Below are 55,352 nucleotides of genomic sequence, written 5' to 3'. Positions count from 1 at the left end.
ATCAACGCCTGCAACTGATGGGTATCGAGCCAGTGTCGTTGCCGGCCGGCTCTGCGGTAGCCGGGCAAACCCTGGCGATCGAGCGGATTGTCGAATTTTTCAGTGCACCGGGCACCACCTGGATTTCGCCGCAGACCTTGCAGGCATTGGGTTTGCGCGAAGGTGAGCAACCCGCCAGCGTCAGTGGTGCGCCTCTGCCGCCGCTGCAAGTACAGAGCGACATGGCACCTGGGATGTTGCTGGTGGACATCGGCTATGCCCAACAGATTCTCGGACTGCCGGATCAACTGTCACGATTGTTGTTGCCCAAGGATTTCACCGCCACCTTGCCGGATCAGTTCAAGGGGCAGTTACAGTTCAAGCGCAGCGGCGAGGAGAACAACCTCGCACGCCTGACCGAAAGCTTCCACCTGAACCTCGATGCCTTGGGCTTTCTCTCCTTTGTCGTCGGACTGTTCATTGTTCATGCCGCCATCGGACTGGCACTGGAGCAGCGCCGAGGACTGCTCAGGACCTTGCGCGCCTGCGGTGTCAGCGCACGTCGGCTGATCATTTGCCTGGCGTTCGAACTGGGCATTCTGGCGCTGATCGGCGGGATCGCCGGTGTGGTGACCGGCTACCTGCTGGCCAGTATCCTGTTACCCGACGTCGCAGCCAGCCTGCGCGGTCTGTATGGCGCCGAGGTGCCCGGTCAGTTGAGTCTTAGCCCGTGGTGGTGGCTCAGCGGAGTTGGCCTGAGCCTTTTCGGCGCTTTGCTGGCCGGCGCCAACAGTCTGTTGCGTGCGGCGCGCCTGCCCTTGCTGGCATTGGCTGATCCCCAGGCCTGGCATCAGGCCCATGCCCGGTGGTTGCGCCGCCAGGGTGTGGTAGCGGCACTTGCCGGGGTGATTGCAGTGCTCGCATGGGGTTTTGGCGACAGCCTTGCCAGTGGTTTCGTGCTGTTGGCGGCCTTGCTGATCGGCGCCGCGCTGGCGCTGCCGGTCGTGCTCAATACGCTGCTGAACCTATTGTTGCAGCGCCGCCGTTCCGTGCTCGGTCAGTGGTTTCTCGCCGATTGTCGCCAGCAATTGCCGGCCCTCAGCCTGGCGTTGATGGCGCTGCTGTTGGCACTGGCGGCGAACATCGGCGCAGGCAGCATGACTGCCGGTTTCCGTCAGACCTTTGGCGACTGGCTGGAACAACGATTGACCGCTGAGTTGTACGTGAACCCGCAAAACCCGGCACAGGCCACGGACATGTATGCCTGGCTCAAGCAGCAGCCAACGCTCACGGCGGTATTGCCCAACTGGCAGGTGTCGATCCAGTTGCAAGGCTGGCCGGCGGATGTGTTCGGCGTGATCGACCACCCCACCTATCGCCAGCACTGGCCGTTGCTCGAAGCGACGGGCGATGACGCCTGGGAACAACTGGCCAGGAGCGACGCGCTGATGCTCAGCGAACAACTGGCCCGACGGTTGAACGTACGGCTGGGCGATCACCTCACGCTGCCCACGCCGACGGGCTCGTGGTCGCCGCGTGTTGTCGGGATCTATGCGGACTACGGCAACCCGAAGGGGCATGTTCTGGTCAACGCCGACCACTTGCTGCGCGGCTGGCCGCAACTGACGCCGAGTCGCTTCAACCTGCGCATCGAGCCCGTACGGATCCCGGGGTTTCTGAACAGCCTGCAGACCCGTTTCGCCCTGGATGACAGCCGCATCGTCGAACAGGCGCGGCTCAAGGACTGGTCCACCCAGGTGTTCGAACGCACCTTCGCCGCCACCGCAGCCCTGAACAGCCTGACCCTCGGCGTCGCCGGCGTGGCGCTGTTCATCAGCCTGCTGACCCAGAGTCAGAGCCGTCTTGGACAACTCGCGCCATTGTGGGCGCTGGGGGTAACACGTCGACAGTTGATGTTGCTCAATCTCGGGCAGACCTGGCTCCTGGCCGTACTGACGCTGGTGCTGGCGCTGCCGCTGGGTATCGCGCTGGCGTGGTGCCTGGACACGGTCATCAACGTGCAGGCCTTCGGCTGGCGACTGCCATTGCGCGTTTTCCCGCTGCAACTGGCGCAGTTGATGGGGTTGGCGCTGCTCGCCACCTTGCTGGCGTCGGCTTGGCCGCTTTACTCGCTTTACCGCACACAACCGGCGGACCTGCTGAGGACGTTTGCCCATGAGGATTAAACGCGCGGCCTTGTGGTTGCTGATGCTGGTGCTGCTGGTCAGCGGTTGCGACAACCCGTCGCCGGATGAAAAAGGTTTCGCCGGTCTCGGCGGCGAGGCGGCTGCCTTCACAGCAGTAGTGCCCGGTCGGGCGTTCAGCTTTCCAGCGGATCACGGTCCCCATGATGGTTTTCGCATCGAGTGGTGGTACGTCACTGCGAACCTCAAGGACGATCAAGGTCAGGAATTCGGCGTGCAATGGACACTGTTTCGCAGCGCGCTGAAGGCCGCGCCCAAAGTGCCGGGTTGGGGTAACCAGACGATCTGGCTGGGGCACGCAGCGGTGACTTCGGCAACGGTGCACCACGCCGCCGAACGTTATGCCCGCGGCGGCGTGGGCCAGGCCGGGGTGAGCATCCAACCATTCAATGCCTGGATAGATGATTGGCGTTTCAGCAGCCAGGATCCCGTTGCGCTGGATGATCTGCAACTCAGTGCCCGGGACAAGGGATTCGACTACACCCTGCAACTCACGGCTACTCACACGCCAGTCTTGCAGGGCGACAAGGGTTTCAGTCAGAAGTCCGAACAGGGCCAGGCGTCGTACTACTACAGTCAGCCTTTTTTTCAGGCCCGAGGCACCCTGCAAATCGACGGCAAGACTTATCAGGTCAGCGGTCCTGCGTGGTTGGATCGCGAGTGGAGCAGCCAACCACTGACGGCCAACCAGAGCGGTTGGGATTGGTTTTCCCTGCACCTGGAGAGCGGCGAGCAGGTGATGCTCTACCGGATGCGCCAGCACAATGGCGAGCCATACCTCACCGGTACCTGGATCGACGCACAGGGGCACACGCAGTCGTTGCACGCCGCTGACATCAGCCTCGCACCGCTGGAAGTCAAAAAGGTCGCCGGGCGCTCAATGCCTGTGCGTTGGTCAATCCGGATTCCCGGCAAGCAACTCGACATCACCACGACGGCGCTCAACCCCGACGCGTGGATGGATCTTCGAATTCCCTACTGGGAAGGTCCCGTACGCCTGGGCGGTAGCCATGCAGGGCAGGGTTACCTGGAGATGACCGGTTATTGAGGTGGAACTCTCGGTGGCGTTACACCCTCCTAATTGAACCCGCCACTTCATCGGAGCCGTCATGAGCGACGACCTCAAGTTGCCCGATCTGGATGCATGGCAGCGCCTGTTCGATGACCAGGCCTACTGGCAACAATCCCCGGATGCCCATTACACCGAGCTGCTGCGCTTGGCGGATGATCTGTTGGGTCAAGGCGCCATTGACCTCGAACAGTGGCAGACCCTGAGGAGCAGGGCCGAGGACTCCCACAAGGACTCACCTGGCGTGAACGTCAGTCAGGAAGTCGATGACCCCGAAGCCTGAGGAGAATATCCATGAACGATCGATCTGACACCTTCAAGCACCCCGACGAACCGCGTCCGCCCGGTGAGGTCGAGCGCGACAATGATGCCCTGCGCCCTACCGATCCGACCCGACGCAAGGAAAGCGGCAAGGGGACCGCCAGTGGTGAATCCACTGCGCAGGAAACCGCCAATAATCGTTGACCGCGGAATTCAAAAGTCGAGTGTTGGCTCTATAATTCTTATTTATTTTTGTACATCTTTCGTACAAGGCTAAGTCGGATTATGGTCGCACTGGTGAGTTTAAGAAGTGTATGTAAATCAATTTTTTGATGACATTTAATTAATGCTCGATAAATTTGATGTTATTGGCGCGCACATCGCTATCAAGTTCCATTAGACTACACGCCGTTCGCCCAGTGGCGGGGCTCTTTACCGGTGCATGGATTGCCAAGGCCATTACACTGGGCGAACACCTTCAATGACTGTCTCTGACGAGAGTACGTCTCGCTGATGGCGCATGTCCGCAATTGACAACCATATTGCGCAATATGTTGCGCAATATGTTGCGCAATATGTATTGAACACCTCCTTCGTAAATTCGATCATTTGCTCTATTTTTGCGAAGTTACATTCTGTTTCTTATTACTGTTTCAGTGCCAATAATTGAGTGCTGTGGACTATTTATGCGGCTCCCGCCAGTCATGAGAACCTGAAGTGTTGCCAATCAAAAGTTCCCCAAAGATCTTGCGATAATTGAATTGCAGTGCTTCCAAGTGCGAGCCACTGCAACGAACTGCGCTGCCTGGTGGTCGAATCCAGCGGCAAACACATTCCCGAATTCAAGGAGCGCGACATGAAAATCCTGATGGTTTTGACGTCTCACGATCAATTGGGTGACACGGGTAAGAAAACCGGTTTCTGGCTGGAGGAGTTCGCCGCACCGTATTTTGCCTTCAAGGATGCCGGTGCACAGTTGACGCTGGTATCGCCCAAGGGGGGGCAACCGCCGCTGGACCCCAAAAGCGACGAGCCCGACGCACAGACCGCTGCCACAGACCGTTTCCGCAAGGACTCCGCCGCCCAGGCCGCGTTGGCCTCCACCGCGCTGCTGAGCAGCGTGCGGGCGGAGGATTATGATGCGGTGTTCTATCCAGGTGGCCATGGCCCGCTGTGGGATCTGGCCGAAGACAAGAATTCGATCGCGCTGATCGAAACCTTGTACAAGGCCGGTAAACCGGTGGCGATGGTCTGCCACGCGCCGGGCGTATTACGTCATGTGAAGGGCGCAGACGGCCAGCCGTTGGTCAAGGGCAAGCGGGTGACGGGGTTCACCAACTCCGAAGAAGAAGCGGTGCAACTGACCCATGTGGTGCCGTTCCTGGTGGAAGACATGCTCAAGGAGAAAGGTGGGAATTACTCCAAGGCTGAGGACTGGGCGAGTTATGTGGTCGAAGATGGGTGGTTGCTCACCGGGCAGAATCCGGCGTCATCCGAGGCCACGGCGCAGGCGTTGCTGGCAAAACTGAAATAAACCCGAACCTGAAGGGGCGAGCACGCTCGCTCCTCCAGGGGGGACGCGTCAGGGTTTCATGTTCAGGGTGGCAAAACACTCTTCGATCGATCGTCGCTGCGTCTCGGCATACAGCTGCAGCTCATCGAGGGTTGCCCGACCCAGCGCCCGTTCGAAGGCTTGCTGGTTGGAGTGTTGGTCATAGTGGACTTGCGCCGCATCCCCCAGGTTCGACTGGAAGATACCTGCCGCACTCACAGGCAGGAAGTCTTCGTATACCAGCGGTTCCGCCCTGACGTAATCATTGCTCAGCAACGCTTGCAACGACAGCGGTTGGCGCTCCCCTGATGCCAGGCCTTTGTCCGTGACCACATAACGGAAGTACGCCAGTTCCTGCTGGCGCATGTCATCCAGGGTGTCAGGGAATTCGCCAAAGTGTTGCGTCATCAGCGCGTTGTAGCGTGCTGCATTGCCTTCGTTGGGGAAGTCATTGAGTTCATCGCGGGCAGCGTTGAGCAAGCGGTCGTAAAGCGCCCGACCTTTCGGGGTGAGAGCGGCGCCACGCTGTTCGATTTCGCCGAAACGGGCACTGTGGCTGCCGTGTCTGTCGGGTTGGTCAGTGAATGACACGGGTTCATCCAGCGCCTTGAAGCTGGTCTGGCGCAGCAGGATAGGGCATTGGCGGCGGGGTGGGCCTTCGATCACCGCCTTGGGCGTGATGCCATGCGCCGGCATCTGTGCCTGAACGATGTCGATGTCCAGCGTGCGGGGCGTCAGGTGGTTGATGTGCGGGCCCTTGAACGCCACCACGTCGGCAATCAGGCGATGCTGGGCGCTGAGTTGGCGATACTGTTCGGCGGTCACGGTGGCGCTGTGGTGCCAACGGAAGGTTTCCAGTGCCTGTTGGACAAACGCCTCGGCCTCCGGCTCGGTCAGGCCGCCCTGGGACTGTGCGCGGTCGATCAGGGTGAGCGCCATCGGTGTGAAAATCGAGCGTTTATCCAGCACCGACTGGGCAAAGCTGCGCAGGTCCGGATTCTCGATCAACTCCAGGCGCAGGAGCGAGGTAAACACCCGGAACGGGCTGACCTGCAACGCGTCTTCGTGCACGGCGCGAAATGCTGTGGAATGCACCGGCACGCCGGCCGGGGTGAGGTCGTAATAACCAACGGGTTGCATACCCATGACCGCGAACAAACGGGCGAGGGTGGCCAGCTCCGCCGCTGTGCCGACGCGGATGGCGCCATGGCGCTCCATGTCCAGGCGCTGGATTTCGCCGGTGCTGTCCAATTGCCGGGCAATCTGCGGATCGCTGTCCAGCACATGACGGTTGGTCTTTTCCACCAGCTCCATGAGCGCACCGTAAAGCGGGACTTCTTTGCGGTACATGTCGGACATCGCTTTGGAGAAGCGTTGGCGGATCAGGTCAGGGCTGACAAAGTTTGGGTGGCTCATGCACAAATTCCAGGCGCGGTGACGGGAAGGTTGTGAGCAAAGATCGCAGCCTTGCACGACACCGGCAAACGAAGAATCTTATGGACTTCATTCTGCAAAGGACTGATTAGCTAGTGCATGCGCTGATCCTGCGGGCTCTCCTGGCGCTGGGATGCCAAAAACTCCCGATACAACCGGGCTGAACCTGCCGGTGCCTCAACCATCGGCATATGCCCGATGCCTTCCCAGATTTCCACCCGCAGGTCCTCGATGCCTTTGCTCCAGATGGCGACGCTGCTGACGTCGATCAGACGATCCTTGCGGCCCCACAGCAACAGCGCCGGGCACTTGATCTGGGCCAGCTTCGGCTCCATGGGGGGGCTGGCGCGGAAATCCCGGAAGATTTCTTCCAGTTCATCCCGAGACTGTTCGTATCTTTGTGCAATGGCGTCCAGCACCACGCCGGGCACCCACGGCGGTTCTGCCATGGTCATGGCGTAAAAGTACCGAAATTCTTCCCGGGAGTTGATCAGGAACGGATTGTGGCCCTTGGCCAAATGGCGCTCCAGATCGCTGGCTTCAGGTGCCGTCACGCCCGCCGGGTCGATCAGGGCGACCGAGGCTATTCGCTCCGGATAGGTCGCCGCGAGCCAGGCCGCCATGTAGCCACCCATCGAGTTACCGATGACGTGCACCTTTTCGACGCCGCAGACGTCGAGCAGCTGGATCATCCGTTTCGCCTGCAATGGAATGTCATAACCGCCGCCTTCCTTGAATCCGGTTTCCCCGTGCCCGGCGATATCCGGAATGATCACGCGGTAACTGCCGACGAAATGCCGAGCGAAGCGCAACCAGATGTTCTTGTCGGCGCTGTAGCCATGCAACATCAGCACACTGCTCGAGGCTTCATAGGGGCCACCCTGCCACGTCGAAACAGTCATTTCTGCGATCGGCACGACAATCTTGTGCAGCCGATACAATTTCGCTTCGGCCGCCATGTTCAGGTCATAGAGCCAGTAACCGATGGCTGGGTAGCTCAACCAGCTCCAGGCGATGAAAACCGCAATGACGACAACCAACAAAAGCATCAGGCGTCTCCCTTCTCTCTGATCAAGACAGAATGTGATCGGCGGGTTTCAGCGCCCGGGTCAATTGGTGGTAGCTGAAACTGAACCCGGGGAACATGGCGATCACATGCCCACTCTTGCTTTGATACCAACTGTGGCAGCCTCCGGACTTCCACACCGTGCGTTCCATTTCCCTGTGGATCATTTCAGTGTAGGTACGTTCTGCCTCAGGGCGAACTTCAATGCTGCGCAAACCCTGTTTTTTCAGGGTGCGAATGCAATCGAGGATGTAGTTCATCTGCGATTCGATGATGAACAGCGCTGACGTATGGCCGATGCCGGTGTTGGGGCCGGTGACGATGAACAGGTTGGGGAAGTCTGGCAGGCTGGTGCCGAGATAGGCGCGGGGGTAGGTCGCCCAGAAATCTCGCAATTGCTTGCCGTTTTTTCCGCTGACCGGGTAGGAAATCACTCCGTCGGTAGCGTCGTAACCGGTGGACCAGACAATCAGGTCCACGTCGATGTGCTGCCCGTCCAGGGTGTTGATGCCGGTTTCGTCAATGGAAGAGATGCCTTGTTCGCGGCAGTGCAGTGTGACATTGGGGCGAGCGAGGGCCGGGTAGAGCGTGCTGGAGACGATGACTCGCTTGCAGCCAATCGCGTAGTCCGGTGTCAATTTGCGACGCAATTGCGGGTCAGGCACTTGCCGCTTGAGGAAGCGCAGCGCGTGGAGCTGGACCAGACGGATAGCCGGCTTTGAATACTTGAAGGCAATCACGCGGGTTTCGAACTGCCAGTAGATCATCCAGCGCAGCAATTTGTACGCCGGTTTCAGACCCAGCAGCCAACGTTGTACAGGCCCGAAGGCGCGGTCGGCCCGTGGCAGCACCCAATGGGGCGAGCGTTGGAACACATGTAAATGCGCGACATCCGGGGCAATCGCGGGAATCACTTGGGCGGCGCTGGCACCGCTGCCGACGATGGCAACGCGTTTTTGCCGATAGTCGTAGGTGTGATCCCAGTTATTGGTATGAAACGTCTTACCCTGGAAGCGCTCCATGCCCTCGAAGTGCGGGATCACGGGCTGGCTCAACGGCCCCGTGGCGTTGATCAGGAACTGTGCATGAAAGGTGCCCTTGCCCGCTGTGTGCACCGTCCAGCGTCGGGCTACATCGTCCCATTCGACGTGAAGGACGTTGGCATTCAGTTCGACCTTGTCCCGCAGGCCAAAGTGCTCCACCACATGCTGGGTGTAGCGATGCAGCTCTGCCTGCCCGGCGAACATCTGCGTCCAGCGATAGGGCGCAAAGGACAGTGAATAGAGTGGCGAAGGCACGTCCACGGCGGCGCCGGGGTACGTGTTCTGGCACCAGGTGCCGCCGAAGAAGTCACGTCGCTCAAGCAGGCGGAAATCATCGATACCGGCCTTGAGCAAATTGATCGCCGCGCACTGCCCACCAAAACCGCTGCCGATGATCAACACCTGGAAAGTCTGCATGGGCGTCCTTGTTAGGGTTACTTTTGTTTATCCCCCTTCATGTATAGCCAAACATTTCACAGGTGTGTCACGGTGATTCATCCCCAGGCGCTTAAATCCCCCTGTACCTGTAGGAGCGAGCATGTCGAGGCGTCGAACCGTCGCGATGGTCGTCAACGATGACGCGGGTATCTGACACCCAACGGCGTTCTGGAGACCATCGCGAGCAAGCTCGCTCCTACAGGATAGGGGGCGTGCAGGGTTATTCCTTCACGCTCATGAATTCTTCCGCGTAACGGATGTATTCCTCGGGCTGCGTGTAAGTGTGGGTCAGTTCCGTCGCGCTCAGGTCCGAGGCCTGGGTGAAGATTTGGCGTTGTTCGCGCAAGCTGTCATAGGTCGCCTTGATGGCCGCGAAGTAAGCACCGTGCCCGTCGATCACGACACGTACGCCCAGTTCCGCGAGGCGATCATCGTCGCGCAGCAGCGGATTGCCGTACGTCACCAGCATCAGCGGCACGCTCAGGTGCTCGGCGATCTGCTCCAGGTGATCGAAATCACGGACGCCGACCATGCAGATGCCGTCTGCACCGGCTTTTTGATACTGCCGGGTACGGCTGATGACTTCCTGCACCGGCAGGATACCGGCGTTGGTGCGAGCAACGATGGCCATTTCGGTGTCGACCCGTGCTTCCAGGGCAGCGCGGATCTTGCCGACGCCTTCGGCGACGCCGATCAAGTCCGTGGATTTTCGGCCAAATTGCGCTGGTAGCAGCGTGTCCTCGATGGTCAGGGCGGCGACGCCGGCGCGTTCCAGTTCGACGATGGTGCGCATGACGTTAAGCGCGTTGCCGTAGCCGTGGTCGGCGTCGGCGATGAATGGCAATTGAGCGACGCGACCGATGCGGGTGGCCTGCTCGGCGAATTCGCTGAGGGTGATCAGGGCGAAGTCGGGGGCGCCCAGCACCTGCAAAGAGGCGACCGAACCACCGAGGATCCCGACCTCAAAGCCCAGGTCTGCGGCGATGCGTGCCGACATCGGATCGAAGACCGACGCTGTGTGATAGCACTTGTTGGAAGCGAACAGTTCACGGAAGTTGCGGCGCAAATCTTGATGGGAAAGCCTGGACATATAAGTTCCACCAATACAAAGGAATGGAAAGGCTTGAGCAAGAGTGTCAACGCCGAAGACGCAAAAGGCTATCACGCCACGGGGGAAATTATGATGACCAATTTGTCGGACTTTTCATTTTGAAGCCCCGGATGCAGGAAGATCAGGCCATTCAGGCGGCAACCGCTCGCGCCTGGTGGCAGAGCAGCGGCACCGCGCGAACCGAGTCACCCGGCTGCAACTGCAGGCGTTTGGCGATAAGTCTATCGACCATCAGACTGTTGCCCACCCGCTTTGCGGGAGCCGTGGTAATGCGGCAGTTTTCCAACCGGCGATTGTGGATCAGCCAGACGGGTGCATGGTCGTCCGGCGTGCCGATTGCCAGCACAAGCGCCTGGCTGTCCCGTACGCTGCGGATCTTCGCCAGGGGCGCCTCGATGACGGGACCGGCATCGAAGATATCGACATAGCCTTCGTGAGTGAAGCCTTCATCAGTGAGGATTTTCATCGCCGGCTCGGTGTTGGGGTGGGCCTTGCCGATGACCGCCTGGGCCTGTTCGGTGAGCAGGCAGGTGTAAAGTGGCTGGCGTGGCATCAGCTCGGCGATGGAAGCCTTGCTGCCCAGCCTCGACAATTGATGGGCGTGGTTGAAGTCCATTTTGAAGAAGTGCCGACCCAGGCTGTCCCAGAAGGGAGAGCAGCCTTGCTCATCGGCTCGGCCGCGCAGCTCGGCAATAAGCTTTTCACCGAACAGTTCGGCAAATTCCGCCACGAACAACAAACGCCCCAGGGACAGCAACCTTCCGTTGCTGCCTCGACGTTGATCAGGGCGCAGGAACAACGAACGGACTTCCGATTGGCCGGTCATTTCGTTGTTCAGGAACAATGTCGGGATCTGTCGCTGGATGCCCAGATCAGGGGAGGATCGGACGGTCATCCCGACCCGATAGTTGTACCAGGGTTCGCGCAAGCCAATGGCTCCCGTCAGGGCGCTGATGCCGACGACCTGCTGATCGTCGTCCTCGAGCACGAACAGGTAATCGGCGTCGGCCCGCTCGATCTGTCCGGCGAAGGCCCTTTGTGTCCAGCGCAGGCGGTGGGCCAGGCGTTCCTCGTCGGCGGGCAGGGCGGCCAGCACAGGTACGGCTTGCCGAGCCAGTGTCAACAAGGCGGCGAGGTCTGTGATTCGCGCGGGGCGGACGATCATGGAGCCCTTCCTTCCATTGGCTGCCGCGAGCATCGAACCTCTGTCCGCAAGGCGCTCACAGGGCGATCACCCGCACCAGGCTGCCGTCGGTCACCTTCAGGGCCGCGCACATCTCGCCATCCAGGGACACCGGTTGCCCGGCGTGGTAGTCCAGCTCGGCGACGATGGCACGAAAACCTTTCAACGATTCGTTACTGACCAGGTAGCGACCGCGTGCATCGATGCTGTCGTTGCGCAGGACGGTGTCGACCTTGCTCTGCGCAATCGAGCGGATATCGGCCAGACGTGCATGCAAGGTCGGGCCGCCGTCGAAGAGGTCGATGTAGCTGTTGGTCTCGAACCCCTCGCGCTCCAGGATATCGAAAGCGTCCTGGCCGTCGGGGTGAATACGACCGATGCAATCCTGTGCCGGCTGCGGGAGCATCGGTACGTAGATCGGATATTGCGGCATCAGTTCGGCCAGGAAGGTACGGCTTTCCAGCCCGCAAAGACGCTCGGCTTCGGCGTAGGGCAGGTCGAAGAAGTGCTTGCCCACGGCGTCCCAGAAGGGCGACCGGCCTTCGGCGTCGCTGTAGCCGACAATCTCGGTGATGACTGCTTGCGCAAAGCGCTGCGGATGGGCGGCGATGAACATCAGGCGCGCCCGGGATAACAGTTCGGAGGCCGGTGAGCGCACCAGCGGCGCATCGATATGAAAACCACGCAACAGGGTGTGGCCGTTGAGGTCATGACACAACGACAGCGCCGGTACGCCATGCTCGATGTTCAGCTCCCGCGAGGCGCTGGTGAAGTGTCGGTTGCGCAGGCTATGGAACGGTTCGTCGAACCCGGCGGTGGCGAGGATTTCCGAACAGCCGGCCAGGTGTTGGTTTGTCAGGTCCTGCAGTACGAAAAAGTAGTTTTGCCCACCCGGAGACCGCACGTCCTGATCGAATGAGTTGCACGAATCAACGATCCGTTCGTGCAGGCGCTCGGCGTTGTCCGGCAGGGACGTCACGCCGATGAGGCTGTCGTGAGCCAGTCGTTGCAACTGGGGCAGGTCGGTTAACTCCACTGGGCGTATGACCAGCATGGATGCACTCCTGTATCAATGGGTTCGGCGCTGGGCACGAACCTGACTATCACTGTCGGTTTCCACGCATTGAGTCGGCGGTCGCTTTTTGGTCTTCAGGCGCCGCTCTTGTTTTTAATCAGCTGAGGCAGTACTGCGTCTATGCCACTGTGGCCAGCACCGCATCGATCAGGATTATAGAGACGTTGGTTGGTGTTGCGGGGAGGGCATCCGGGCTCCTGCTGGATGAGGGGTTTGTTTACATTTCATAATCCGTTACAGCAGTATTTATTTAACCTGCGTCCCCTGTCTAGTGAATTTTTGCGAGGTTGTTTACCGCATTATCCAGGTATGAAATCCCCGTCAGTCTTGGGTTACGCGCCTGTCAGTCAGTCTTGTAGGCCCTCGCTGATAAGGCTGTCGGAGATCGCTGTTTTAATAGCTGGCAAGTGTACTTTCGAGATGAAACGATCGCCCTCGATCACCTTTCTTACGGCACAATCAGGCCTGTTCGAACGCTTCATGTCGTTGAGTTTCCTTAACCGAGTGATTTTCCGTGCAGTCGACCCGTTTGACTTTGTTGTGTCACGCAAGAACCGTCGCACAAAAATTAGCGTGTTTTCCTAAGGATGAGCCGTTAGAGATGGATTGGCAGTCAGCGAGCGGCTGCTTGGGCGGCCAGTTCAAGGGCCGGCTGCGTCTTTTCTGCGCCCCGGAACTGCGTACGCGACAAACCGCCGTTTTATGCGGCAGCGGTGCGGTGATTGTCGAGGCGCTGCAAGACTGCAATTTTGGCCGTTGGAAAGGTGCACGGATCAGCGATCTGCAAAGCGCCGAACCCGAGGCGCTGCAGGCCTGGCTCGATGACCCGCACGCGACGCCCCACGGCGGCGAGTCGGTGGCGCAACTCGGTGAGCGGGTAGGGGCATGGCTGGCGACACTGGAAGCCACGCCGGGCCATATCGTTGCCGTGACGCATCCCTTTGTCATTCGTGCGGCCTTGACTCAGGTGTTGCAGAGTCCAGCTTTCAATCACATCGATGTTGAGCCTCTGTCCGCCATCGACTTGCGGTTCAACGGGCGTTGGCGCCTGCGTTTGCCAGGGGCTGACCTTGAGGGTTCGCGTTCATGAAAAAACTGATGGTCATCGGCATCGGCGCCGGCAACCCTGACTACATCACGATGCAGGCCGTGAAGGCGCTCAATCAAGTGGATGTGTTTTTTCTCATGGACAAGGGGCAGAGCAAGGACACACTCATCGACCTGCGCCGCGAGATTTGCGAAACCTACATCAGCGATCATACCTACCGGTTTGTTGAAGCCCACAGTCCGGAACGTGAGCACGGCGATGTGGACTACAAGGCGAGTGTGGAGGATCTGAACCTTGCAAAGCAGCGCACCTTCGAGCGGCTGATCAGTGAAGAACTCTCTGACGACCAGTGCGGCGGCTTCCTGGTGTGGGGTGATCCGGCGCTATACGACAGCACCATCCGGATCCTGCGCGCGATCCTGGCGTCGGGGCGATGCACGTTTGAGTTCGACGTGATTCCAGGCATCACCAGCGTCCAGGCGCTTGCGGCGCAACACAAGGTGCCGCTGAACAGTATTGGTCGTTCGATCGAAATCACCACGGGTCGACGGTTGGCAGCCGGGCAAGTGAGCGACGCCGACAGCCTGGTGGTGATGCTCGATGCGCAGAATTCCTACCAGCAGGTGGTGGATCGAGATACGGAAATCTATTGGGGGGCCTACCTGGGCACACCGGATGAAATTCTCATCAACGGTAAGCTCGAGGACGTGGCGGATGAAATCGAGCGGGTACGCAAGGCGGCGAGAGCGGCCCATGGATGGATCATGGATACCTATCTGTTGCGCAAGCCTTGACCCCACGCCCGAATCGCTCCCGGTACGTTGAAGGAGGCACGCCTACCACCGTGCGAAACGCCACCCGGAAACTCTCCACCGAGCGATAACCGCACTGCTGCGCAATCTGGTCAGTGTTTTGGTGGGTGCTTTCCAGCAACTCCCGTGCCCGTGCCAGGCGTTCGTGCTGTAACCAGACTTTAGGCGCAAGGCCGGTGGCCTCGGTGAAACGGCGCAGGAAGGTTCTTTCGCTCATCGCTGCTTCGCTGGCCAGCTCGCGCACTTGCAACGGAACGTGCAAGCGCTCTCGCGCCCACTGCATGACGCGTGATAGGTCACTGCGCGGTGTAGGGCTGACGGGTGTCGGGATGAATTGCGCTTGGCCACCGGTGCGTTGCGGCGACATCACCAGCCGGCGGGCCACGGAGTTGGCCACTTGTGTACCGAAATCCCGTGTGACCAGGTGCAGGCAGGCATCGATGCCGGCGGCGCTGCCTGCCGAGGTGATCAATTGGCCGGAGTCGACGTAGAGCACGTCAGGGTCGACCAGAATATTCGGGTATCGCTCGGCCAGTTCCGTGGTGTAGCGCCAGTGGGTGGTGGCGCTGTGGCCGTCGAGCAGGCCGGTCGCCGCCAGCACAAATACTCCGGAGCAGATCGAGAGCAACCGTGCACCACGCCCATGGGCTTGACGCAGGGCGACGATCAAGCGATCAGGCACCGCAGCGTTGCGATCGCGCCAACCGGGAATGATGATGGTCCGGGCATCCGCGAGCAGCTCCAGGCCGCCATCGGCCAGCACCTGAATACCGCCCATCGCGCGCATAGGGCCCTCGTCAACTGCGGCAATGCGGTGTTCGTACCAAGGGAAATCGAACTCCGGCCGCGCCAGGCCGAAGATCTCCACGGCGATACCGAACTCGAAGGTGCAAAGGCCGTCGTACGCCAAAATGGCGACCAATCCAGGGGTGGGATGCATTTGGCGTAAAATTCCCGGTAGCTGTCTTGTGCGCCACTTTAGCGGCAAGTGGCGGGCGGTTAAAGTCCTCTCATCCCCATCGAAACTCTGGAGCACTGCCCATGACCAGTCTGGTTCGCAATATCCCCGCCGCCCCGTCGGCCATTGCCCTGATGCATTTCAGCAATCGCCTGACGTTTGAAACCGATTGTTCCGATGTCTACGCCAGTCAACAGGCAGGTGAAATTGATTTTGTCCTGGTGGACACCCGTGGTCCGCTGGCATACGAGCGCGGTCATGTGCCAGGCGCCATCAACCTGCCGGGACGGTTGCTGAGCGCCGAACAGCTAGCCGGTTACGCCACCTCCACGCTTTTCGTGGTCTATTGCGCGGGGCCTCACTGCAACGGTGCCAATAAGGCGGCGGTGAAACTCGCCGCGTTGGGTTATTCGGTCAAGGAAATGATCGGCGGGGTGATGGGGTGGCTGGATGAAGGGTTTGAATTGAGTGTCGCTCGGCCCCTCCCAGGCGCTGCCGTCATTGGTTGTGAATGTTGATCTGGCAAAACCATTAATCTGACCCGTGTCCGGACCGGGTGCTACCTGATAAGGGGCAGGTCCGGAGCTGAAACGATCTCGCCTTTTTTATAAGTTTTTGTCGCTTGCGCACAATTTACCCGTGTACAGCCGCTCTAGACTGCCGGCCTCTTCGGTTTTCTCACATAACAAAGCTCTGACCGAAAGCTGACAATCGAATGCTGCCAATAAAAGCCTCCGTACACGGGAGTTATAAATGAAGAAGCTAGTGATGTTCGGTGCCCTGGCACTGTCGATGTTGTCCCTGACCGCCGTGGCTGATGACGCCAAGCCGATCCGTATCGGTATCGAAGCCGGTTACCCGCCATTCTCGATGAAAACCCCTGACGGCAAACTCACCGGTTTCGACGTCGATATCGGCGACGCGCTGTGCGAGCAGATGAACGTCAAATGTACCTGGGTCGAGCAAGAGTTCGATGGCCTGATCCCGGCACTGAAGGTCAAGAAAATCGACGCGATCCTGTCGTCCATGACCATCACTGACGACCGCAAGAAGAACGTCGACTTCACCATCAAGTACTACCACACCCCGGCGCGCTTCGTGATGAAGGCTGGCACCGACATCAAGGATCCGCTCACCGAACTCAAGGGCAAGAAAGTCGGCGTGCTGCGTGCCAGTACCCACGACCGTTTTGCCACCGAAGTGCTGGTGCCGGCCGGTATCGAGCTGGTGCGTTACGGCTCGCAGCAGGAAGCGAATCTGGACATGGTTTCCGGTCGCGTCGATGCGCTGCTGGCCGACTCGGTCAACCTCGATGACGGTTTCCTGAAAACCGATGCGGGCAAGGGCTTTGCCTTTGTCGGCCCGACCTACGAAGACGCCAAGTACTTCGGCGGCGGTGCCGGTATTGCCGTACGCAAGGGTGACAAGGAGCTGGCGGACAAATTCAACACCGCTATTACCGAAATCCGTGCCAACGGCAAGTACAAGCAGGTGCAGGACAAGTACTTTGATTTCGACGTCTACGGTCATTAATTCACCGTAGAAAAAAAGTGGCCCCGTTGACGCGGTGGCCACTTTTTTTATGTGCACTCACTGTCGAAGTCAAAAGCTATTGGTAGATCCCACAAGGGATCATGCTGTTTGAGTATTGAGGAGTTCCCATGCAACGCATCGACCACCTGCTCCCTTGGAGCCACCTCGGCACCGAACGCACCCTGAGCGTGTTCCGATATGGCACAGGAGCGCGCAAGGTCTATATCCAGGCCAGTCTGCACGCGGACGAACTGCCGGGGATGCGCACTGCCTGGGAACTGAAAAAACGACTGGCCGAACTCGAAGCCCAAGGCCAGTTGCAAGGCGTGATCGAGCTGGTGCCGGTGGCCAATCCCATCGGTCTCGATCAGCACCTGCAAGGCAGCCACATGGGCCGTTTCGAGCTGGGCAGCGGCAAGAATTTCAACCGCTCGTTCGTGGAACTGAGCGCACCGGTCGCCGAGTTGATCGGTGATCGCCTCGGCGCCGACGCCCAGGCCAACATCGCACTGATCCGTCAGGCCATGGGCGAGGTGCTCGACGGCTTGCCCGCTGCTGCGTCGCAGCTTGAGGCCATGCATCGCCTTTTGTTGCGCCACGCCTGTGACGCTGACATCACCCTTGATCTGCATTGTGATTTTGAGGCGGCCATCCACATTTACGCCTTGCCGCAACACTGGCCACAGTGGCAGTCGTTGGCGGCGTGCCTGAAGGCGGGCGTTGCGCTACTGTGTGAAGATTCGGGCGGTAGCTCGTTCGACGAGTCCTGTTCTTCGCCGTGGCTGCGGCTGGCCAAGGCGTTTCCCGAGGCAGCCATTCCACTGGCCAACCTGGCGGCCACTCTGGAGCTGGGCAGCATGGGTGACACCCGGATCGATCAGGCTCAAGCCAACTGTGAAGCGATCCTCGGGTTCCTGGCCGAGCAGGGGTTCATCGCCGGCGACTGGCCAGAGGCGCCGGATGCGTGTTGCGAGGGGATGCCGTTCGAAGGCACGCAATACCTGTTTGCACCCCACCATGGCGTGGTCAGTTTCTTGCGTAATGCGGGTGAGTGGGTTGAGAAGGACGATGCGTTGTTCGAAGTGGTCGACCCGTTGAGCGACAGGGTCACCACCGTGCGCGCAGGGACCAGTGGCGTGTTGTTCGCGATCGATCGTGGTCGCTACACCCAGCCGGGCACCTGGCTGGCGAAGGTGGCCGGGCGTGAAGCGATTCGGGCCGGGAAACTGATCAACGACTGAGTGGTGGCTGATCGTTCCCCATGGGCTGGGAACGATCAGCACTTGCCGGTGCACTTCACAATGTTAGGCTTTGCGGCGAATCCTGCGCTTTGTGAAGGAAGCCTCATGTTGAAAGTTCTCGCTCTGCTGGCACTGCTGATGTCCGCCACCGTCCATGCCCAACCCATGCTGCACACCGACCTGCCGCTCAAATACCTTGAGCAGGCCAGCTCCGATTCCGTCGATCAACCGCTGGTCATCTTCCTCCACGGCTACGGCAGTAACGAGCAGGATCTGTTCGGCATCAAGGACGAGCTTCCGGCGCGCTATACCTACCTGTCGGTGCGCGCACCGATGGTGATGCAGGAGGGCAGCTATCAGTGGTTTCGCAAGAAAGGCGAGGGTGCCTACAACGGTGATACGGAAGATCTGAAAACCAGTGGTCAGGTGTTGCTGGATTTCATCACACAGGCCGCGAAGAAATATCACACCGAGCCAGGCAAGGTTTACCTGGTGGGTTTCAGCCAGGGCGCGATCATGTCCTACGAAGTGGCGTTGCGTCACCCCGAGGCCGTGGGTGGGATCGCCGCGTTGAGCGGTCGGATCTTGCCGGTGCTCAAGTCCGAACTCAAACCTGAAGAAAAGCGCCAGTCATTGGCAATCTTCATTGGCCATGGCACGGCAGACAAACGCTTGCCTTTCAACGATGGCACCGAGGCTGAAAGCCTGTTGAAGAGCCTGTCACTCAAACCCGAGTTTCACGCCTACCCGGGCGTGGGACACAGCATCAGTGCCACCGAGATGCAGGACTTGAGCGCCTGGCTGCAACGCCTTAATCCCTGATTTTCACTTGCCCGAGACGATTTGCTTGATCAGCGCTTCGTGGCCGGCATTGTCGCTGAGGCGGGATATCACCTGAACCAATGCCATGCGCGTGCCCGAGGCCGCCATCAGTGTGGTATCGAGGGTCTTGCCGCCGCCCTGGGTGGCGGTGCTGTCGATTTGCCTTACGCCCAGGCCGGTGCCTTTTTGTGTGAAGCTTTTTTCGCTGAGTTTGGTGAAGTCCGGCAATGCCTTGGCTTGCTCGGTGGCAAAGTCGGCGGCTGCGGCGTCCAGGAACGCCCCGTCGTTGTCCTTGGCATTAACGCCGCCGGGGACGGTGTTCTCGGCGACGATGACCACGGTCTTGGTGGTCTCATTGGTGTACATGGTACCGCTCGCACCGGTCGGGCTGGCCGGAAGAGGGTTGGCAACAAAGCCCTTGGGCAAGGTGAACTTGAATTTAGCGCCCAGCAGCGAAACCTTCGGCGCCGGCCCGGTATCGGCTGCCTTGGCAGCATAGGCATTCAAAGTCCCCAGGCTGGCCACCGCAGCCAGCAACAGGACAACGGCTTTTTTACTCAACAGTGACATTCGTACTCTCCAGGGTGGACTCGCGGTGGGGGGCGATCATCCCATGGAGGCTGTCGCGTGTTCCAGCGCGAGCTAACGGACGGTCAGGTGCTTGCGGGGTTCACGCGCACCTCACCAATCGGGTATCCAACCCAAAACGTTGCTGAGACACCAGTTGATAGTGATCCACCGCCAGATCGCAGCTGACCAGCAGGTTCCAGGAACACCCGTTCACTGCCGAAGGGATGAGCACAAAAGGATGCTCGGCCAACAAGCTGTCGGCGAACTGCTGCTGGTTGGGGGAAGGAGGGGATGGCGTCAGCCAATTGGGGTTCGGTAATTCTTCGGGTTGAACGATCTTGATCAGTTTTGAATCCAGCACTTCGAAACGCGTCATGACGTGGGGCACCCTGTCGATCAGGTCAAACCCGGCGTGGGCTGCCACTTCCAGGATGGCTGTGGAAGGGTCCGCCGACGCATAGATGATCCGGCGCCCTGGCGGATTCCAACGGCCACCGGCCTTTTGCGCACCGACCCCGCTGGCCCAGGTGTTTTTAAAGGCCTCGCGATCCAGGCGCCAGGCATGCCATTTTCCATCCCAGGGCAGAGGGTTCATTGATAGACCCCGTACTCGATACGGGTCAAATAACCTTCCACTCGCTCGAAACCGAGCGCGTTGTCGAGGAGTTCCAAAGGGATCTGGCCTTCCAGATGCTTGCAAGGACTGTTCAGCCATTGCTCGGCAAATGGTTTTCCGCCAAACACGCTATAGGCGTGATCGAGGAGCTGGGCATACTGAAAGGCTACGGGGTTTTGTTGCTGGTTCAATCGCATGGTGGCGCTCTCCTTGGCCATACCGTCTTTTGTCGTGACAACGCTACGCCTTGGGCTTCCGACGGCCAACCGGAAAAACATGTGGGAGAAATCTAGGAATAAGGGGTTTTTGTCGTCACTTGTGGGAAAGGTAAAAGGCCTCAGGTTGAGCAACCCTTATCCTGTCCGGGCTGGTTGGTTTAACAGGCGTTTAGTCACACCCAGCATCATCACCGATACCGCGATACCGAGCGCAAAACCACCGCCCAGGCCGAGTCTCGGCAAGGCCATCGCCACGACCAGGCAGAACGCGGCAAACGAATACATGCCGGTTGCCGTCGCCCGCAGCAGGGCGGCCGTGAAGGCCGGCCCGCGGCTCTGCTGGGAGAACACCGCCATCACACTGCCCAACACCGGAAACACCGCGAGCAGACCGCTCCAGCGTTCACCGACGGTGCTCGCCAGCCAGGTGACGGCGAGGGTCAGCAGGGCGCCTGCGATCATGCGCAGCAGCAATTTGTCGGATTTCGGCGCAGGGCCCGACACCACGGGTTGCACGGCGGGGAACAGGTACGGTGCCGCCAGCAGGGCGGTTGCAGCCGCGATCACCGAGATCACCAGGGAGGCCGGTATCAGCGACAGCACCCCGGCCGCCGTCGCCCAGACCAGCAATGAAACCGTCAGCGCCCACGGCCATCCGGCACGTTGGGCGACCTGGGCGTAGCAGATGCAGAAGGCGATCATCGCAAACATCGCCGACAAGGCTGCCGTCGCCGACTGCGCGGCGAACGCATCGCCCTGTTCGACGGCGAGGAAAAACAGAATCGGCCCGACGACCACTGGCAAACCCGACAACCAACCCGCAACACTCGGACCCCAACGTTTACCGGCCAGTGAAATCAGCAGCAGAAAACCGGGAATGACCAACAGTTTGAGCAACAGCACGCGTACACCTCCAACCTGTGAGTCGGCAACGTTAGCACCGTGATGAATGGATTGCTCTATATCCGCATTAATTTTGTATACAACATGCGCCCCTGTAGGAGCGAGCTTGCTAGCGAGGGTCGTTAACGGTGACGTGGGCTGTCTGGATGCCTGCGGTGTCTGGGGCTACCATCGCGGGCAAGCCCGCTCCTACAGGGCGTTGTCCCTTTGTCCGATCGGCGCGAAACGTCTAAGCTGCCCCTCCCGCCCGTTTCTGGAATGCCTGCGTGAAATTCAGTTTGCCCAAAATCGCCACTGCGCCTTTTTGCCCGCCGGAAGTCGCGGGCAGCGTTGCCGTTGATCCGCATGCGTCTTTCTTCAAGCGCGTGCTGCGTTTTGCCGGCCCAGGCCTGCTGGTGTCCATCGGCTACATGGACCCGGGCAACTGGGCGACCGCCATCGAGGCCGGTTCGCGCTTTGGCTACAGCCTGTTATTTGTGGTGTTGCTGGCAAGCCTGGCGGGGATGGTGGTGCAGTGTCTGTGTTCCCGCCTTGGCATCGCCACAGGGCGCGACCTGGCGCAGTTATCCCGCGAGCGCTACAGCACCCGAACCGCGCGGACACAGTGGGTACTGGCGGAAATCTCGATCATCGCCACCGATCTCGCCGAAGTGCTCGGCTGTGCGCTGGCGTTCCACTTGCTGTTGGGCTGCTCGCTGAGTGCAGGCATCGCCCTCACGGCGTTCGACACCCTGCTGGTGCTGGCCCTGCAGAACCGCGGCTTTCGCCGACTGGAAGCGATCATGCTGGTGCTGGTGGGCACCATCGGTGCGTGCTTTTTCGTAGAGCTGCTGTTGATCAAACCTTATTGGCCGGACGTTGCCCGGGGATTCACCCCATCACTTTCCGCCATCGGCGACGCCGCGCCGCTGTATCTGGCAATCGGGATCCTCGGGGCGACGGTGATGCCGCATAACCTGTATCTGCACACCTCGATCGTGCAGACGCGGATGATCGGCAAGGATCTGGCCAGCAAACAGGATGCGGTGAAACTGGCACGCATCGACACCATTGGCTCCCTGGCGCTGGCCTTGCTGGTCAACGCCGCGATCCTGATTCTCGCCGCGGCGGCCTTCCACAAGACCGGGCATACCGATGTGGTGGACATCCAGGACGCCTATCACCTGCTCGACCCGCTGGTGGGCGGAGCATTGGCCAGCGTCCTGTTCGGCGTGGCGCTGCTGGCGTCCGGGCAAAGTTCGACGTTCACCGGCACCATCGCCGGGCAGGTGATCATGGAGGGTTACCTGAACCTGCGAATTCCCTGCTGGCAACGCCGGTTGATCACCCGAGGACTGGCGCTGATACCGGCGTTCATCGGCGTGTGGCTGATGGGCGACAACGCGATTGGCAAACTGTTGGTGTTGAGCCAGGTGGTGCTGAGTTTGCAGTTGCCGTTTGCCCTGTATCCGCTGATCCGCATGACCAACGATCACCAGTTGATGGGGCCGTTCGTCAATCGTTTGCCGACACGGGTGCTGGCGTGGGGGCTGTTTGTGGTGATCAGTGGGGCCAATAGCTGGTTGATCCTGCAATTCCTGAGCTGATGCCCACGCCCCACAGGCAGGCCCGGATCCAACGCCAGAAAAAAAGAACCCGGTGACACCGAAAGGTGCACCGGGTGTTTTGCCAGGCTGCGACGGTTCTTCGTGGGTCCCCGTACAGCCTGTCGAACGCGTTGGGGTTACGCCCGTTCCAGCGCCAGTGCGACGCCTTGGCCCCCACCGATGCACAGGGTGGCGAGACCTTTTTTGGCGTCGCGCTTGATCATCTCGTGCAGCAGGGTTACCAATACGCGGCAGCCCGAGGCACCGATCGGGTGGCCGAGGGCAATGGCGCCGCCGTTGACGTTGACCTTTTGCAGGTCCCATTCCAGGTCCTTGGCCACCGCCAGCGATTGGGCGGCAAAGGCTTCGTTGGCTTCGATCAGGTCGAGCTGGTCGATGGACCAGCCGGCTTTGTCCAGGCAACGGCGCGTGGCCGATACCGGACCGATGCCCATGATCGCCGGGTCTACGCCCGCGTTGGCGTAGGCAGCGATTTTCGCCAGTACCGGAAGGCCCAGTGCCTTGGCTTTTTCGGCGCTCATCAGGATCACGGCGGCGGCGCCGTCGTTCAAGGACGAGGCGTTGCCGGCGGTCACCGAGCCGTCCTTCTTGAAGGCGGCTTTGAGCTTGCCCAGGGATTCGGCAGTGGTGCCTGCCCGTGGCTGCTCGTCGGTGGCGAAGGACAGCGGCTCGCCCCTGCGCTGCGGGATCAGGATCGGCGTGATCTCATCGACGAACCGTCCGGACTCGATGGCGGCCGTGGCTTTTTGCTGAGAAGCGGCGGCGAAAGCATCCTGTTGTTCGCGGCTGATGTTGTATTTCTCGACCAGATTCTCGGCGGTGATGCCCATGTGGTAGTCGTTGAACGCATCCCACAGGCCATCGCTGATCATGGTGTCGACAATCTGGGCGTGACCCATGCGCAGGCCGGTGCGCGCGCCGGGCATCACGTAATTGGCCAGGCTCATGCTTTCCTGGCCGCCGGCAATGATCACGTCGGCATCGCCGCAACGGATCGCTTGGGTGGCCAGGTGCAGGGCCTTGAGGCCCGAGCCGCAGACCTTGTTCAGGGTCATCGCCGGGACGGCGAAGGGCAGGCCAGCCTTGATCGAGGCCTGGCGCGCAGGGTTCTGCCCGGCGCCGGCGGTCAAGACCTGGCCCATGATCACTTCATCGACTTCGGCAGGGTCCAGGCCGGTTTGTGCCAGCAACTGGCGGATCACCGCGGCACCCAGGTCCACGGCGGATACGCTGGCCAGCGAACCCTGGAAACTGCCGATTGCGGTGCGCGTGGCGGCAACAATGACGACTTCTTGCATGGAAGGATTCCTCACTGGTCAGCGAACTGCATTTCTGGAACGTGCTCTGGCACGATCAGTTTACCGGCGGTTTTGGCAACGATTTCCTCGACGCTGACACCTGGCGCACGTTCCTTGAGAATGAACGCGCCGTTTTCGATTTCCAGGTAAGCGAGGTCGGTCAGTACGCGCTTGATGCAGCCCGCGCCGGTCAGCGGCAGGCTGCATTGGGACAAGAGCTTGGATTCACCGTCCTTGGAGGCGTGGGTCATGATGACGATGATGTTGTCGGCGCCGGCTACCAGGTCCATGGCGCCGCCCATGCCTTTAACCAGTTTGCCGGGAATCATCCACGAAGCGATATTGCCTTGCACATCCACTTCGAAGGCGCCCAGCACGGTCAGGTCGACATGACCGCCGCGAATCATCGCGAAGGATTCGGCGGACGAAAAGATCGAAGCGCCAATACGCGCGGTCACGGTTTGCTTGCCGGCGTTGATCATGTCGGCATCGATCGTTTCTTCGGTAGGAAACGGGCCCATGCCGAGCAGGCCGTTCTCCGATTGCAGCATGACTTCCATGCCTTCGGGAATGTAGTTGGCGACCAGGGTCGGAATGCCGATGCCCAGGTTCACGTAGAAGCCGTCCTGCATTTCACGGGCGACGCGTTGAGCCATTTGTTCGCGGGAAAGTGCCATTGTTGTTATTCCTTCATTCGGTCCGGGGGCAGAGGATCACTTGCGTACGGTGCGTTGTTCGATGCGTTTTTCGAACGTGCCGCAGATGATCCGGTCGACGTAGATGCCAGGGGTGTGGATCTGCGCCGGGTCCAGCTCGCCGGGTTCGACGATTTCTTCGACTTCGACCACGGTGATCTTGCCCGCCGTAGCGGCCAGCGGGTTGAAGTTCTGGGCGGTGTGACGATAGATCACGTTGCCGAAGTGGTCGGCCTTCCAGCCCTTGACGATGGCGAAGTCGCCGGTGATGGACTCTTCCATCAGGTATTTACGGCCGTGGAATTCGCGAACTTCCTTGCCTTCTGCAACCGGGGTGCCGACGCCGGTGGCGGTAAAGAAGGCCGGAATGCCGGCACCGCCAGCACGCATTTTTTCGGCAAGGGTGCCTTGCGGGGTCAGGATGACCTCGATCTCGCCTTTGAGCAGTTGCTCTTCGAACAGCTTGTTCTCGCCCACGTAGGAGGCCACGACCTTGCTGATCTGCCGGTCGGTCAGCAGCACACCCAGGCCAAAACCGTCGACACCGCAGTTGTTGGAGACCACGGTGAGGTCGCGGGTGCCCTTGCGCTTGATCTCGGCAATGAGGTTTTCCGGAATACCGCACAGGCCGAAGCCACCCGCGATCACGGTCATGCCGTCTTCAAGACCTGCCAGAGCTTCCTCGTAGGAACTCACGCGCTTGTCGAAACCTGCCATATGCACCTCTTTTATTCTTTGTGGGCGGCTGGCTAGCCGTATGGAATGAAGTGTCTCGCCGGGATATTCATTTGTTAAGTTGATTTTTAAGGTTGATTGATAGATAAAACTCAACAAAACACCGCTTCACGCTTGCAGCTTAAAGCTTGTAGCTTACAACTGGAGCCTCAGGATATGACCGTCAAGCAGATCCGCGCTTTCCTCGCCGTGGCCCAGAGCCTGAGCTTTGCCGTGGCCTGTGAGCGCTTGCACCTGTCGCAATCGGCCCTGAGCCTGACCATCAAGGCGTTGGAGGAGGGGCTGGGCGGCCGTCTGTTTACGCGCAACACGCGCAATGTGGCACTCACCGCCGAGGGCGAGGCGCTGGTGCCACTCGCCCGTCGTTTGATCGCCGACTGGGACAACGCCGAGGATGAACTGCGCCAGCGGTTTACCCTGCAACGCGGTCGCGTGACCCTGGCGGCGATGCCTTCCTTTGCCGGCAACCTGCTGCCGCCGATCCTCAAGACCTTCCGCGCCCGCTATCCGAACGTCAACGTCACGGTCAACGACGTGATCAACGAGCAGGTGCTGGAGCTGGTGCGCGATCGGCAGGTGGAACTGGGCGTGGCGTTCGAGCCGAGCATGACCACCTCCCTTGAGTTCACGCCGTTGTATCGCGATCGGTTTGTCGCGGTGGTGCCGCTGGATTCGCCATTTGCCAGCCGCGAAGACATCGACTTCCAGACGCTGCTGGAACAGCCGTTCATCACCCTGCAACGACCCTCGACGGTACGGGTGATGCTCGAAGAACATTTGCAGGCGCGGGGCATGAAGCTGCCGGTGGAGTTCGAAAGCCATCAACTGGCGACGGTGGGCCGCATGGTCGCCAGCGGCCTGGGGGTGAGCGCGGTACCGGCTTTGTGCGCCGGGCAGATGCGCGAACTGGGCGCACGCTGCATCACCTTGCAGGAACCCGTGGTGGAACGGGCGATTGGCGTGCTGACCAAGCCCGGGGTGGAGCTGTCTGCGGCGGCCCAGGCGTTGTTTGATGTGCTTCGCGAGTCGTGGAACTTGTAATCACCGCTCCTACAGGGGATCGGGGAGTTCAGGTGTTCAGTCGCTGCACCAGCAACGGCAACAACTGCTCGCAGGAGCCCTCGATCTTCAGGTCGAGCAAATCGTCTGCCCGGGTCTTACCCAGGTTGATCGCGATCAGCGGCTTGCCCTGATCCACCACCGCCCGGCACAGGCGGAAGGCCGAGTAGGCCATTAGCGAAGAGCCGACCACCAATAGCCCTGCGGCGTTTTCGACCGATTCCATGGCCTTGGCCGCCGTCTGCTGCGCCACGTTCTCACCAAAAAACACCACGTCCGGTTTCATCCGTTCCCCGGCGCAGTGGGGGCAGTGCGGCACCTGGAAACGTGCCTCGAACGCTGCATCGAGCAGGGTGTCGCCATCGGGTGCCTGCACGGCGTCGACGCCGGCCAGATAGGGGTTCTGCGCCTCCATCAACCGCTGGATCGAATCACGCTCGCTGTGCTGCGCGCAGTCCAGACACAGCACCCGATGCAGGCTGCCATGCAGTTCGATCACATGGCGACTGCCGGCCTGGTCGTGCAAGGTGTCGACGTTCTGGGTGATCAGGCCGCCTATCTGCCGCGTGCCTTGCAGCGTGGCCAGGGCTTCGTGCGCCGCATTAGGTTGCGCCTGGCGCACCCGCGGCCAGCCGAGCATGGCCCGGGCCCAGTAACGGCGGCGGGACTCCGGGGCACCGAGGAATTCCTGGTACATCATCGGTTGCCGGCCCCGGCGCACGCCCTGGTTGTCGCGGTAGTCAGGAATACCGGACGGGGTGCTGATGCCGGCGCCGGTCAGTACCGCGAATGGCTGCTCGGCCATGAAGTGCTGGAGGCGATCAAGCTGGTCATGGATCGGGCGGTCGAGCATGTTCAATACTCCGGGTCACCTTGAATCCATGCAGGTTACCACCTCAAACACACCCCTGTAGGAGCGAGATCGCGATGCGGTGTGTCATTCAAATCTGTATTGGCTGATACACCGCCATCGCGACGGTTCGACGCCTCGACATGCTCGCTCCTACAGGAAGGGGAAAGTAGGGCTTATTTCCTCGCCTCCAGAATCAGGTTGAACGGCGTTTCTGTCGCCCGGCGGAATGTGCTGAACCCCGCCTCGGTGAACACCTGGCGCAATCGTGCCTCGCCTGCCTGGGCGCCGAGCCCGAGCCCGACTTCCTGGGACAGCGAATTGGGCGTGCAGATAAAAGTCGAGGCGGCGTAGAAAAGCCGTCCCACCGGGGTGATATTGTCGTCGAGCCGGTCGTTGGCGAAGGGTTCGACCAGCAGCACCGTGCCGTTGGGTTTCAGCGACTGGCAGGCATGACGGGCCGCGCCCACCGGGTCGCCCATATCGTGCAGGCAATCAAAGTAACAGACGAGGTCATAGTCATTGCCGGGGTAACTCTTCGCGGTACCCTGGAAGAACCGCGCCCTGTCGGACACACCGCCTTCCTCGGCACGCTGGGTGGCGACGCTCACGGACGGAGCATGGTAGTCGAAGCCAACGAACTGCGACTGCGGGAACGCCTGCGCCATGATCACCGTCGAGGCGCCGTGTCCGCAGCCGATGTCCGCCACCTTGGCACCGGCCTGCAGTTTTTCGACTACGCCGTCCAGGGCCGGCAACCATTCGGCCACCAGGTGTGCGCGATACCCGGGCCGGAAAAAACGCTCGGTGCCGCTGAACATGCACGGATGGTGGTCCCCCCAGGGCAGGGCGCCGTTGCCGCGCATGGCGTTGACCAGTTTATCCTTGTCGTGGAAGAACGACGCGACCACGCCGACACCCCCCGCCACGTACACCGGCGACGCTTCGATCGCCAACGCCAGCGCTTGTTCTTCCGGCAGGCGGAACTGGCCGTCGTGGTGTTCCATGTAGCCCGAAGCCGCATGGGCGCTGAGCCATTCGCGTAGCAGGCGGGCGTTACAGCCGGTTTTGCCCGCAAGGGCCTCGGGGCTGATCAGTTGGCTGTCGGCCATGGCCCGATACAGGCCGAGCTCTTCGCCGAGGATGACATTGGCGAGCATGGCCGCGCCGCCCATGTCGCTCACCAGTTTGCCCATGAAATCGTTAAGCCTGGCCTCGTCCATCACGTGCGCTCCTGTTGCAGGGTCCAGGGTCATGTTGTTGGAGGCAGCGGGCTCTGGGCGGTGGTTGTGGGTTCATTGAGTTTAGTTCGCCGGCAGCGTGCAGGTGACCTGAGCGACGAAAGTACCTCTGATAACCACTTTTCTCTGTGGGATTCATGTATCGCAGTGTATCCAGGCACCCTCTCGATACACTCCCCACCATTTCCCGCTCGCCCCCGAACACAGCCCAGATACAAAGCTGCGATGAACTGTTCAGGTCGTTTGGCACCTACCGTCCGGGGATAACAATGAGCACGTTTAAGCCTGAAACAGACCTGAAATCCGAACCCGTGCAGCGTTTGCGCGTCGAGCAGTACACCAATGGCCTCATCGGCCCGAGCCAGCCGATGCTGGGCCCGTTGGCCGACGGTGGCACCCTGGTCACCGGGACGCCGCCTGGCTGCTGGGGGCCGATGATCACGCCGGCTTTCGAGGGCGGGCATGAAGTGACGCAACCGGTGGCCATCGCGGGAGCCGAGATCGGCGACGCCGTGGCGATCAAGATCAAAAGCCTGCGCGTCACCTCACAGGCAACGTCCTCCGGGGTGATGAGCTTTGTCGAAGGCCGTTACCACGGCGATCCTTTCGTTGCCAAATTCTGCTCCAAATGCGGCACCGAACACCCGGCGAGCCACGTCGAGGGCATCGGAGAGGATTCGATCCGCTGCAATACCTGTGGCGCAGAAGTCAGTGCGTTCCGGTTCAGTCATGGTTACGTGATCGTGTTCGATGCGCAGAACCAGGTCAGCCTGACCGTCAATCAGAATGTGGCCAACCGCCTGGCCGGCAATGCATCACAAATGTCGGCGCTTCCGGAATTCGCCGCGCAGCATTCGATCCTGTCGCTGGCCCGCGCCGATATTCCCGGTGTTGCCGCGCACATGCGTCCATTCCTCGGCAACATCGGTACAACGCCGTCCCGAGATCTGCCGGATTCGCACAACTGCGCCGATTTCGGCCAGTACCTTATCGGCGCGCCGCACCGTTTTGGCATGACCCGCGAAGAGCTGCACGCGGCCAAGACCGATGGGCACATGGACACCAATTCGATCCGTGAGGGCTGCGTGTTGATCTGCCCGGTGAAAGTACCGGGAGCCGGTGTGTACATGGGCGACATGCATGCCCAGCAGGGCAATGGCGAAATCGCCGGGCACGCCACCGATTGCTCCGGCGAAACCGAAGTGCAGGTGCAGGTGATCAAGGCGCTGAGCCTGGAAGGCCCGATCATCCTGCAAAACCTCGACGACCTGCCGCCCATGGCCCGGCCGATGACCGCTGAGCAGCGGCGCAACGTTCGCGAGCTGGGCGCACGCTGGGGCCAGACCGAAATCGAACAGAGCGGCCCGATCACCTTCATCGGAAGCGGCGAGAACCTCAACGTGGCGGTAGAGAACGGTCTGCAACGTGCCGCCAGCGTCACGGGCTTGCCCTACGACGAAGTGCTCAACCGCGCGACCATCACCGGCTCCATCGACATCAGTCGCTTGCCGGGCACCGTGCGCGTGACGTTCCTGTGTCCGATGGACGTGCTCGACCGCATGGGCATCGGCCATCTGGTGCGTGAGCAATACGACCTGACCCCTTGAGATCGACATCATGCAAACCTCTGTTGCCTCAATCAAAACCAGCGTCGGGCTGGGCCTGCGTCGCGGTTTGATGAAAGATCTCCTGGCGGCCCCGATGGGTGATTTCGACTTTCTGGAAGTCGCGCCGGAGAACTGGATCGGCATCGGTGGTGCCCATGGCGCGGCGTTGCACACCCTGGCCGAACGTTATCCGCTGTCCTGTCACGGCCTGTCGCTTTCGTTGGGCGGGCCGGCACCACTGGATGTCGGGTTCCTCCGCGAGGTCAGGGTGTTCCTCGATCACTACAAGGTGCCGTTGTACAGCGAGCACCTGAGTTACTGCAGCGATGACGGTCACCTGTACGACCTGTTGCCGCTGCCTTTTACCGAGGAGGCGGTGCATCACGTGGCTGCGCGGATCCGTCAGGCACAGGACATTCTCGGCCGGCGCCTGGCCGTGGAAAACGTCTCGTATTACGCCGCACCCCGGCAGGACATGGACGAGGTGACCTTCACCAACGCGGTGTTGCGCGAAGCCGATTGCGATCTGCTGCTGGACGTCAATAACGTTTACGTCAACTCGATCAACCACCGTTTCGATCCGCAGGCCTTCCTGGCCAACATCGACGCGGGTCGGGTGGTGGCCATGCACGTGGCCGGTCATTTCGATGAGTCGGATACCTTGAAAATCGACACCCATGGCGCATCGGTGAAACCGGCCGTGTGGTCGCTGCTGGCCGCGGCCTACGCGCGTTTTGGCGCCCAGCCGACGCTGCTGGAGCGCGATTTCAACTTCCCGGCCTTTACCGAACTGGTCGGCGAGTTGCAGACCATTCGCCGCTTGCAAACGGAGGCTCCGAATCGTGGATAAATCAGCCCTGTTCGATGAGCAAACCAACCTGGGTCGTTACCTGCGCGATCCCGATCACTGTGCGCCACCGGTCGGGATGGACATGGCACGGGTGCAAGTCTACCGGGACCTGATTTTCAACAACCTTTCGCTATTGCTCAGTGGCACCTTTCCAGTGTTGATCAGGATTCTCGGTGATGAGCGCTGGCGTGCGCTGATGCGCGCTTTCCTGCGTGACCATCGTGCGCGCACGCCGAAGTTCGGCGAGATCGCCCAGGAGTTCGTTGAATTCCTCGCCTCGCAACCCGCCTTGAGCGGGGAGGCCTGGCCGCCGTTCATGGTGGAGTTGGCACACTATGAATGGGTGGAAATGGCGCTGCAGCAGTCCGAAGCCGAGGCGTTTCCAGCCAGTGATGTCGGGCAGTTGTTGGGCCGCGCCTTGCGGGTTTCGGCGTTGGCATGGCCCCTGGCCTACACGTGGCCTGTGCATCGGGTGGGGTCGGACTATCAACCTGAAACATTGCCGGCCCAGCCGACCTTGCTGCTGGTGCGGCGGGTGGAAGACTGGAGCGTGAGGTTTTCCGAATTGAGCCCATTGGCCTGGCGGTTGTTGCAGCGTATTGGCGAGTTTCCTCAATTGAGTGGGGCAGAGCAGTTGCAGGGGTTGGCGGTTGAGGCCGGTGCGGTGGGATCGAATGAGTTCATCGAGAACGGCGCGGCGTTGTTGCGGCAGATGCATGCAGAAGGTGTCATCAACCCGGCGTGATAATTCCCCTGTAGGAGCGAGCTTGCTCGCGATAGCGGCGTATCAGTCTTCATGGTTTTGACTGGAAAACCGCTATCGCGAGCAAGCTCGCTCCTACAGGGGAAGTTGTTACGTCACCGAAAAAAAGTACCGCGTCAGGTGAAAGAAGATCGGCGCGGCAAAGCAGATCGAGTCCATGCGGTCGAGCATGCCGCCGTGGCCCTTGATCATGGTGCCCCAATCCTTGGCACTTAGACTGCGCTTGATCGCCGACATCACCAGCCCGCCGAGAAAACCCATGGCGACGATGACAAACGACATCAGCAGCGACTGCCAGAAGCTGAACGGTGTCATCCAGAACATGCAGCCGCCAATCAGGGTGGCTGACAAGCCGCCGCCGACCAGTCCTTCGACGGTTTTCGACGGGCTGACCAGCGGCGCCACCTTGTGTTTGCCGAACAGCTTGCCGAATACGTACTGCAACACGTCGCTCAACTGCACCACGAACACCAGATAGAACAGTAGTAGCGCGTTTTGCCCCTGGAAGCCTTCGAGGTCCAGGAGCAGCAGGGCCGGTGCGTGGCTGATGCAGTAGATGCAAATCATCACACCCCACTGGATTTTTGCGGTCCTTTCCAGAAACGCGTCCGTGTCCTGGCTCAGCACCGCAATCGCCGGCAGCAACAGGAAGGCGTACACCGGAATCAGCAGGGTGAACATCGAATACCAGTGCGTGCCGATCAGCAGGTATTGCAGGGGGATGAGGATGAAAAACGCGGAAAACAGGGCGTTGTGATCGCCCAGGGTGGTTGGCGTCAAGGTGATGAATTCCCTGAGCGCGAACAGCGAAATGAAGGCGAACAGCACGACGGTCGCATTGCCACCCAACTGGTAGGACACAAAGAAGATGATCACCATCCCCCACCAGGCATTCACCCGCTGGTTGAGGTTTTCGATGGTCGCCACCGAGCTATCCGATGTCGCGCGCCGGGCCAGCACACGGCCGATGATCGACGCCAGCGCCAGCAGGCAGGCGATGGCGAAGAAAAACCACAGGAACTTGTCTTCAAGACTCATTTGGACAGCCTCACAATGGCTTCACGCGCCCGCTCCAGAAACACTTGTTTTTCCTCATGCGCGATGCGGGGCAGAGGGTCGCCGATGCGGATGGTACAAATGATGGGCAACGGCACATGCTTGCCCTTGGGCATCGAACGGTGCAGGTTTTCCAGGTAGATCGGCACCAGGTCAACGTCCGGGAAGGTCTCGGCGAGCCGGAACAGCCCGGATTTGAACGGGCCAGGCAGGGCCTGGCTGGAGCGGGTGCCTTCGGGAAAGATGATGATCGAATGACCGTCGCGCACCACGTCGAAAATCGGCTCCAGCACATTCACTCCTGGCTCGGGGTTGCGTTCGATCAGTACGGCGTTGAGGCCTTGCTGCGAGATGTACGACAGGAATCGGTTCTTGCCCCAGTAATCGGCGGCGGCCACCGGTTTCACATTCTTGCGCGCTTCGGGAGGCAGGGCCGCGATGATCGCCAGGGTGTCCATGTGGCTGGTGTGATTGGCAAAGTAGATGCGCTGGCGCGACAGGTCCGGGGGGCTTTCCCAGCGCGCCGTCACGCCAATGAGAAAACGCAGGACGGAGATCAACGCATTACTGATCCACATGGGCGGCCCCTTTGAGTTGCCTGGCAATGGCCAGCGTGCGCGTGACGCAAGTGGCGGCGGAGCCGACGGCGATGATGATCAGCGCGATCAACAAGACGTAGTGGCTGGCGTAGACCGCCGCTTCGACGGCGTTGAGCAGCAGCGCCAAGGTCATCACCGCCATCCGGTGCTGCTTGGCCATCGGGCCGATGAAGCTCTGCGCCAGCCCGATGGAGCCGCCAAACACCCGCACGTAAGCGGTCAGCGCCGCCGCCAGCGCGGCAAACCAGCCCAGTTCCGAATAGCCGATGGCGTAGCCGAGTCCGACGATCAGCAGGCTGTCGGCGATGCGGTCGGGAAATTCGTTGTACAGGCTGCCGATAGGGGATTGCTTGCCGCCCTCGATCGCCACCATGCCGTCGAACAAATTGCACAACAGGCGCAGTTGAATGCCAATGGCGCAGAGGATCGAGCCAGCAACGCCTGTGTCGATGTTCAGCGCGCTGATGCCGATCAGCGCGAAAACGATGCTCGCCACGGAAATCTGATTGGGGGAGAGGTCGCGCTTGACCAGGATGTCGGTGATACGTCTGGCCCATCCCGAAGAACGGGTCTTGATGGGCCGGCGGTTTTCATCCATTGGCGTGTCCTTGGCAATGATGAAGAGGGGACTGGAGTTTCAATATAGAGGCTTTCCGTGGCCTCTGCTCTGTGCTGCCTTGAACTGGTAGGAGCGAGCTTGCTCCGGGCGGCGTTCCGACGATGGTGGCCCACACACCGCGGGGATTCAGACAGCCATCATCGTGGACGACCATCGCGACGGTTCGACGCCTCGACATGCTCGCTCCTGCAGGTCAAGGTTTCAGGGGGCTGCTTGGCAGGGTCAATTCTGCGCACAGGCCGCCACCTTCGCGATTACTCAGGGTCAGCGATCCGCCGAGTGCCAGTGCCAGTTGTTGCGCAATGGCCAGGCCCAGGCCCGTACCGCCGGTGCTGCGGTTGCGTGAGTTTTCCACGCGGTAGAAGGGTTCCATGACGTGGGCCAGGTCTTCTTCGGAAATGCCAGGGCCGCGGTCCAAGACTTTCAGCGAAAGCTTGCCGTCAGCCCCGGTTTGCACCTGCAGCTCAGCTGCACCTGCGAACTTCAGCGCGTTGTCGGTCAGGTTTACCAACACCCGGCGCAAGGCATGCGGGCGGGTGTCGATGACCGCGTCGCTTTTTCCGCTCAGTTGCACGAGCTTGTTCATGTCCTGATAGTCGAACACCAGGCTGTCGAGGAAGGAGTCCAGATTGGTGCGGCGGGTCTCTTCGGTGGCGCCATGCACACTGCGGGCATAGGCCACGCCTTCGCGCACCAAGTGCTCCATTTCGCTGAGGTCATTCCACAGTTTGTCTTTTTCGCTGGAGTCGTCCATGAACTCGGCGCGCAGTTTCATGCGGGTGATCGGCGTTTGCAGGTCGTGGGAAATGGCTGCCAGCAGTTGCATGCGCTCCTTCAGGTACGCGGCGATGCGCGCCTGCATGGCGTTGAAAGCCCTGGCGGCGTGGGCCACTTCGGTCGGACCGTTTTCATCCAGAAGCACCGGGTGGGTGTTGGGGTCCAGGGTTTCCACGGCTTGCGCCAGGCGGGTGAGGGGGCCAATGGCGATGCGCACGGCCAGCCAGGTGCACAGGATGAGCAGCGCCAGTTGACCGAGCAACACAAAGGGTAACCACGGTGAGAGCGGCACCATGCTCGGGCGAACATCGATGGTCACCGGGCTGCCATCGGCCAGTTTCAGGTGGACCTGAAAGCGTTTGATCGGGCCGGGAATATCGGTCACGGTCATGGGGTAGTCCATACCGATTGCGTCCTTGATCGATGTCACCGCAATCGGTGTGTCGTTCATGGCTCTGCCTGGCGAACCTTCATCGAGCAGGTAGCGATAGTTACGCCGGTCCAACTGTGGCAACCAGCTTGCCCGCTCATCCGCCGGCAAGCGGTCGAGGATGGCAATCGAGGTGGAAACGTCGGTTTCGAGGTTGCCGAGCATGGTGTTTTTGGCACTTTCGTAGCGCTCGTAATATTGCGCGCCGAAAGACAGCGCCTGCGCCAGGATCAGACCAACCAGGAAAATCAGCGACAGTCGCGAGGCGAGGGTACGGGGCCAGCGCAGCGGGTATTTCATGAGAGCTCACCGAGGATTTCCACTGGCAGGGAAAACACATAGCCCTCACTGCGCACGGTTTTGATGTAGGCCGGTTCGCGCGCATCGTCCAGCAAACGCTGACGCAAACGGCTGACCAGCAGGTCAATGGAGCGGTCGAACAGGTCAGCGTCGCGACCCTGGGTCAGGTTCAGCAACTGGTCGCGGGTCAGCACCCTCTGCGGGTGATCGAGGAACACCCGCAGCAGTCGATATTCCGCGCCGCTCAGGGCAACCATGGTGTCGTCCTTGTCCAGCAAATGTCGGGCTGAAGTGTCCAGGCGCCAGCGTCCGAAAGCAAGCAGCCGTCCGCTTTCGGTCACGACGAGGTTGGGTGGCAGCATCCGCGTCCGACGCAACACGGAGTTGATACGTGCCAGCAGTTCGCGGGCGGCAAACGGCTTGACCAGATAGTCGTCAGCACCCATCTCCAGGCCGATGATGCGATCGGTTTCATCATTGCGTGCCGTGAGCATCAGCACTGGGGTCGCCTTGTGTTTACCGGCGCGAATCTCGCGACACAGCATCAGGCCATCGTCGCCCGGCATCATGATGTCGAGCACGATCAGGTCTACCGGCGTCGATTCCAGGAACGTACGCATCTGCCGGCCATCCGCGACGACCGTGGTGCGCAAACCGTTTTTCTTCAGGTAGTTGCCTACCAGTTCTCGGATTTCACGGTCATCGTCAACGATGAGAATGTGATCGACGTGTTCCATGGTGCAGCCTCAACAAAGGGGGGATGGGCCGCAGTCTATCGAGCCTTTGCCCGCTCGCCCGACACGATTTGTATTGCAGTGTATCTGCTGTGTCGACGGATACACGCGGACAAAAAAACGCCGGATTTGAGGGGTTTTGTATCGCTGTGTATCTCCGGGCGTTCTGGATACGTACCGATTTACACGCGCCGGTTTTGGACACAGACGAGATACCTCGCAGGTTTTAAATGGCTTCCATCGAGGCAAACGCAACCGCCTCACTCGAACACCCAACCATTGAAACCTGAGGATCTCACCATGAACACCAAAGCCATCTACGCCGCCTGCCTGTTTGCCGCCCTGAACATCTGCACCCTGTCGGCCCGCGCCGAAGCCGATGTCAGCGAGAAAACCTACTCGTACGGCACCCACCTGGACATCAAGAAAGTGGTGTCGCTGACCCAGGCCAGCAGCGATACCTGCGGCATTGTCGACGCCAAGCTGACCTACCTGGACTCCCAGAGCAAAACCCAGGTCCTGGACTACCGCAAATTCGGCGAATGCAGCTCGGACAACTGAGTCTGGCGTCGTCTGCACATCCATTCTTTTTGAGACAGGAGCACCATCATGAACAACATCACGCGCTTTCTGACCGCGTCGGCCTTTGCCTTCGCCGGTGCTGCAGCCCACGCCAACGCGGCCGTTGAACAAAGCACCTGCGGTAGCAGCACGTGCTTCCAGCTGGCCCCGGTGAAAAACCAGGGCGCCCATGACTTCCTGGCACAGGACGGCGCGAGCCGTACGCCGCAGGGGCAATCGCTCGATAACCAGATGGCGTGATGTTGGGCGCTGCTCTTGATAACGCCGTTGATCCCCTTGTGGGAGCGGGCTTGCCCGCGATGACGCCCTACCAGTCGATATAGACGTTGAATGTACGGGCCTCATCGCGGGCAAGCCCGCTCCCACAAGGGGTGATGTGGTGTGTCGTGAATACATAAAGGTGATCACCATGTTCCTCATCGCTTTCCTGGGCGGCATCCTGACCGTCCTCAGTCCTTGTATCCTGCCGGTCGTGCCGTTCCTGTTCGCCGGTGTCGACCGCACCCGTTCCTCGATCCTGTTGACCCTTGGCGGCATGGTCATGACCTTCGCCCTCATTTCCAGCCTGGCCGTGGTCAGCAGTGAGTGGGTGATCCAGGCCAACAACACCGGTCGGCACGTCGCCCTGCTGGTCATGGCGCTGTTTGCCCTGTCGCTGATCTCAGCGCGAGTGGGCGGCTGGCTCGCACGTCCATTCGTATTGCTGGGCAATCGCCTGGACCCCAACACCCGCAAAATGTCGGGTCCGCTGGGTTCGCTGATGATCGGCGTGGCCACCGGCCTGCTCTGGGCACCGTGTGCCGGGCCGATTCTCGGGGTCATTCTCACCGGCGCGATGCTGCAGGGCGCCAACGCGCAAACCAGTTTGTTGCTGGTGGCTTACGGCCTGGGCAGTGCGTTGTCACTGGGCACATTGATCTTCGCCGGTCGTGGCCTGGTCAATCGCTTGAAAGCCTCGATTCCGGTCACCGGCTGGCTGCGGCGTGGCACTGGCTTCGCGGTACTGGCCGCTGCACTGGTGATCTCCACCGGTGCTGACAAGACCTTGCTGGCCGGCACTTCCTCCGAAGGCGTCAGCGCTCTGGAGAAAGGCGTACTGCAAAGCGTACCCAAAGTGGTCGACTATCTGGTCAGCAAGGTCCAGGCCGACATGATCGAGGACAATGCCAAAGGCGCCATGCCGTCACTGACCGGTGCCGTGGAGTGGATCAATTCGCCGGCGCTGACCAACGATGCGCTCAAGGGCAAAGTGGTGCTGGTGGATTTCTGGACCTTTGACTGCATCAACTGCCAGCATACCCTGCCGTATGTGAAGGATTGGGCGAAGAAATACGAGAAGGACGGCCTGGTGGTCATCGGCGTGCACACCCCGGAATACGGCTTCGAGCGCATCATCGATAACGTCAAGGCTCAGGTGAAGAAACTCGGCATTACCTACCCGGTGGCCATCGACAATAACTATGCGATCTGGCGCAACTTCGACAACCAGTACTGGCCGGCGCACTATCTGGTCGATGCCAAGGGGCAGGTGCGTTACACCCACTTCGGTGAGGGGCGCTACGACGAGCAGGAAAAAATGATCCAGCAACTGCTGCAAGAGGCCAAGGCCCCCGTACCAGCGGCGTAAACGCAAGGATCAATGGCTCACAGGTCTCGCACCATGAGCCATTGCTCCTTGTCCCAGGCGCGAAAACGCTCAAGCGCGGTCCAGCCACGTTTGGCGTAGTAGGCATGCTGGTCCTGGGTGTGCAAATAAATGTTCCGTTCACCAGCGGCTTTGGCCTGCTCGCAAATCCGCTCGATCAAGGCTTCCGCCAGGCCCTGGCCTCGTGCCTCGGGGGTGACGAACACACAGGCGAGCCACGGTCCCAGGTCTGGCCGCTGTTCCAGGTCAGACCTCGCCAGCGCGGCCCCTCCCAGCAATTGATCGCCCTGCAGTGCAATCAGGCATTTCCAGTCGCCGTTGAGTTGTCCCTGGGCAAACTCCCGTTGCCAGTCGGGGAGGGATTGCTCGGCGTACTCGTAGTGAAACTGTCGATGAATCCACGCGGCGAAGGTGTCGCTGTGTTGCGGATGATCGACCAGCCAGTCCAGGCGCAGTGCCATGCTTGAATCCTTTCAAAAAATGCAGGTGGCCCATAAGAGCCGATTCACGACGTCTCGGCAATCCCGATCTCATTACGGGGGCTAGTCTGCCCGCGCCGCCAGGCCGCAGGTGGCGCGCCGTATTCACGCCGAAAGGCCCGGCTGAAGGCCGTGTCAGTCTGGTAGCCCACCTCTTCGGCGATGCGCAGCAGCGAGCTGTTACTGCTGCGCAACAGATTCGCCGCCAGCAGCATTCGCCATTGCGTCAAATACTGCATCGGCGACACCCCGACCATCTGCTGGAAGCGCTCGGCCAACACCGATCTTGACGTGCCGGCCGTGCGCGCCAGCTCCTCCAGAGTCCAGGTGTGACAGGGCTTCTTGTGCAGCGCATTGAGGGCGGCGCCGACGATCCGGTCACCCACGCCCGCCAGCCAACCGGTGCGACCCTCGCCCTGCTGGTGCATGTACAGGCGCAGCACCTCGATGAACAGCACCTCCGCCAGCTTGGCCAGGACGCCTTCGCCACCCGGACGAGGCGAGCGGGCTTCGGCCAGTGCGTAGCGCACCGAGGACTCGAGCCATTTGCCGGCGTTGGAACCCCGCACGTTGACTCGAACTACCGTCGGCAAGCCAGTCAACAACATGCCCGCCAGGCGCTTGTCGCACGCCAGGTAACCGCAGACCAGACGGCAGACCGTGCCACCTCCGCCGTAATTGAGCTGCCGTGGACGGCGCGCCAGGATCTCGTCCAGCCGCGCAGAGGCGGCGGGTCTCAAACCAGGCTGGGAACTCATGCGATGGGCGTCTCCCTGGGGAAACAACACCACGTCTCCGGCACTCAGGAGCAGTGTCGGGGCATCGCCGAGCTCGACGTAACACTCGCCTTCGGTGATCAGGTGAAAAATCACCACCCGCTCGGCGTCGGGCTCCAGGAACGGGGCAGCGGTGTCGGCGTGGGGCGATTGATAGCACCAGGGGGCCGTAAATCTCGCACTGATGAAGATTGCACCGACCAGGCGGACCACACGCAGGGTCTGGGACAGGGCGTCCATGAGGGGTTTCCCCTGTTTGGCGAAATGTTTTTGATTGTGAGCCTGTTGTGGCGCTTGGGAAAACCTCCGGACGATCGGACAGTCTTGCCCGACGATCGGATAGGACGCTCCCGGTCAGCGGCGCGATAGTGGACGCACAGGGCCTGCCGGCCCTGTCATCCATAACAAGAATGAGAGGTTGCCATGCCCAAGTTCGTCATTGAACGTGAGATTCCAGGCGCTGGAACACTGTCAGAAAGGGATCTGAAAGCGGCTTCACAAAAGTCCTGCAAGGCGTTGCGAGATTTGCCTCAGGTGCAGTGGCAGCAGAGCTATGTCACCGGTGACAAACTCTACTGCGTGTACATCGCACCCGACGAGGAGTCGATCAGGGAACATGCCAGGCAAAGTGGTTTCCCGGCCAACAGCATTGCCCGGGTTGCCACCATCATCGATCCCACCACGGCCGAATGAGCCTTGGCATTGTATTCCCTGAACGGAGCTGTTTTATGAGTACTCCCATTGATCTTGCTGCCTTGAAAAACCGCCAGATGGCCTCCTGGGCCAGTGGCGACTACGCCGTGATCGGCACCACCCTGCAACTGGTGGGCGAGCAGTTGGCCGAAGCCTGCGACCTGCTGTGCGATGAGCGCGTGCTGGACGTTGCGGCCGGCAACGGCAATGCGACGCTGGCGGCCGCGCGCCGAGGAGCCCACGTCACCTCCACCGACTATGTGGCGGCCCTGCTGGAGCGCGGCGAAGACCGGGCACGGGCCGAACGGCTGGAAGTGACTTTCCAGGTGGCCGACGCCGAGGCGCTGCCGTTCAAGGACGACAGTTTCGACCTGGTACTGTCTACCTTCGGTGTGATGTTCGCGCCTGACCAGGTGAAGGCCGCCGCCGAACTGGCGCGGGTTTGCCGCCAGGGCGGGCGAATCGGCCTGGCCAACTGGACGCCTGACGGTTTTGTCGGGCAGATGTTCAAGACCCTCGGCCGGCACTTGCCACCTTCCGGAGCACAACCGCCGTCGAACTGGGGCAGCGAGCCCTGGTTGCACGAGCACTTTGAAGAGCGGGATTTCCTGATCCAGGTGACCCGGCGCTCCTTCAACTTCCGCTATCGCTCGGCGGCGCACTTCATCGACACCTTCCGCACCTGGTATGGCCCGGTCCACAAGGCCTTCGCCGCACTGCCAGCCGAAGCGGCCCAGGCGCTGGAAGCGGACTTGACCGAACTGATCAACCGCTCGAACCGCGCCGGTGAGAAATCGCTGGTGGTGCCGAGCGAATACCTTGAAGTGGTGATCACTCGGCGCTGAGGTGGGTTATTGAGAGATTCCCCTGTGGGAGCGAGCAGGCTCGCTCCCACAGGGGGTAGTGATCTATGTCGCGGGCACACCACACCCTTCGATGTCAGCGATGCCGCGCTTCGTCGAACCACTCCATCGCCGTGCGCCAGATGCAGATACCCAGGAAGTACGCCGACATCAGTAGCCAGAGGCCCATCACCAGAGGGTTGATCACCGGGTGGTTGATCACCAGCGAAAGGCTGCACAGCAACCAGATGGCGGTCACGGCGATGTTGATCGGCATGAAACGGCGCACCCGGAATGGGTGCAGGAATTTCATCCGGGTCACGGTCAGCAGCGCCAGGCCAATGACCGTGAGCAGGGTGATCCAGGGCGACGGCGCAATGATGTACAGGCACAACGCAACCACATTCCAGGCAGCGGGGAAGCCCTGGAAGTAGTTGTCCTTGCTTTTCATGTTGACGTTGCAGAAACAGAACAGTGACGACACCAGGATCAGCGACACCGTCAGCAGCAGTGTGTAGTCCGGCAGCGGGATGTAGCGATAGATGAACAGGGCAGGGATGAACACATAGGTGAGGTAATCGATCACCAGGTCGAGGATCGACCCGTCGAAACTGGGCAAGACAGACTGCACATTGACCTTGCGCGCGAGTGCGCCATCCAGCCCGTCGACAATCAGCGCAACGCCCAGCCACAGCAGGCAATTGGTCGGCTGGTTCTCCAGCAGGGCGAGCGTGGCGAGGAAGGCAGTGACCACTCCGGTGGCGGTGAAACCGTGGGCACCCCACGCTTTGAGTCTGGCGATGTGTAGGGTCGAAATCACGGGGCATTCTCCAGAAAGTCAAACAAGCCAATCATCACCCTCGAGGTCCGGGGGCGGTGGCAAACCGGGTCGGGTTGCAGGTATCGACCGAAAATCCGGGAATAAGGTTCACCATCCGTGAATCTTAGCTGGGCCTCGTAAAAACACTGCGGATTAATCCAGTCGCCATTTTGCGTATTTGTCGGCTAAACGGTGCTGGCGCAATGGGGGACGCGGTCTATCGTTCTCAGACGGAATGCTCCCTTCGATGAGGACGTCGTCATGAACACCAGCGATTTGCTCGAACAACTGCTGCGAGCCGGCCAAGGCTCAATGACCCGTCCGGGCGGCGCGCCCCAGGGGGGCACGGGGGGCGACCTGGGTGGATTGCTCGGTGGCCTGCTGGGTGGTGGCGCCGGTGCGGGCGGCGGCCTGGGTGGCCTGCTGGGCGGGTTGCTCGGTGGCGGCTCGGCGTTGGGTGGTGCAAGTCAGCGCCGTTCGGGCGGCGGGACCAACTACGCCGCGCTCGCCTCGTTGGGCATGATGGCATTCCAGGCCTATCAAGCCTGGCAGCGCAGCCAGGCCGCCGCTCCCCAGCAGGCCTTGCGCACGGCTGACATGCTGGCCGGCCCGGAGGTCGAAAGTCACAGCCACGCGGTGCTGCGGGCACTGATTGCGGCCGCCAAGGCCGACGGTCGCATCGATGAGGCCGAGAGGCAGATGATCAGCACGGAAATCGGCCGTCATACCGACGACCCTGAGTTGCAGCAGTGGTTGGACGACGAAGTCGCCAAGCCGCTGGACGCCCATGACGTGGCGCAATCAGCGACAGACCCTGCGATGGCCGCCGAGATGTATCTGGCCAGTGTGATGGTGGCTGGGGATCAGCAGGGCGCCGAGCGCGACTACCTGGATGAACTGGCGGCGGCGTTGCAGATCGACCCGCAGTTGCAGGTGCACCTGGAGCAGCAGGCCAGGGGCGTTTGAGTTTTGTGCCTTGGTTGAGTTATCCGGCCGCATCGCGGGCAAGCTCGCTCCTACAATGTATTCGCATCGCTACCGTAGGAGCGGGCTTGCCCGCGATGAGGCCATTCCATCCAATGCAGATAAAGGTGCCCTCCACAAAGTCCGTCCATCCCTGCATTCCAAAACCCGATTGAATTTTTGCCCCAGCGCATCGCTCTGCTGAAGAAGAGACGTTGTTTCAGCGTCCTGCCCCGGCCAACAGACCGAGAGATGCGCCCATGACTGCCCTGACCCAAATCCATTCCCGGCCTGCTCAAGAGATCCGCAGCGCCGGCTGCCTCAAACAGACTTACGAACAATTGCTGCTCGGTGATGATCCCGGCCAGCGTCGCGACCTTGGCCAAGCCTTTCTCGAGACTCAGCTACAGAAGGCCGCCAGCTTGCCGGATGAATTGCCACGGGACATTTCGGCCCTGCAAGGATTCGTCGAGCAGCACTGTGCCGACGTGGCGAGCCAGTACGGCGAATACCTGAGCGCGCGCCAAGAGGGTGGCCCGCGCCAGTTTTTCCATAATAAGGCACACGCACTGTTTTTCCTCCAGGCAGTCAGCCCGACCAAACTGGTCGACGGCGCCTGGCTGTACGGTTTGCTTGAGCATTGGCGCGATCCGCGTTTCGACGGTTTGATCTGCACCTACCTGGAAGAGCTGGGTGACGGCAACCCGGCGCAGAATCATGTGGTGATTTATCGCAAGCTGCTGGCCGAACACGGTTTGGACAGCTCGGTGGTCCCTGACGAGTACTATTTGCAAGGCGCCATCCAGCTGGCGTTGGGCGAATGTGCCGAGCAGTTTCTCCCGGAAGTGATTGGTTACAACCTGGGTTACGAACAATTGCCGCTGCACTTGCTGATCAGCGCCTATGAACTGCGCGAGCTGGGCATCGATCCGTATTACTTCACTTTGCACGTCACCATCGATAACGCCAGCACCGGGCATGCGCAAAAAGCCGTGCAATCGGTGCTGGAGCTGTTGCCGATCGAGGGCGATCGCGAGGCGTTCCTGCGGCGGGTGGCAGTGGGGTATCGGCTCAATGACCTGGGGCTCGGGAGTCGGGCGATTATCGAATCGTTCGACCTGGACGCCGAAGTACTGGGCATGCTCGAACGCAAGCGACCTTTCGGCCAGCACATGCATTCCGATTACTGCCGTTTCGAAGGCAAGACCGTCAATCAGTGGCTGGCCTCGCGGGAGCAACTGCCCGGCTTTCTCGCTGCCATGGAGAACAAGGGCTGGATCAAGCGCAACCAGGACCCGCAGCAGAGCCGCTTCTGGCAGTTGATCGAGGGCAACGGGGCGGCGATGTTCGGGGTATTCAGTCCCTTTGAGAAACAACTGCTGCACGACTGGATCGCCGGCGACTGGAAGCCCGAACGCAAAACGCCGCCCGTGCGTAGCACCAGCACTCCGGCGATGGAGCCCACCCCCCCAGCGGCCGACCCGGATGTTCAACGTTTGCAGGTCGCGCTACAGAGCGTGCCCGCCCATGAGCAGATGCAAGTGCTGCTGCCATGGTTGTCGGCCCATCGCCATGCGCACCCAGCCGGACTGCTTGCCACCCGCCGCTTCATCGAACTCAAATCCAGCCTGCGATAAGGAATGCCGCATGAATGAACTATCACAACTCAATGCAGCCGATCTGGCGCTGGTACAACTGGGGCGCCGTTTGCAGGCGGACGGTTATCGCTTCATCACGCCGACGCCGCTGACCCATCAACGAGTCAATGACCGGGCGTTCGGGCAGAGCGCGCGGAACCTGCGTGAAGTGTTCGGCTGGTCTCGCTCATTCGAGCCAGGGCTGTTGTCACCCGACGAGCAGCAACAGTTGCACCAGGCGGGCGTACTGGAAGAGAGCAATGGCCGAATGAAGAGCCGGATCCGCTGGTCGAGCCTGGATGACCTGCTATTCGTGCATTCCGGGTTTCCCACCGATGCTGCGGACTCCGTGTTTTTCGGGCCGGACACCTATCGCTTTGCGCAACTGATCCACCGCCATCTGCAGCAGTCCTTCACTCCGATAAGGCGCGCGGTGGACATCGGCTGCGGCGCCGGTGTCGGGGCCATTGTCATTGCCCGGGCACGGCATGAGGCCCAGGTGCTGGCGGTCGATATCAATCCGGCGGCGCTACGTTTGACCGCTGTGAACGCGGCGTTGGCCGAAGTGAGCAACCTCACTGTCGAAACCAGCGATGTGCTGCAGGGGGTGGACGGCAGTTTCGACCTGATCGTCGCCAATCCTCCCTATATGGCCGACCCCAACGAACGCGCGTATCGCCACGGCGGGGGCGCACTGGGCGCACAGCTGTCGTTGCGCATCGTCGAGCAGGCGTTGAATCGTTTGGCGCCAGAGGGTTCGCTGGTGCTGTACACCGGTGTGGCGATGGTCGATGGCTGCGACCCGTTTCTCGATGCCGTGACGCCTTACCTGGATTCGGCGCGATTTGGCTGGACGTATCAGGAAATCGACCCCGACGTCTTCGGAGAGGAACTGCTGACCCCCGGCTACCAACGGGTGGAGCGTATTGCCGTGGTCGCCCTGATTGTGACGCGGCTCGGCGGGGACGCTGGCGCCAAGGTTGAATCAGCCACAGGTGATTGAACATGAACAAGGATCTGGACGACTACAACCGTATGCGCGATTTCTCGGCCACGTCGGAACCGGCCGCCAAACGCCCGGGCAAGAAATCCGCAAAGGCCCATGCCTTGCAGTTCTGTATCCAGAAGCATGACGCCTCGCGCCTGCATTACGACTTTCGCCTGGAACTCGATGGTGCGCTGAAGAGCTGGGCCGTGCCCAAGGGACCGTCGCTGGATCCCAAGGTCAAGCGCCTGGCGGTGCATGTCGAAGATCACCCCATCGACTATGCGACCTTCGAGGGCAGTATCCCCGAAGGCCATTATGGTGCTGGCGATGTGATCGTTTGGGACCGTGGCGTATGGATACCCCAGGAAGACCCTGCCAAGGCGTACGCCAAGGGCAAGCTCAAGTTCGAGTTGCAGGGCGAGAAGCTTGCCGGCTTATGGAACCTGGTGCGAACGCACATGCCCGGCAAGCAGGAACAATGGTTTTTGATCAAACACCAGGACAGTGCCGCCAAGCCTGAAAGCGATTACGACATAGTGACCGCCGAGCCGGACAGTGTGCTCAGCGACCGAACCATCGAGCCCAAAATGGCCAGGACGGCCGCCAAGCCCAAGCCCGTCAAGAAACCGGCCAGTAAAGTCGCGGCCAAACCGCAGTCGGCGAAACTGACCGGCGCGCACAAGGCCAAGCTGCCGGAGTCGTTCAAGCCCGAGCTGGCGACGCTGGTTGTAACGGCCCCGGAGGGCGAGTGGAGCTACGAGATCAAATTCGACGGCTACCGGATCATGGCGCGCATTGATCACGGCGAAGTGAAACTCTTTACCCGCAACGGCCATGACTGGACGCACAAGTTGCCCAACCAAGCCGAAGCATTGGCGGCGCTGCAACTGGAGTCGGCCTGGCTCGACGGTGAAATGGTGGTGGCGAACGAACAGGGCGTCCCCGATTTCCAGGCATTGCAAAACGCTTTCGATAGCGCCCACAGTGAAAACATCCTCTATTACCTGTTCGATATGCCTTACCTCAACGGCGTCGACCTGCGCGAAGTGCCGGTGGAGGAGCGTCGAGTGGCACTGGCGACGGTGCTCAAGACCGCCAAGGACCCGCTGCTGCGCTTCTCCGAAGCGTTTGCCGAAGCCCCCGATGCGCTTTTGAACAGTGCGTGCCAGATGCAGATGGAAGGCCTGATCGGCAAACGCCTGGGTTCACCCTATGTCTCACGGCGCAGCAGCGACTGGATCAAGCTCAAATGCAAGCATCGGCAAGAGTTCGTCGTGGTGGGTTACACCGATCCCAAGGGGGCCCGCAGTGGTTTCGGCGCGTTGCTGTTGGGGCTGCATGACAAGGACAGTGGAGAACTGCGTTATGCCGGCAAGGTCGGCACCGGCTTCAATGAAGCCACGCTGATGCGTATTTATGAGCAGCTCAAGCCGCTGCAGGCCAGGAAGGCGTCAGTCGTCAATCCGCCGAGCGGGTTTGACGCCAAGGGCGTGCACTGGCTCAAACCGACCTTGCTGGCCGAAGTGGCCTTTGCGGAAATGACCAAGGAGGGTTCGGTGCGCCACGCTGTGTTCCATGGTCTGCGCAACGACAAGCCCGCCAAAGCCATAACTGAGGAGCGACCCACTGTGGTGACGAAAGCTGCCCAGGAAAAACCCGCAGGCAAGAAGGCCAGCCCCACCAGGAAGGCCGCCGAAAAGGTGGTACCGGCTCCGTCCCAACTGGGGCTGGCCCAGGGCAAGGTCCGTATCACTCACCCCGACCGGGTGATCGATGCCGCCAGTGGCACGACAAAGATGCAACTGGCGGAGTACTACGCCAGTGTCGCCAAGTGGATCCTGCCTCAGTTGAAAGATCGCCCTGTGGCGCTGGTGCGCGCCCCGGACGGCATCGCGGGCGAATTGTTTTTCCAGAAAAACGCCGAAAAACTGGCGATTCCCGGGATCACCGTGCTGGACAAGGAGCTCACGGGCCAGCCCATCATGATCGTCAATAATGCCGAGGCGTTGATTGGCGCCGTGCAAATGAGCACCGTGGAGCTGCACACCTGGAACGCCACTTCAACCAACCTCGACAAGCCTGACCGCTTCGTGCTCGACCTGGACCCGGACCCGGCGCTGCCTTGGAAAAGCATGGTTGAAGCGACGCATCTGACCCTGTCGGTTCTGGACGAGCTGGGGCTCAAGGCATTCCTGAAGACCAGCGGCGGCAAGGGCATTCATATCGTGGTGCCAATAACGCGCAAGTTTGGTTGGGATGAGGTGAAGGATTTCAGCCACGCCATCGTCAGCCACATCGCCAAACTGCTGCCAGAGCGCTTTTCTGCCGTCTCGGGGCCAAAGAACCGGGTCGGACGAATCTTCATCGACTACCTGCGCAACGGCCTCGGTGCCACGACGATCTGCGCCTACGCGGCACGTACCCGCGAAGGGTTGCCGGTGTCGGTGCCGATCTTTCGTGAGGAAGTGGCTGAGCTCAAGGGTGGCAACCAGTGGAACATTCACAACGTCCATCAGCGCCTGACAGAGGTGGGGGACGACCCCTGGGCGCAGTTGAGCAAGACCCGGCAGTCGATTACCGCCGAGATGAGGCGCAGAGTCGGAATGAAAAAATAACCTCTTGCTCACGTAGTGGATTGATCTGATCTCGATGCCGCCTCTCAGGCATCGCGCAGCAGGTCATTGGCATTGAGCAAGGCAAAGGCAATCTCCGGACGCTTCTCCAGCCCGCGACGAATCGCGCTCGGGATCGCCTGCCGAGTCTTGCGACACAGTCCTGGCAGCTCGTCGATCGTAATGGCGATGCCGCGCATGGTGCGCACTTCGTTAAAACCAGGGGCGATCTCTACACGAATGCCCAACTGCTGGTACATCTTCTGCTGCATCCCCTCCAAATCGCTGAGACTTCGCAGGTTTTCCAGGCGCTCCAGCAGACGCTTTTCTTCGTTGCGCGTCAAAAACAGGATGCGCAGATCGGCGCCCGGCGTCTCCAGCAGCGGTTCACGCTCGCAGATGCAGGCACCGGGTGGGCAGGGTTGTCGGATCGTCAGCGAAGTTGTCATGGGCTCAATCATAAAGCGCTGCGCGACAATTTGCCCATCACTGTGAACGCCGCGGATTTACCCGTCTGCACGTCGTTCAGGCAGTGCGAAAAAACGTACTTGTGAATCAATTCATAGGCATAGCGCAGGTATCGCGAAACACCCTTTAAAGTCGATATTTTGACGTCATTTGACCTTGATTTTTATTTTTTACCGTTCAGGTGACGGGCCATTGACGTAATGGCTATGTGCTTATAGTCTGCTGAAAAACCGGTCACGATTCCTTCGTCCGGCAACAGAAACATCCGCTGGGCAGGGAGGCGGTTTATGCGCAAATCACTCGTCTTTAAATGCGTTTTGTTGTCGGTGCTCTTTAATGGTGCAGCTATCACCAGCGCGCAAGCGAGTCATTTGGCCTATGAAATTAGTCGCATACAAGGCTCTTGCGAGGCATTTGCGCCTCAACAGGGCACAGCCGCTGAAGAACAGATTGGCACATCCTTGAATGTCGGCGGCGGTTCCGGAACACCCGCAGCAACCCTCGAAACCCATTCGGCCAACAACACCAAACAGCAGTTCAATTTACTCGTGAATTCCGCTGCCAAAGTGGGCGCCTCCGTCAATACTTCTGCCTGCGACGGATTAATGGCGCAACTTGCCAAGAGTAATTTTCTGGCAAATTCCGAGACTCAGACTAAGGTGTTGAGTGCAGGGGCTGAAGTCTTTACCAATCAACCAATTGCCGTCTCGTTGCCGGCTGCGGCGTGGCTGTTTTCATCGGCGCTGTTCGGTTTCGTGATGGTCGCCAATCGCCGCAAGGTGTAGCGATGGTTGATGGTCAATATTGAGAAGAAACAACTTGGTTGATATCAATTTGATGCGCCTATGGCGGCACCTTAGTTGATGCGTTTCATGCGTGTGTTTGGCGATGTAGTTGCTGAATGACAGGCTCTTGTAAATAGAGTGCTATTAATTTGGCGGGTATGCATCGGGGGTAATATGTTTGACTGCACATTGTTGTTAAATAAGAAACTTCCTTCGCAGAAGCCTGCCAACCAGAAGATTTTTACGCCGTTACGCCGACCATTGGCGGCTTCAAGGCGCAAAAAATCTTCTTGTGAGCGATATCTCGATGTGAGCATGGGCGAGCGTGAATCGCTTCCCGTTTTATGCAAAGCTTCTTGCATGGCTATCTAGCGGAGGGACCCCGATGTCACGTTTCTTGCTACCTGTCTTTTTTGCGCTGGCTGTTCTGCCCAGCGTTTCCGGCGCCGCTGAAAGTAATTCCCCCTACTACTTGAATCCGGGTGACAGGATTGCGATCTCCGTCTGGGGCGAAGACAAGCTCAAGGAGGAGGTGAGTGTGCTCCCCGACGGCAGCATTACCTTCCCGCTGGCGGGCAAGATCGACGTACAGGGGCTGGACTCCACCGCCGTCGAGGAAAAGTTGGCAGCCAGGCTCGAGAAGTTCATACCTGATCCGCAGGTAAGCGTTGTCATCACGGGTACCGAGGGCAATCTCGTCTACGTGCAGGGCAAGGTGCTCAAACCGGGCACCGTGCCGATGTCCCGCGCCCTCACGGTGCTGCAAGCATTGAGCCTCTCGGGCGGCCTCGACAAGTTTGCCGACAAGGATGAGATCAAGGTGGTGCGCAGCAAGGGCGGCACGCAACAGATCCTGCCCGTGCGTTATGGCGACCTGATGTCCGGGCGTGACATGTCCACCAATATCCAGCTCCAGGCCGGCGATACGCTGGTCGTGCCTTGACCTTGCGCAACGCATCTGGAGTGACCTTGATGACGCTGCGAAGAACCGGAATTGCGACGGCGATGTTTGTCCTGCCGTGCTCCGGCATGGTCTACGCTGCTACCTGGCAATCGGCAATCACGGTGCCATCGACTGTCGAGTACGACAGTAATCCGACGTTGGCGACCAGCGGCGAGAAAGGCGTGACACGCTACATCGTCGCTCCGGATGCGAGACTCGTGGGGACTGCCGACCAGGACGAGTTCCAGTTTGGGTTGGGCCTGTATGTCGTGCGCTCGTCGGACACGGCGATCGTGACCGACCGTGAAGATCCAAGACTCAAGCTGGGCTGGCTGCGGGAAACCGAAACCGGTGCCTTTGGCCTCACGGCGCGGTATGAGGAAAGCTCCACCTTGTCCTCGACGGTTCAGGAAACCGGTGTTGTCGTGCCTGACGGCACTCAGAAAATGTCGTCGCTGGAGGGTACCTGGCGCATGGCCTTGAGCGAGCGCAGCACCCTGAACAACGATATCGAGTACCGGCACGTCACCTACGATATCAATACGCTGACCAACTACGACGAGCTGTCGAACCGCTTGGGCTATACCTACGCATGGAGCGAACGTATGGAGCTGTTCACCCGACTGGGGTTCAAGCACTACAAGCCTGACTCCCAGGTGCCATTAGTGGAGTCTTCGAACAGCTACACCCCCGATGTCGGCGTGAATTACCAGTTTTCCGAGAAACTCCGGGGCACGGTGTACCTGGGTGTCAACGAGGAATCCAACGCCAACAGCGGCCCGAGTGCCCAAGGGGGGATGTCACTGGATTACAGCGGTGACCGCGCGGATGCCGGGATCGAAGCCAGTCGTAACTCCGTGGCCAGCGGCGACGGCGGTTTTGTCGAGGTCGACAGCATCAGTGGTGTCTGGAGCTACGCCCTCGATGAAACCCGCCGTGCCGGCATTGCGGCCTCCTGGCAGGACTCCAAGGGCCAGACGCCCAACACATTGCGCAACTACAGCGCCTGGTTCAGTCAGGAGATCTCGCCTTTTTGGTTCGCGCGCCTATCCTACACATACAAACAACGCCAGCAAGATGGTTTGCCGGATGCTACTGCAAACGTCGTCGGGTTGACGCTGACTTATAGCTACCCCGGTTTCTGAAATTCTGTAGTGTGAGAAATATGGCCACTGAATACGAAATGTCGGTCAACGACTACCTTGCTATCGTCAAGCATCATGCGCTGCTGATCATCCTGAGCGTCACGGCCATTCTCGGCGTGTGCCTGGCCGTTGCGCTTTCCTTGCCGCCGACCTATGAGTCGTCCGGCACCATTCTGGTCGAGTCGCAACAGATTTCGCCGGACCTGGTGGGGCCCAACAACAATACCTTTGCCGATGAGCGCATCGAGGTGATTCGCCAGCGCGTGATGACCCGTGAGCACCTGGAAGGGATCATCAATAAATACAACTTGTTCACCTCGCAAAGCCGACAACTGACCCTGAGCGAAAAGATCGAGGAAATGCGTAACTCGATCACCGTTTCGCTGGTCAGCGCGGATGTCAAAGGCCGGGGAGAGGTGACGATTGCATTTCGTCTGGGCTTTGAACACCGTCAACCGGACATCGCCAACAAGGTGGCCAATGAGCTGGTTACGTTGTTCCTGGACGAAAACATCAAGCAGCGCACCGAGCGGGCCAGTGAAACCACCGAGTTCCTGACCCAGGAAGCCGACAAGCTGCGGGTCGAACTCGAAACCCTGGAAAATCGCCTGGCGGACTTCAAGCAGGCGCACAGCAATGCGCTGCCCGAGCACCAGGAACTGCGCATGAACATGCTGACGCGTGCCGAGACCGAGCTCAAGGAGGTCGATCGCGACTACAAGTCCGCCCGGGAAGAAATGCGCTTCAACGAGCTGGAGCTGTCTGCGGCCAATTCCGGTCTGGCGTCCGCGCCTGGCGTGGGCGGTGCCGCCGCGGCCCAACCGCAGGATCTGGGCAGTCTGAAGGCGGAGTACGCGCGGCTGATGTCGCTGTACACCGAGGCTCATCCCGATGTGCGCGCGGTCAAACGCAAGATTGCAGCCCTTGAGGCCCAGGGCTCTTCGGGTAAAGCGCTTCCAGCCAGCATGGATGTGGCCAAGGCCCAGGCGCGTATTTCCGCTTCCGAGGCGCGCATCCAGTCACTGGCCGACCAGAAGCAGCAAATCCTCAAGAAGATTTCCACCTACGAGGCGCAGATTCTGGAAACGCCGCAAGTCGAGCGTGGCCTTGTCACGTTGATGCGCGACCACGAAAATGCGCGCAAGAAATACGAGGAAATTCGCACCAAGGAAATGAGTGCGAAAATTTCCGAGAGCCTCGAGCAGGAAAACAAGGCCGAGCGGTTCGTACTGCTGGAGTCGCCGCTGATGCCGGAGCGGCCAATCAAGCCCAACCGCAAGAAAGTGGTTGCCATGGGCCTGGTGCTCGCCCCGGTGGGCGCGGGAGCCCTGGTCATGCTGCTGGAGCTGATCAACCCGCGTGTGCGTGGCACCGAAGCGCTGGCCAGCGTACTGGGCAAGCGGGTACTGGTTTCCATTCCCTATATTCACACCCGAGCGGAATTGGCACGCCGCAAGCAATGGCGAGTGCGTCTGGTCATCATAGGGCTCGTGATTTTCACGATCTTCCTGGTGCTCGTGCACTTCCTCTACATGCCCCTGGATCTTTTGATGATCAAAGCTCTGGGCCGGTTTGCATAAGGAAAGACAGCGATGGACATTCTCAAGCCCGATGCCGACAAGGCCGAGCAACCCGCCTCGTCAAAGGCCATGACACCGACCGGTTCGGGGCTCAATGCGCTCAGTTATGTACAGACCAGGGTGGTGCCTCTGCGGTACGACCATCTGGAGCGCAACCGCATTGTTGCTTACAACAAGAACTCGAACATGGGTGGCGCGTTCGACCTGCTGCGTACGCAGGTCCTTAAAGCCATGGATGAAAATGGCTGGCGCACCCTGGCCATCACCTCGCCGACGCCGGAGGCCGGCAAGACGGTACTGGCGATCAACCTGGCCATGAGTATCGCCCATCACACTACCAAGACTGCGTTGCTGGTGGACTTCGACCTGCGTCGTCCCAAGGTGGGTTCCTGCCTGGGGTTGTCGATGGAGAAGTCGCTCAATGAGCTGCTGAGCAACCAGGCTGAACTGCATGATGTGCTGGTCAATCCGACGTTGCCGCGTTTTGTGGTCTTGCCCACGCGAGAGCCAATTCCCTTGTCCACCGAGGTGCTGTCGTCGCCCGAGGTGAGCAATCTGATCGTCGATCTGCGCGAACGTTACGACTCGCGTATCGTGATTTTCGACTTGCCGCCGGTCCTGAGTTCGGATGACGTGATCACCGTCCTTCCGAAATTCGACTGTGTGCTGTTGGTGGTGGCTAACGGTGTGAACAGTAACAAGGAAATCGAGGAAAGCCTCCATCACCTGGACGGCGCCAATCTCATCGGTACGGTGCTGAACAAGGCCGAGCCGCAAAACCGCACTTACTACTGAAGTGATGCTTATCGGCGCCGCGCGTTACGCGAAGGCGCCGATGATCACTGCCAGGGGTGCTTCTGCTCCCACGCCCAGGCGTGCGTAACGATCTGTTCAAGTGATGCGAACTGCGGTTGCCAGCCGAGTATTTCATTTGCCTTTTTCGGGTCGGCGACCAGGCGTGGCGGATCACCGGCACGGCGTGGCGCTTCACTCACACAGATCTGCTGCCCGGTGACCCGGCGTGCGGTGTCTATCACTTGCTGCACCGAAAACCCCAGGCCATTGCCGAGGTTGAAGGCCGTGCTCGCACCGCCCGCCCGAAGGTAATCCACGGCCAGGGCATGCGCGGCGACCAGGTCACTGACATGAACATAATCGCGGATGCAGGTGCCGTCAGGTGTGTCGTAGTCACGACCGTACACCGTGATGGCGGTGCGCCGTCCGGACGCCGCCTGCAGGATCAACGGCAGCAAATGGGTTTCCGGCTCATGGCGTTCGCCCAACTGACCTTCGGGGTCCGCGCCGGCGGCGTTGAAATAGCGCAGGCAAACCGACTTGAGCCCGTAGGCGCGATCGAAATCCTCGAGCATCTGCTCGACCATCCATTTACTGCGGCCATAAGGGTTGATCGCCGCCTTCGGATGCTCTTCGTCCATGGGAACATACATCGGGTCGCCGTAGACGGCGGCAGTCGAGGAAAAGATGAAGTGCCTGACGTTGGCGCGGACCATGGCTTGCAGCAGAGTCAGGGTCGCGGCCAGGTTGTTTTCATAATACTTGGCCGGTTCGCTGACGGATTCACCCACCTGGATGAAAGAGGCGAAGTGAAACACCGCATCAAAGCGCTGCGATGCGAACAGGTGGTCGAGAGCCTTTGCGTCAGCGATATCCAGTTCCACGAGTGTCGCGCCCATCAGCGCACTGCGGTAGCCCGTGGAAAAGTTGTCGGCAACCACCAGCTCGTGCCCGGCGCGTTGCAGCTGTTTGACCATGTGCGAGCCAATGTAGCCGGCGCCGCCAACCACCAGAAAATTCATTCTGTCCTCCTGGACGAGTGTTGCTGTGTAAACGCGGATTGTGCCATCAACGCGTGGCACTTTTCCTTAAAAACAACCAGTTGGCGGTTTGCAACCCTTCGAGCTTGAGCGTGTAGCGCCCATCGGCGTAGGTGGCGGGCAGCTTCTTCAACTGCGCCAGTACGCCTTGGGTGAACAGGGTCAGCCCTGGCGGTGCCTCAATGGTCAACGTGCCGGCCAGT

The 55,352-nt window shown here is 60.3% G+C and carries 57 protein-coding genes (2 of these 57 only partly in view); 30 read left to right on the top strand and 27 right to left on the bottom strand.

The window, feature by feature from the left end; all coding sequences use genetic code 11:
* From AB4O36_RS15155 to AB4O36_RS15135, 5 genes are all read left to right on the top strand, one after another.
* On the top strand, positions 1 to 2,165 hold the 3' portion of the coding sequence (locus tag AB4O36_RS15155) for an ABC transporter permease (protein WP_460139592.1). 307 nt of this gene lie to the left of the window's left edge; only the last 2,165 of its 2,472 coding nucleotides appear in the window; its start codon lies off the left edge, out of view; it ends in the stop codon at positions 2,163 to 2,165.
* Positions 2,155 to 3,231, top strand: coding sequence for a lipocalin-like domain-containing protein (locus AB4O36_RS15150; RefSeq protein ID WP_460139591.1), 1,077 nt, complete (start codon positions 2,155 to 2,157; stop codon positions 3,229 to 3,231). Before AB4O36_RS15155 ends, AB4O36_RS15150 begins: the two co-directional genes overlap by 11 nt.
* A 61-nt stretch (positions 3,232 to 3,292) precedes the next feature.
* The gene (locus AB4O36_RS15145; RefSeq protein ID WP_460126482.1) at positions 3,293 to 3,535 is read left to right on the top strand and encodes a hypothetical protein; all 243 of its coding nucleotides are present in this window, start codon (positions 3,293 to 3,295) and stop codon (positions 3,533 to 3,535) included.
* Positions 3,536 to 3,546: 11 nt separating this feature from the next.
* Entirely contained in the window at positions 3,547 to 3,717 is a 171-nt protein-coding gene (locus AB4O36_RS15140) for a hypothetical protein (RefSeq protein WP_460126481.1), read from the top strand.
* A gap of 652 nt (positions 3,718 to 4,369) precedes the next feature.
* Positions 4,370 to 5,047 carry a type 1 glutamine amidotransferase domain-containing protein gene (locus AB4O36_RS15135; RefSeq protein WP_460142146.1) on the top strand — a complete coding sequence of 226 codons (678 nt, stop codon included), beginning with the start codon at positions 4,370 to 4,372 and terminating at the stop codon, positions 5,045 to 5,047.
* A gap of 48 nt (positions 5,048 to 5,095) precedes the next feature.
* Here AB4O36_RS15135 and hglS read toward each other — a convergent pair whose 3' ends face one another.
* The 6 genes from hglS to AB4O36_RS15105 form a co-directional block, all read right to left on the bottom strand.
* Positions 5,096 to 6,481, bottom strand: a complete 1,386-nt coding sequence (gene hglS, locus AB4O36_RS15130; RefSeq protein WP_460139590.1) for a 2-oxoadipate dioxygenase/decarboxylase HglS — start codon at positions 6,479 to 6,481, stop codon at positions 5,096 to 5,098.
* A 110-nt stretch (positions 6,482 to 6,591) separates the two neighbouring features.
* A complete protein-coding gene (locus tag AB4O36_RS15125) occupies positions 6,592 to 7,548 on the bottom strand; it encodes an alpha/beta fold hydrolase (protein ID WP_460126477.1) in 957 nt (318 codons plus the stop codon).
* A gap of 22 nt (positions 7,549 to 7,570) precedes the next feature.
* Positions 7,571 to 9,025, bottom strand: coding sequence for a flavin-containing monooxygenase (locus AB4O36_RS15120; protein WP_460139589.1), 1,455 nt, complete (start codon positions 9,023 to 9,025; stop codon positions 7,571 to 7,573).
* A gap of 241 nt (positions 9,026 to 9,266) precedes the next feature.
* Positions 9,267 to 10,136, bottom strand: a complete 870-nt coding sequence (locus AB4O36_RS15115; protein ID WP_460126473.1) for an isocitrate lyase/PEP mutase family protein — start codon at positions 10,134 to 10,136, stop codon at positions 9,267 to 9,269.
* 151 nt (positions 10,137 to 10,287) lie between these two features.
* Entirely contained in the window at positions 10,288 to 11,322 is a 1,035-nt protein-coding gene (gene astA / locus AB4O36_RS15110; protein ID WP_460139588.1) for an arginine N-succinyltransferase, read from the bottom strand.
* Between the two features lie 55 nt (positions 11,323 to 11,377).
* Positions 11,378 to 12,394 (bottom strand): arginine N-succinyltransferase, encoded by a 1,017-nt coding sequence (locus tag AB4O36_RS15105; RefSeq protein ID WP_460126469.1) that lies wholly within the window; start codon positions 12,392 to 12,394, stop codon positions 11,378 to 11,380.
* Positions 12,395 to 12,929: 535 nt separating this feature from the next.
* Here AB4O36_RS15105 and AB4O36_RS15100 point away from each other — a divergent pair.
* Both AB4O36_RS15100 and cobF read left to right on the top strand, forming a co-directional pair.
* Positions 12,930 to 13,505 (top strand): histidine phosphatase family protein, encoded by a 576-nt coding sequence (locus tag AB4O36_RS15100; protein ID WP_460139587.1) that lies wholly within the window; start codon positions 12,930 to 12,932, stop codon positions 13,503 to 13,505.
* Positions 13,502 to 14,257: a precorrin-6A synthase (deacetylating) gene (gene cobF, locus AB4O36_RS15095; protein WP_460126465.1), complete on the top strand. Its 756-nt coding sequence runs from the start codon at positions 13,502 to 13,504 to the stop codon at positions 14,255 to 14,257. The genes AB4O36_RS15100 and cobF overlap by 4 nt, the downstream gene beginning before the upstream one ends.
* On the opposite strand, the gene ftrA is transcribed toward cobF, so the two are convergent.
* On the bottom strand, positions 14,226 to 15,215 hold the full coding sequence (gene ftrA, locus AB4O36_RS15090) for a transcriptional regulator FtrA (RefSeq protein ID WP_460126463.1): 990 nt from the start codon (positions 15,213 to 15,215) through the stop codon (positions 14,226 to 14,228). The genes cobF and ftrA overlap by 32 nt on opposite strands.
* Before the next feature lie 101 nt (positions 15,216 to 15,316).
* Between ftrA and AB4O36_RS15085 the strand changes: the two genes are divergently transcribed.
* The 4 genes from AB4O36_RS15085 to AB4O36_RS15070 all read left to right on the top strand — a co-directional run bounded on the left by AB4O36_RS15085 (position 15,317) and on the right by AB4O36_RS15070 (position 18,829).
* On the top strand, positions 15,317 to 15,751 hold the full coding sequence (locus tag AB4O36_RS15085; protein WP_460139586.1) for a rhodanese-like domain-containing protein: 435 nt from the start codon (positions 15,317 to 15,319) through the stop codon (positions 15,749 to 15,751).
* Positions 15,752 to 15,986: 235 nt separating this feature from the next.
* Complete coding sequence (locus AB4O36_RS15080; protein ID WP_460139585.1) at positions 15,987 to 16,766, top strand: ABC transporter substrate-binding protein; 780 nt, start codon at positions 15,987 to 15,989, stop codon at positions 16,764 to 16,766.
* A 128-nt stretch (positions 16,767 to 16,894) separates the two neighbouring features.
* Positions 16,895 to 18,007, top strand: a complete 1,113-nt coding sequence (locus AB4O36_RS15075) for a succinylglutamate desuccinylase/aspartoacylase family protein (RefSeq protein WP_460139584.1) — start codon at positions 16,895 to 16,897, stop codon at positions 18,005 to 18,007.
* A 105-nt stretch (positions 18,008 to 18,112) separates the two neighbouring features.
* Complete coding sequence (locus AB4O36_RS15070; protein ID WP_460126455.1) at positions 18,113 to 18,829, top strand: alpha/beta hydrolase; 717 nt, start codon at positions 18,113 to 18,115, stop codon at positions 18,827 to 18,829.
* A gap of 3 nt (positions 18,830 to 18,832) precedes the next feature.
* On the opposite strand, the gene AB4O36_RS15065 is transcribed toward AB4O36_RS15070, so the two are convergent.
* The 4 genes from AB4O36_RS15065 to AB4O36_RS15050 form a co-directional block, all read right to left on the bottom strand.
* Positions 18,833 to 19,399, bottom strand: a complete 567-nt coding sequence (locus AB4O36_RS15065; protein WP_460126453.1) for a hypothetical protein — start codon at positions 19,397 to 19,399, stop codon at positions 18,833 to 18,835.
* Positions 19,400 to 19,499: 100 nt separating this feature from the next.
* Positions 19,500 to 19,994 (bottom strand): RES family NAD+ phosphorylase, encoded by a 495-nt coding sequence (locus tag AB4O36_RS15060; RefSeq protein ID WP_460126451.1) that lies wholly within the window; start codon positions 19,992 to 19,994, stop codon positions 19,500 to 19,502.
* Complete coding sequence (locus AB4O36_RS15055) at positions 19,991 to 20,233, bottom strand: antitoxin Xre/MbcA/ParS toxin-binding domain-containing protein (RefSeq protein ID WP_460139583.1); 243 nt, start codon at positions 20,231 to 20,233, stop codon at positions 19,991 to 19,993. The genes AB4O36_RS15060 and AB4O36_RS15055 overlap by 4 nt, the downstream gene beginning before the upstream one ends.
* Before the next feature lie 135 nt (positions 20,234 to 20,368).
* Positions 20,369 to 21,136, bottom strand: coding sequence for a hypothetical protein (locus AB4O36_RS15050; RefSeq protein ID WP_460139582.1), 768 nt, complete (start codon positions 21,134 to 21,136; stop codon positions 20,369 to 20,371).
* Between the two features lie 266 nt (positions 21,137 to 21,402).
* Here AB4O36_RS15050 and AB4O36_RS15045 point away from each other — a divergent pair, with 266 nt between their 5' ends.
* On the top strand, positions 21,403 to 22,722 hold the full coding sequence (locus AB4O36_RS15045) for an Nramp family divalent metal transporter (protein ID WP_460126445.1): 1,320 nt from the start codon (positions 21,403 to 21,405) through the stop codon (positions 22,720 to 22,722).
* Positions 22,723 to 22,859: 137 nt separating this feature from the next.
* Here the strand turns inward: AB4O36_RS15045 and AB4O36_RS15040 are convergent, their stop codons facing one another.
* Genes AB4O36_RS15040 through AB4O36_RS15030 form a run of 3 tightly spaced genes read right to left on the bottom strand, consistent with a single transcriptional unit; the run spans position 22,860 to position 25,453 of the window.
* A complete protein-coding gene (locus AB4O36_RS15040; RefSeq protein WP_460126443.1) occupies positions 22,860 to 24,041 on the bottom strand; it encodes an acetyl-CoA C-acetyltransferase in 1,182 nt (393 codons plus the stop codon).
* An 11-nt stretch (positions 24,042 to 24,052) separates the two neighbouring features.
* Positions 24,053 to 24,718 (bottom strand): CoA transferase subunit B, encoded by a 666-nt coding sequence (locus AB4O36_RS15035; RefSeq protein WP_460126441.1) that lies wholly within the window; start codon positions 24,716 to 24,718, stop codon positions 24,053 to 24,055.
* A 36-nt stretch (positions 24,719 to 24,754) separates the two neighbouring features.
* Entirely contained in the window at positions 24,755 to 25,453 is a 699-nt protein-coding gene (locus tag AB4O36_RS15030; RefSeq protein WP_007975747.1) for a CoA transferase subunit A, read from the bottom strand.
* 174 nt (positions 25,454 to 25,627) lie between these two features.
* Here AB4O36_RS15030 and AB4O36_RS15025 point away from each other — a divergent pair, with 174 nt between their 5' ends.
* Complete coding sequence (locus tag AB4O36_RS15025) at positions 25,628 to 26,512, top strand: LysR substrate-binding domain-containing protein (RefSeq protein ID WP_460126439.1); 885 nt, start codon at positions 25,628 to 25,630, stop codon at positions 26,510 to 26,512.
* A gap of 28 nt (positions 26,513 to 26,540) precedes the next feature.
* Here AB4O36_RS15025 and AB4O36_RS15020 read toward each other — a convergent pair whose 3' ends face one another.
* Complete coding sequence (locus tag AB4O36_RS15020; protein WP_460139581.1) at positions 26,541 to 27,383, bottom strand: NAD-dependent protein deacetylase; 843 nt, start codon at positions 27,381 to 27,383, stop codon at positions 26,541 to 26,543.
* A 173-nt stretch (positions 27,384 to 27,556) separates the two neighbouring features.
* Positions 27,557 to 28,603 (bottom strand): class I SAM-dependent methyltransferase, encoded by a 1,047-nt coding sequence (locus AB4O36_RS15015; RefSeq protein WP_460126435.1) that lies wholly within the window; start codon positions 28,601 to 28,603, stop codon positions 27,557 to 27,559.
* A 287-nt stretch (positions 28,604 to 28,890) separates the two neighbouring features.
* Here AB4O36_RS15015 and AB4O36_RS15010 point away from each other — a divergent pair, with 287 nt between their 5' ends.
* From AB4O36_RS15010 to AB4O36_RS15000, 3 genes are read left to right on the top strand one after another with little or no spacing between them, the layout of a single operon-like run.
* A complete protein-coding gene (locus AB4O36_RS15010; RefSeq protein ID WP_460139580.1) occupies positions 28,891 to 30,228 on the top strand; it encodes an acetamidase/formamidase family protein in 1,338 nt (445 codons plus the stop codon).
* Positions 30,229 to 30,238: 10 nt separating this feature from the next.
* Positions 30,239 to 31,078 carry an HvfB family MNIO-type RiPP peptide maturase gene (locus tag AB4O36_RS15005; protein ID WP_460139579.1) on the top strand — a complete coding sequence of 280 codons (840 nt, stop codon included), beginning with the start codon at positions 30,239 to 30,241 and terminating at the stop codon, positions 31,076 to 31,078.
* A complete protein-coding gene (locus AB4O36_RS15000; protein ID WP_460139578.1) occupies positions 31,071 to 31,823 on the top strand; it encodes an HvfC family RiPP maturation protein in 753 nt (250 codons plus the stop codon). The genes AB4O36_RS15005 and AB4O36_RS15000 overlap by 8 nt, the downstream gene beginning before the upstream one ends.
* Before the next feature lie 108 nt (positions 31,824 to 31,931).
* Here AB4O36_RS15000 and AB4O36_RS14995 read toward each other — a convergent pair whose 3' ends face one another.
* From AB4O36_RS14995 to AB4O36_RS14975, 5 genes are all read right to left on the bottom strand, one after another.
* Positions 31,932 to 32,879, bottom strand: coding sequence for a phosphatidate cytidylyltransferase (locus AB4O36_RS14995; RefSeq protein WP_460126432.1), 948 nt, complete (start codon positions 32,877 to 32,879; stop codon positions 31,932 to 31,934).
* On the bottom strand, positions 32,876 to 33,475 hold the full coding sequence (locus AB4O36_RS14990) for a lysophospholipid acyltransferase family protein (protein ID WP_460139577.1): 600 nt from the start codon (positions 33,473 to 33,475) through the stop codon (positions 32,876 to 32,878). The genes AB4O36_RS14995 and AB4O36_RS14990 overlap by 4 nt, the downstream gene beginning before the upstream one ends.
* The gene (locus AB4O36_RS14985) at positions 33,462 to 34,094 is read right to left on the bottom strand and encodes a CDP-alcohol phosphatidyltransferase family protein (RefSeq protein ID WP_460139576.1); all 633 of its coding nucleotides are present in this window, start codon (positions 34,092 to 34,094) and stop codon (positions 33,462 to 33,464) included. The genes AB4O36_RS14990 and AB4O36_RS14985 overlap by 14 nt, the downstream gene beginning before the upstream one ends.
* A gap of 214 nt (positions 34,095 to 34,308) precedes the next feature.
* Positions 34,309 to 35,622 carry an ATP-binding protein gene (locus tag AB4O36_RS14980; RefSeq protein ID WP_460139575.1) on the bottom strand — a complete coding sequence of 438 codons (1,314 nt, stop codon included), beginning with the start codon at positions 35,620 to 35,622 and terminating at the stop codon, positions 34,309 to 34,311.
* Positions 35,619 to 36,359 carry a response regulator gene (locus AB4O36_RS14975; protein WP_460126425.1) on the bottom strand — a complete coding sequence of 247 codons (741 nt, stop codon included), beginning with the start codon at positions 36,357 to 36,359 and terminating at the stop codon, positions 35,619 to 35,621. The genes AB4O36_RS14980 and AB4O36_RS14975 overlap by 4 nt, the downstream gene beginning before the upstream one ends.
* A gap of 297 nt (positions 36,360 to 36,656) precedes the next feature.
* Here AB4O36_RS14975 and AB4O36_RS14970 point away from each other — a divergent pair, with 297 nt between their 5' ends.
* The 3 genes from AB4O36_RS14970 to AB4O36_RS14960 all read left to right on the top strand — a co-directional run bounded on the left by AB4O36_RS14970 (position 36,657) and on the right by AB4O36_RS14960 (position 38,565).
* Complete coding sequence (locus AB4O36_RS14970; RefSeq protein ID WP_460126424.1) at positions 36,657 to 36,917, top strand: DUF2790 domain-containing protein; 261 nt, start codon at positions 36,657 to 36,659, stop codon at positions 36,915 to 36,917.
* A gap of 48 nt (positions 36,918 to 36,965) precedes the next feature.
* Positions 36,966 to 37,178, top strand: coding sequence for a hypothetical protein (locus AB4O36_RS14965; protein ID WP_460139574.1), 213 nt, complete (start codon positions 36,966 to 36,968; stop codon positions 37,176 to 37,178).
* Between the two features lie 169 nt (positions 37,179 to 37,347).
* The gene (locus tag AB4O36_RS14960; protein WP_460139573.1) at positions 37,348 to 38,565 is read left to right on the top strand and encodes a cytochrome c biogenesis protein DipZ; all 1,218 of its coding nucleotides are present in this window, start codon (positions 37,348 to 37,350) and stop codon (positions 38,563 to 38,565) included.
* A 17-nt stretch (positions 38,566 to 38,582) separates the two neighbouring features.
* On the opposite strand, the gene AB4O36_RS14955 is transcribed toward AB4O36_RS14960, so the two are convergent.
* Positions 38,583 to 39,044 carry a GNAT family N-acetyltransferase gene (locus tag AB4O36_RS14955; protein ID WP_460126419.1) on the bottom strand — a complete coding sequence of 154 codons (462 nt, stop codon included), beginning with the start codon at positions 39,042 to 39,044 and terminating at the stop codon, positions 38,583 to 38,585.
* Between the two features lie 44 nt (positions 39,045 to 39,088).
* Positions 39,089 to 40,078, bottom strand: a complete 990-nt coding sequence (locus AB4O36_RS14950; RefSeq protein ID WP_460139572.1) for an AraC family transcriptional regulator — start codon at positions 40,076 to 40,078, stop codon at positions 39,089 to 39,091.
* Positions 40,079 to 40,261: 183 nt separating this feature from the next.
* Here AB4O36_RS14950 and AB4O36_RS14945 point away from each other — a divergent pair, with 183 nt between their 5' ends.
* Both AB4O36_RS14945 and AB4O36_RS14940 read left to right on the top strand, forming a co-directional pair.
* Positions 40,262 to 40,531, top strand: a complete 270-nt coding sequence (locus tag AB4O36_RS14945) for a DUF4242 domain-containing protein (protein WP_460139571.1) — start codon at positions 40,262 to 40,264, stop codon at positions 40,529 to 40,531.
* Positions 40,532 to 40,566: 35 nt separating this feature from the next.
* Entirely contained in the window at positions 40,567 to 41,376 is an 810-nt protein-coding gene (locus tag AB4O36_RS14940; RefSeq protein WP_460139570.1) for a class I SAM-dependent methyltransferase, read from the top strand.
* A gap of 94 nt (positions 41,377 to 41,470) precedes the next feature.
* Here the strand turns inward: AB4O36_RS14940 and pcsA are convergent, their stop codons facing one another.
* Positions 41,471 to 42,193 carry a phosphatidylcholine synthase gene (gene pcsA / locus AB4O36_RS14935; protein ID WP_460126412.1) on the bottom strand — a complete coding sequence of 241 codons (723 nt, stop codon included), beginning with the start codon at positions 42,191 to 42,193 and terminating at the stop codon, positions 41,471 to 41,473.
* 261 nt (positions 42,194 to 42,454) lie between these two features.
* On the opposite strand from pcsA, the gene AB4O36_RS14930 reads away from it, so the two are divergent.
* The 4 genes from AB4O36_RS14930 (at position 42,455) to ligD (ending at position 48,396) form a co-directional block, all read left to right on the top strand.
* A complete protein-coding gene (locus AB4O36_RS14930; RefSeq protein WP_460126410.1) occupies positions 42,455 to 43,159 on the top strand; it encodes a tellurite resistance TerB family protein in 705 nt (234 codons plus the stop codon).
* A gap of 257 nt (positions 43,160 to 43,416) precedes the next feature.
* Positions 43,417 to 44,793 carry an iron-containing redox enzyme family protein gene (locus AB4O36_RS14925; RefSeq protein WP_460139569.1) on the top strand — a complete coding sequence of 459 codons (1,377 nt, stop codon included), beginning with the start codon at positions 43,417 to 43,419 and terminating at the stop codon, positions 44,791 to 44,793.
* A 10-nt stretch (positions 44,794 to 44,803) separates the two neighbouring features.
* Positions 44,804 to 45,796, top strand: coding sequence for a methyltransferase (locus tag AB4O36_RS14920; protein WP_460139568.1), 993 nt, complete (start codon positions 44,804 to 44,806; stop codon positions 45,794 to 45,796).
* Between the two features lie 2 nt (positions 45,797 to 45,798).
* Positions 45,799 to 48,396, top strand: coding sequence for a DNA ligase D (gene ligD, locus AB4O36_RS14915; protein WP_460139567.1), 2,598 nt, complete (start codon positions 45,799 to 45,801; stop codon positions 48,394 to 48,396).
* 44 nt (positions 48,397 to 48,440) lie between these two features.
* On the opposite strand, the gene AB4O36_RS14910 is transcribed toward ligD, so the two are convergent.
* Positions 48,441 to 48,842 (bottom strand): hypothetical protein, encoded by a 402-nt coding sequence (locus AB4O36_RS14910; protein WP_460126404.1) that lies wholly within the window; start codon positions 48,840 to 48,842, stop codon positions 48,441 to 48,443.
* Between the two features lie 306 nt (positions 48,843 to 49,148).
* Between AB4O36_RS14910 and AB4O36_RS14905 the strand changes: the two genes are divergently transcribed.
* The 5 genes from AB4O36_RS14905 to AB4O36_RS14885 all read left to right on the top strand — a co-directional run bounded on the left by AB4O36_RS14905 (position 49,149) and on the right by AB4O36_RS14885 (position 54,109).
* The gene (locus AB4O36_RS14905; RefSeq protein WP_460126403.1) at positions 49,149 to 49,646 is read left to right on the top strand and encodes a hypothetical protein; all 498 of its coding nucleotides are present in this window, start codon (positions 49,149 to 49,151) and stop codon (positions 49,644 to 49,646) included.
* 385 nt (positions 49,647 to 50,031) lie between these two features.
* On the top strand, positions 50,032 to 50,589 hold the full coding sequence (locus AB4O36_RS14900; protein ID WP_460126402.1) for a polysaccharide biosynthesis/export family protein: 558 nt from the start codon (positions 50,032 to 50,034) through the stop codon (positions 50,587 to 50,589).
* A gap of 26 nt (positions 50,590 to 50,615) precedes the next feature.
* Positions 50,616 to 51,734 (top strand): hypothetical protein, encoded by a 1,119-nt coding sequence (locus AB4O36_RS14895; protein ID WP_460126400.1) that lies wholly within the window; start codon positions 50,616 to 50,618, stop codon positions 51,732 to 51,734.
* A gap of 20 nt (positions 51,735 to 51,754) precedes the next feature.
* Positions 51,755 to 53,314 carry a GumC family protein gene (locus tag AB4O36_RS14890; protein ID WP_460139566.1) on the top strand — a complete coding sequence of 520 codons (1,560 nt, stop codon included), beginning with the start codon at positions 51,755 to 51,757 and terminating at the stop codon, positions 53,312 to 53,314.
* A 69-nt stretch (positions 53,315 to 53,383) separates the two neighbouring features.
* Positions 53,384 to 54,109, top strand: a complete 726-nt coding sequence (locus tag AB4O36_RS14885) for a CpsD/CapB family tyrosine-protein kinase (RefSeq protein ID WP_460126748.1) — start codon at positions 53,384 to 53,386, stop codon at positions 54,107 to 54,109.
* Between the two features lie 44 nt (positions 54,110 to 54,153).
* Here AB4O36_RS14885 and galE read toward each other — a convergent pair whose 3' ends face one another.
* Together galE and AB4O36_RS14875 are read right to left on the bottom strand one after the other, a co-directional pair.
* Positions 54,154 to 55,131 (bottom strand): UDP-glucose 4-epimerase GalE, encoded by a 978-nt coding sequence (gene galE / locus AB4O36_RS14880; protein WP_460139565.1) that lies wholly within the window; start codon positions 55,129 to 55,131, stop codon positions 54,154 to 54,156.
* 46 nt (positions 55,132 to 55,177) lie between these two features.
* Positions 55,178 to 55,352 carry the 3' end of a cellulase family glycosylhydrolase gene (locus tag AB4O36_RS14875; RefSeq protein ID WP_460139564.1) on the bottom strand. 2,438 nt of this gene lie beyond the right edge of the window, so only the last 175 of its 2,613 coding nucleotides appear in the window; its start codon lies beyond the right edge, outside the window — the gene reads right to left on this strand; its stop codon occupies positions 55,178 to 55,180.

The sequence above is a fragment of the Pseudomonas sp. S2_E01 genome (genome assembly GCF_054668365.1).
This window is presented reverse-complemented; position numbering and strand designations above follow the sequence as displayed.

Bases quoted from the DNA above. Each gene is read 5' to 3' on its own strand.
- AB4O36_RS14975 (WP_460126425.1), bottom strand. From the start codon at position 36,359: ATGGAACACGTCGATCACATTCTCATCGTTGACGATGACCGTGAAATC.
- AB4O36_RS15075 (WP_460139584.1), top strand. From the start codon at position 16,895: ATGCAACGCATCGACCACCTGCTCCCTTGGAGCCACCTCGGCACCGAA.
- AB4O36_RS14990 (WP_460139577.1), bottom strand. From the start codon at position 33,475: ATGTGGATCAGTAATGCGTTGATCTCCGTCCTGCGTTTTCTCATTGGC.
- AB4O36_RS14900 (WP_460126402.1), top strand. From the start codon at position 50,032: ATGTCACGTTTCTTGCTACCTGTCTTTTTTGCGCTGGCTGTTCTGCCC.
- AB4O36_RS14940 (WP_460139570.1), top strand. From the start codon at position 40,567: ATGAGTACTCCCATTGATCTTGCTGCCTTGAAAAACCGCCAGATGGCC.
- astA (WP_460139588.1), bottom strand. From the start codon at position 11,322: ATGATCGTCCGCCCCGCGCGAATCACAGACCTCGCCGCCTTGTTGACA.
- AB4O36_RS14920 (WP_460139568.1), top strand. From the start codon at position 44,804: ATGAATGAACTATCACAACTCAATGCAGCCGATCTGGCGCTGGTACAA.
- AB4O36_RS15070 (WP_460126455.1), top strand. From the start codon at position 18,113: ATGTTGAAAGTTCTCGCTCTGCTGGCACTGCTGATGTCCGCCACCGTC.
- AB4O36_RS14950 (WP_460139572.1), bottom strand. From the start codon at position 40,078: ATGGACGCCCTGTCCCAGACCCTGCGTGTGGTCCGCCTGGTCGGTGCA.
- AB4O36_RS15040 (WP_460126443.1), bottom strand. From the start codon at position 24,041: ATGCAAGAAGTCGTCATTGTTGCCGCCACGCGCACCGCAATCGGCAGT.
- ligD (WP_460139567.1), top strand. From the start codon at position 45,799: ATGAACAAGGATCTGGACGACTACAACCGTATGCGCGATTTCTCGGCC.
- AB4O36_RS14925 (WP_460139569.1), top strand. From the start codon at position 43,417: ATGACTGCCCTGACCCAAATCCATTCCCGGCCTGCTCAAGAGATCCGC.
- AB4O36_RS15060 (WP_460126451.1), bottom strand. From the start codon at position 19,994: ATGAACCCTCTGCCCTGGGATGGAAAATGGCATGCCTGGCGCCTGGAT.
- AB4O36_RS14965 (WP_460139574.1), top strand. From the start codon at position 36,966: ATGAACAACATCACGCGCTTTCTGACCGCGTCGGCCTTTGCCTTCGCC.
- ftrA (WP_460126463.1), bottom strand. From the start codon at position 15,215: ATGCATCCCACCCCTGGATTGGTCGCCATTTTGGCGTACGACGGCCTT.
- AB4O36_RS14985 (WP_460139576.1), bottom strand. From the start codon at position 34,094: ATGGATGAAAACCGCCGGCCCATCAAGACCCGTTCTTCGGGATGGGCC.
- cobF (WP_460126465.1), top strand. From the start codon at position 13,502: ATGAAAAAACTGATGGTCATCGGCATCGGCGCCGGCAACCCTGACTAC.
- AB4O36_RS14955 (WP_460126419.1), bottom strand. From the start codon at position 39,044: ATGGCACTGCGCCTGGACTGGCTGGTCGATCATCCGCAACACAGCGAC.
- AB4O36_RS14890 (WP_460139566.1), top strand. From the start codon at position 51,755: ATGGCCACTGAATACGAAATGTCGGTCAACGACTACCTTGCTATCGTC.
- AB4O36_RS15025 (WP_460126439.1), top strand. From the start codon at position 25,628: ATGACCGTCAAGCAGATCCGCGCTTTCCTCGCCGTGGCCCAGAGCCTG.
- AB4O36_RS14910 (WP_460126404.1), bottom strand. From the start codon at position 48,842: ATGACAACTTCGCTGACGATCCGACAACCCTGCCCACCCGGTGCCTGC.
- AB4O36_RS14995 (WP_460126432.1), bottom strand. From the start codon at position 32,879: ATGAGTCTTGAAGACAAGTTCCTGTGGTTTTTCTTCGCCATCGCCTGC.
- AB4O36_RS15010 (WP_460139580.1), top strand. From the start codon at position 28,891: ATGAGCACGTTTAAGCCTGAAACAGACCTGAAATCCGAACCCGTGCAG.
- AB4O36_RS15115 (WP_460126473.1), bottom strand. From the start codon at position 10,136: ATGTCCAGGCTTTCCCATCAAGATTTGCGCCGCAACTTCCGTGAACTG.
- AB4O36_RS15020 (WP_460139581.1), bottom strand. From the start codon at position 27,383: ATGCTCGACCGCCCGATCCATGACCAGCTTGATCGCCTCCAGCACTTC.
- AB4O36_RS15080 (WP_460139585.1), top strand. From the start codon at position 15,987: ATGAAGAAGCTAGTGATGTTCGGTGCCCTGGCACTGTCGATGTTGTCC.
- AB4O36_RS15145 (WP_460126482.1), top strand. From the start codon at position 3,293: ATGAGCGACGACCTCAAGTTGCCCGATCTGGATGCATGGCAGCGCCTG.
- AB4O36_RS15030 (WP_007975747.1), bottom strand. From the start codon at position 25,453: ATGGCAGGTTTCGACAAGCGCGTGAGTTCCTACGAGGAAGCTCTGGCA.
- AB4O36_RS14980 (WP_460139575.1), bottom strand. From the start codon at position 35,622: ATGAAATACCCGCTGCGCTGGCCCCGTACCCTCGCCTCGCGACTGTCG.
- AB4O36_RS15085 (WP_460139586.1), top strand. From the start codon at position 15,317: ATGACCAGTCTGGTTCGCAATATCCCCGCCGCCCCGTCGGCCATTGCC.
- AB4O36_RS14970 (WP_460126424.1), top strand. From the start codon at position 36,657: ATGAACACCAAAGCCATCTACGCCGCCTGCCTGTTTGCCGCCCTGAAC.
- galE (WP_460139565.1), bottom strand. From the start codon at position 55,131: ATGAATTTTCTGGTGGTTGGCGGCGCCGGCTACATTGGCTCGCACATG.
- AB4O36_RS15065 (WP_460126453.1), bottom strand. From the start codon at position 19,399: ATGTCACTGTTGAGTAAAAAAGCCGTTGTCCTGTTGCTGGCTGCGGTG.
- AB4O36_RS15135 (WP_460142146.1), top strand. From the start codon at position 4,370: ATGAAAATCCTGATGGTTTTGACGTCTCACGATCAATTGGGTGACACG.
- AB4O36_RS14960 (WP_460139573.1), top strand. From the start codon at position 37,348: ATGTTCCTCATCGCTTTCCTGGGCGGCATCCTGACCGTCCTCAGTCCT.
- AB4O36_RS15055 (WP_460139583.1), bottom strand. From the start codon at position 20,233: ATGGCCAAGGAGAGCGCCACCATGCGATTGAACCAGCAACAAAACCCC.
- AB4O36_RS15120 (WP_460139589.1), bottom strand. From the start codon at position 9,025: ATGCAGACTTTCCAGGTGTTGATCATCGGCAGCGGTTTTGGTGGGCAG.
- AB4O36_RS15035 (WP_460126441.1), bottom strand. From the start codon at position 24,718: ATGGCACTTTCCCGCGAACAAATGGCTCAACGCGTCGCCCGTGAAATG.
- AB4O36_RS15015 (WP_460126435.1), bottom strand. From the start codon at position 28,603: ATGGACGAGGCCAGGCTTAACGATTTCATGGGCAAACTGGTGAGCGAC.
- AB4O36_RS14905 (WP_460126403.1), top strand. From the start codon at position 49,149: ATGCGCAAATCACTCGTCTTTAAATGCGTTTTGTTGTCGGTGCTCTTT.
- AB4O36_RS15125 (WP_460126477.1), bottom strand. From the start codon at position 7,548: ATGCTTTTGTTGGTTGTCGTCATTGCGGTTTTCATCGCCTGGAGCTGG.
- AB4O36_RS14930 (WP_460126410.1), top strand. From the start codon at position 42,455: ATGAACACCAGCGATTTGCTCGAACAACTGCTGCGAGCCGGCCAAGGC.
- AB4O36_RS14945 (WP_460139571.1), top strand. From the start codon at position 40,262: ATGCCCAAGTTCGTCATTGAACGTGAGATTCCAGGCGCTGGAACACTG.
- AB4O36_RS15140 (WP_460126481.1), top strand. From the start codon at position 3,547: ATGAACGATCGATCTGACACCTTCAAGCACCCCGACGAACCGCGTCCG.
- AB4O36_RS15150 (WP_460139591.1), top strand. From the start codon at position 2,155: ATGAGGATTAAACGCGCGGCCTTGTGGTTGCTGATGCTGGTGCTGCTG.
- AB4O36_RS15005 (WP_460139579.1), top strand. From the start codon at position 30,239: ATGCAAACCTCTGTTGCCTCAATCAAAACCAGCGTCGGGCTGGGCCTG.
- hglS (WP_460139590.1), bottom strand. From the start codon at position 6,481: ATGAGCCACCCAAACTTTGTCAGCCCTGACCTGATCCGCCAACGCTTC.
- AB4O36_RS14885 (WP_460126748.1), top strand. From the start codon at position 53,384: ATGACACCGACCGGTTCGGGGCTCAATGCGCTCAGTTATGTACAGACC.
- AB4O36_RS15105 (WP_460126469.1), bottom strand. From the start codon at position 12,394: ATGCTGGTCATACGCCCAGTGGAGTTAACCGACCTGCCCCAGTTGCAA.